We start from the raw sequence: 56,654 nt of genomic DNA, 5'->3' as shown, positions 1-56,654 counted from the left end.
TTAAACCGACGATCTGAATTTATAATTGTTCAGAAGTAAGAAAATAAAAAGATCAATAGGGGAGATTCATCAACTGATTGTAAAAGACGATATGCTTATCTGCTCAATTACCCAACTGCATTAACATATCTCGAAGTAATTAGTGGATTGACCTAAATCAAAGACTCTTGGGAATTTCCTGAGAGTCTTCTTTGTTTACTGAGTTATTCCAATAAAAAAAGCCCCGTTAAACGGGGCTTCTTTATACTCTTGATTTTAGGATCTTAATTGCCTCCTGCAGCTTCTTCAACTTCTTCAACTACATTTTCAACAGCTTCTTCCACTTCTTCAGCAGCTCCTTCAACCTCTTCCGCAGCTTCTTCCATAGCGTTTTCAACTTCTTCTGCAGCTTCGTTAGCAGATTCTTCAGCCTCTTCCATTACATTTTCAACTTCCGTTTCCATGTCTTCGGCTTTCTTTTCTGTCTCTCTACAAGAGTATACAGCAAATACCATCGCCAAGGCTGCCAGTGATACAAATAATTTTTTCATAAGTGATAGGATTAGTGATTAATAGGTGATAAAAGTAACTAATTTTTTAAAGAGAATAACTCAAAATTTTATCATTTCATCGAAAGCTTATCTCTGAATGTCAATTAATTAAGTCGGAAGGATCCAATCCGGAATAATTCCTGAAGGCACTTGGAAATATTCCAAAATGTTGTATATTCGAAATATGGAAAAAAACATACCCGTTGAAGCCAGACGTTTTAAGAAAGTGCGGGAAGAACAGCACCATACTCAACAGTCTTTCGCAGAATTGTTGGGGATTGGAACTACCACCGCTGATATCGAACGCGGGAAAACAAAGATCTCGGGAAAAGCTGTGATGGAATTGTTGCGGCAATTCAGAATAAATCCACTTTGGTTGTTTGGAAATAGCTTTACGCAATATGTAGATCTGAGCGGAGGCGATGTGAGTCCGAAAGTTATCACAGTCGACGCAGAAGACAATGATAACATCCTTCTAGTGAATCAAAAAGCTGCGGCTGGTTATCCACACAATATTCAGGATGTGGAATGGTATGGGTCACTACCATCTTTTTCAATTCCTTTACCCGAATACCGCAATGCCACCTACCGTGGTTTCCAGGTGGAAGGAGACAGTATGCTACCCAATATTAGGCCGAATGAGTGGGTCCTGGGACGAGCTGTACCAAGCATTTCCGAAGCAACAGATAGCCGAATTTACATTGTCGTGCTCATGGATTCCGTTCTCGTTAAAAAATTACAGAAAGTGCCGAATGCGCCGGATAGAGTTCGCCTTGTATCCCTTAATCCGGAGTACCTCCCTATCGATGTTGAGGTAAAAGATATTCAGGAATTGTGGTTGGTTAACAGTAAACTCACCTTTGGTCTGGAAGAACCAACCGACAGCAGTTTACTTCGGCAATTGCAGGCATCCATGGAGGAACTAAAAGGCCAGATTCGTCACCTCAACACGTAATAATGGGCTTTCAGGAACTATTCGAATTCCTTCAACGACTTCAGAAAAACAACTCCAAAGACTGGATGGATATCCATCGCAAGGAATACTTCGCTGTGCGTGATTTCTTCATTGCATGGTTGGATCGTATGAATGAACAATTGGCAGCCATAGATGATGATTACTTCGATACCCCCGGCAAAAAAGCCATAAACCGTATTAACAATAATTTGCTCTATCACCCAAACCGGCCGGTCTACAAAGATCATTTTGGCGCAGGTCTTGACCAGGTAAGCAAGCAAGGGGATTTTTATATCGAGCTGGGAGTGGAACAATCCTTCATAGGCGGAGGTTACTGGCACCCGTCTTCCGATCTTTTGCGCCGAATAAGAAATGCCATCGACTACAATGGCGAAGAATTAAAAGCAATCTTAAAGAAACCTTCGTTCCGTAAAATGTTTGGTGAAATGGTGGAAGATGATCCTCTAAAGACTGCTCCAAAAGGCTTTTCAGTGGATCACGAACATATTGATCTTTTGCGAAGACGGTCATTTGCCGTAGTACATCATCTATCAAGAGGAGAGATTGTGAGTTCCGATCTAGAGAAGAAAGTTATTGAAATCTACAAAGAGATGCTCCCGTTCCGGAGGTATTTAAATGAGGCTGTCACCGTGGAGTGACGATATATGTTTCATGATAATCTCTGTGGCCCCGGTGTTGCTATTCACGAAATGACCACAGATCATTCCTGTTTTATTCCTGAGATCTTTATCGCGAATTAGCTTATTCATTATGCTGCTTAATTCTTCTGAAGTACTCACGCTGAATAGCCCTGCCAGGGACTCGAGTCGGATGGCTTCCGGAAATTTCTTGTAATTCTTCCCAATAATAATAGGAACTCCGAAAGTAGCCGGTTCCAGGATGTTGTGTAGTCCGGAAGTGCCCATTCCTCCTCCTACGTACGCCATATCCGCATAGCTATACACCCGGGTTAGTAACCCAATGGTATCCAGGATAAAGACGGAGGCATTTTCGAGATCTTGCTTTTCCATTGCTGAATAGCATACGGAAACTTTTTTCAGTTTGTTTCTGAAAAGTTCAATTTTGGATGCATCGATAATGTGAGGCGCGATCACAAATTTCACATTAGAATCGGATTCGTTGATAAAGTTGAGTAATAATGCTTCATCTTCGGGCCAGGTGCTTCCGCACACCACGCAAAGATTCTCACCTTTGAAGGTTTCGATATAGGAAAGTGTGTTGTCCTGTTCTATTTGCCTGCAAACCCGGTCGAAACGAGTATCACCGCTTAGGCTCACATTATCGATCTTTATAGAATTCAATAAATCCATCGATTCTGTATTCTGAACAAAGAAGTGATCGATGGTTGCCAGGGCTTTTCGCATAAAGAATCCCCTGGGTTTAAAGAAAACCTGGTTCGGACGGAACAAACCCGAGATAAGTAAAGAAGGTATTTGCCGTTCTTCCAATTCGAATAGATAATTTGGCCAGAATTCATATTTTACAAATATGGCCAACGAGGGATGTACTAGCTTGAGAAACTTTCTTGCATTTTTTTTGGTGTCCAAAGGAAGGTAGCAAACTACCTCGGCGAGTTCAGTATCTTTTCGAACCTCGTACCCGGAAGGCGAGAAAAATGTAAGAACCAGTTTGTACCCTGGGAATAGTTCCCGTACCGACTCCATGATAGGGAGGCCCTGCTCATATTCACCCAGGGAAGCACAGTGGAACCATATTGTTTTGTCGTTGGTCTCAATGTTTTCCGATAAGCGATCCATCACATCCTTGCGCCCTTCAATGAATTGCTTCATTTTCATACTGAAAATGGAAGATCCCCACAGAAAAGGATAACTCATGTGGGTAAGAAAGTTGTAGAGCGATCGCATCAGGACAAATTTACCAAAATTCAATTTGTCAAAAGACCAGGGTCTAATTTCAGAAATTTCAAGGTAAAGCCATGGTTAAATACGGTCACACACACCAAGAACAACAAAACAATTTCGTAAGTTTGACAACAAAATTTTCATTGATACGATGCGTAAAATTCAGATGGTAGACCTTAAGGGTCAGTATGAAAAAATAAAGGAGCGTGTGGATAGTTCGATACTGGAAGTTGTGGAGTCGAGTGCCTTTATTAACGGCCCTGAGGTTCATAAATTTCAGAAAGAACTGGAAGAGTACCTGGGTGTAAAACATGTTATCCCATGTGCCAATGGCACGGATGCCCTGCAGATTTGTATGATGGGTCTTGGACTTAAACCCGGAGATGAGGTGATCACTGCCGATTTCACCTTTGCTGCTACCGTTGAAGTGATCGCGTTACTGGGACTAACACCTGTACTGGTAGACGTAGACCCACTGAATTTTAATATCGATGTTGAGGCCATTAAACGAGCTATCACGCCAAAAACCAAAGCCATTGTGCCTGTCCACCTGTTCGGTCTACCCGCGCCGATGGACGAGATCATGGCACTGGCTGAGGAGCACGATCTTTATGTGATTGAGGACAATGCCCAGGGAATAGGTGCTACTTATACTTCTAAGGATGGAACCAAAACAATGACCGGCGCTATTGGTCATGTAGGTTCCACTTCATTCTTCCCCTCCAAGAACCTGGGATGCTATGGAGATGGAGGCGCCATATTTACCAATGACGACGACCTGGCACATACCATACGAGGTATTGTAAATCACGGCATGTACGTTCGCTATCATCATGATGTGGTTGGAGTAAACTCACGACTGGATTCGATCCAGGCAACCGTACTTCGGGTGAAACTGCCGAATTTGGACGACTATAACAAAAGCAGGCGCGAAGCCGCTAAAAAATACAACAAAGCGTTTACGGGCATAACGAATATCATCACACCTTCGGGTCCCTGCGAAGATGCAAACCCTGTTTGTGATACCTGTGATTGCCATGTGTTTCACCAGTATACCCTACGTGTTCAGAACTGTGATCGTGACGCCCTGGTTACGCATTTGAACGAGCAGGGAATACCTTGTGGAGTGTATTACCCGATACCGCTGCATCTTCAGAAGGCCTACAAAGACGAACGCTACAAGGAAGAAGATTTTGGAGTAACCAATCAGCTGGTGAAAGAAGTGATCTCATTACCTATGCATACCGAGCTGGATGATGAGCAAATTGAATTTATCACAAGTACGGTAATTAACTTTGTAACAAGCTAATGAAAAAGATCCTCGTTACCGGTGGCCTCGGATATATCGGCTCGCACACGGTGGTCGAGTTGCAAAAAGCAGGTTTTAAAACAGTTATCATTGACGATCTGTCCAATGCATCAGTTGATGTATTGGATGGCATAACCAATATCACAGGAGAACGTCCTGATCTTGAGATCCTGGATCTTAAGGAAAAGGAAGCCGTTTCCGAATTCTTCAACAAGTACACGGATATAACCGGAGTGATACATTTTGCCGCGAGCAAAGCTGTAGGTGAAAGTGTTGAGAATCCATTACTCTACTATGAAAACAATGTGGGCACGCTGGTTTATTTGCTGAAGGAATGCAGTGACAGGGGAATTAAAAACTTCATTTTCAGTTCGTCCTGTACAGTTTATGGTCAGCCGGACAGCCTTCCCATTACCGAAGATGCTCCTGTGAAACCTGCTTTGTCCCCTTACGGAAACACCAAACAGATCAGCGAAGAAATATTGGCCGACCTTTGTAATGTTTCGGATATCCGATCAATATCACTGCGCTATTTTAATCCAATTGGAGCACACGAATCGGCCGAGATAGGCGAATTGCCATTGGGTGTTCCACAAAATTTAGTGCCTTTCATTACCCAGACTGCGGCTGGCGTTAGAGAACAACTTTCCGTGTTCGGTGATGATTACCCAACTCCTGATGGTAGCTGCGTTCGGGATTATATTCATATCGAAGACCTGGCAGAAGCCCATGTTGTGGCTTTGAAGCGATTACTTTCAGAAGAGAATAAAGAACGCTTTGAAATATTCAATATTGGAACAGGTAAAGGCAGTTCGGTACTAGAGGTGATAAGATCCTTCGAGGAAGCAACCGGTTTGAAACTCAACTACAAGATCGTGGACAGACGCCCCGGTGATGTAACCAAAGTCTATGCCGATACTACAAAAGCGAATAGCGAACTTGGTTGGAAAGCTTCGCGCAGCATAAAAGATGCCCTGTCATCCGCCTGGGAGTGGGAGAAGCAGGTTCGCGGGATTGATTAAGCCATCTTAACAAGACTTTAACGGCATTTTAACCCTGATATCTTGCTATTGAAATTTCATCTTGCTTCTTTTGCGAAAAGCGAATTCGATTATGAAACTAATTTCCGTAAAACGACAAGTAAAAAGAGAAAAGCGATTCACTGAGAAAATGGGTATGCTTACTACAAGGGTAGTTTATATTAAAAAAGCCTTTCTATCTATTCCTTATAAAACACTTCACAAATACAGGGAGACCTACTACGGTGAAATCAAAGATTGTGAAGATTGTAGATTATCAGCCTAATATATAATAATCATTAGGTTGATAAGATTATTGAACTTCGGCTTTCCCCGTTTCCACAGATCGATCAATCTTACGCATTAATCCCTGCAATACATTGCCTGGTCCAACTTCAGTAAAGGAAGTTCCGCCATCGGCGATCATCTGCTGAATACTTTGCGTCCATTTAACCGGTGCGGTCAACTGAAGCATTAGATTCTTTTTTATTTCTGAAGCATCCGTCACCGCCGTTGTGCTCACATTTTGATAGATAGGGCAGGCTGGTGCCCTAAACTGTGTATTTTCAATGGCAGCCGCTAGTTCTTCACGCGCGGGTTCCATCAACGGACTGTGAAAAGCACCTCCTACCGGTAAGATCAACGCACGGCGGGCTCCTGCTTCGGTAAGGGTCTCACAGGCTTTGCCAACGGCATCTATCTCTCCACTTATTACCAGTTGTCCGGGACAATTGTAGTTAGCAGCTACAACAATGCCTTCGGTTTCTGCACAGATGCGTTCAACTACCTCATCTTCCAGTCCGAGAACAGCCGCCATGGTAGAAGGTTCCAGCTCACAGGCCTTCTGCATGGCCTGAGCGCGCTTGGAAACAAGAGTTAATCCATCGTTAAAGGCAAGGGTTCGATTCGCAACTAGTGCTGAAAATTCACCCAGGGAATGCCCTGCAACCATATCAGGTTGAAATGCGTCCCCCATCACTTCGGCAAGTATGGTAGAGTGAAGAAAAATGGCGGGTTGGGTAACCTTAGTTTCTTTGAGTTCTTCAGCACTGCCCTCGAACATGATTTTTGTGATATCAAAGCCAAGTACCTTGTTGGCTTCTTCAAAAAGTTCTTTGGCTCGGCTTGAATTTTCGTATAGGTCGAGCCCCATTCCGCTGAATTGAGCTCCCTGTCCTGGAAATAAATATGCTTTCATTGTCTTTGGTTGAGGTTACAAAAATACAGCAATCTTAAGAATATTTTGCAATGGCCGATTTCACCTGGCCGAGGTATCCACTTCCGAATAGATTAAGATGCACCAACAGGTAATAAAGCTGCCATAATGAGGTTCGTTCCCTCCATTCTGAAACCAGCGGATAGACTTCGTTATAGGCCGAAAACACCTCTTCCGGAAATCCCCCGAACAATTGCATCATTCCCAGGTCCATCTCTCGAATCGAATAAGCCACGGCAGGGTCTATCAGCACTGGCTCGCCTTTGATATCCACCATATAGTTTCCATTCCAAAGATCGCCGTGAATTAGCGCTGGTGGTTCATCGGGTATTATTTCTGAAACGGTTTTATAGAAACCATCCGTTTCGAATGAAAGTTTGCCGCTGTCCTGCGCCATTTTGAATTGTGGTTCCAGTCTTTGGGTAATGTAAAAGTCGGTCGGGGTAGTAGCCGATGAATTTGGCTGAGGTAGGCTGCCAATGTAATTATCGATGTCGAGTCCGAAAGAATCCCGGGTATGCTTATGAAGCCGCGCAAGATTTTGTCCGAAATCGATCCAGAAATCATTTTTTCTAGCTGCCGAGGGAATATATTCCAGTAGCAGGAAGGAATCATCCTCGATTACTCCATGTCCAATTACCTTCGGAATACGTAAGGTGTTTGTTTGCCCCAACAATTCAAGGCCTTGTCTTTCAGCTGAGAACATACGCGGATAATCTGCCTCGCTGTTGATCTTTGCAACGATCTTTTCATTAGCACATTCAAGTAGAACAACGGTATTGATGTCACCACCAAACAATCTATGGTGTGATTGGATATTCAACCCGTGATTTTCGGCGATCTTTCTTAATAAGGACTCCAAGTCTGTAATTACCTGCGTATCCAGGTTTCGTATGTGAAGGCGTAATCATGCCTGTCGTCGATAGGATGATAGTGTTCTTCCGCCAGTTCCCAGTGGCTTTCCGGAATGTCCGGGAAGAAGGTGTCCGCATCAAAAGTTCCGTGTACCCGTGTGAGTTCGATCTTCTTTGCAACAGCCATTCCCTGTTCGTAGATCTCTCCACCACCAATGATAAATGGTTGTGGATCGGGTTTTGAGCTTTCCAGCGCTTCCTCTATGGAATGAACTACTCTGATACCGTCACTGTTGAAGTCTTTATTTCGACTAATAACAATATGCGTTCTGTTGGGTAGCGGACTGGGGAAGGACTCAAAGGTTTTGCGCCCCATGATGATATGATGGCCGGTAGTAAGTTGTTTAAATCTTCTGAAATCATCTGGCAAGTGCCACACCAGCATATTATTGAGGCCGAGTTCATTGTTCTCTCCCGCCGCTGCAATCATTGTGATCATTCGTTCTCCGGGTTTTGAAGATTCAGCTCTTCGTTTTTTTTTACTTCCGTTTCTTTTTGAAGCAGCTTACTGTCCACTTGTTTTTGAAGCTCTGAGATTCTTTCCGTTTGCCTGGCTTTCAGCTTTTCCAGTTGCTTGTCTTCCCATTCTTTGCCCATGAATTTATTCATGATGAATACATTCAGAAGATGCACCAGGAATAGGAATGCCCAGATAAGTATGGCCCATACAAACCAGTTTTCTATAAAGAAATCTTTACCAATTCCCAAAACCGGGTTGATGATAATTAGCAGCAGAGATCCAGCCAGGAATACGATGAAATGCCGCATTAGCTTTTTCTTCTGAACGATCCTCTTACGAGCGTATTCGTACTGTAAACGCTGCTCGTGGTCGAATTCTTCGGTTTTTTTGTTTTTTGAAAACATGCGCACTACTTTTAGGCTATTGTAAAAATATTGAAAAATCGCGGGTTTACCTGCCTTATCTGATGGAAGATTTTAGAAAAGAGTTCCCCGTTACCGAAAGCTACACTTATCTCAATACTGCTTCCTGTGGCTTGTTTTCAAGGTCTTTGGTAGCATGGCGGCATCAGCACGATCTCAACCTCATGGAAGGTGGAAGTATTTTTCGCGATAAGCACAAAGCTCATATTCGTGAGATAAGGGGTAGATTAGCCGATTTTTTATCCACACCAGAAGATACCATAGCCCTTGTTCCCAACTTTTCTTTCGGAATGAATACGATCCTAAGCGGCCTTCCGAAGAATAAAAAAATACTATTACTCAACGGAGACTATCCGTCCATCAGCTGGCCAGTTGAGACCAGGGAATTTGAGGTCTGCTATGCGAACATTGATGAGAACCTGGAAGGCAATATCGAGCAGGCAATGGCAGAACACCATCCTGATATCTTTGCCTTTAGTATGGTGCAGTATATAAGCGGGGTACTGATGGATACCGAGTTTCTTCACCGACTCAAAGCTTATCATCCGGATTTATTGCTAATCGCAGATGCTACCCAATATCTCGGGACCGTTGATTTCAACTTTACCGAAAGTCCGATAGATGTGATGGGAGCTAGCGCTTATAAATGGATGCTGGCAGGTTATGGCAATGGGTTTTTTATGATCAAACCGGAAGTACAGTCGCAAATTCTTCCTCGAACCATAGGGTACAATTCGGCCGATTTCACCTTCGGAAATAAGGACGAGATCGGTTTGATTGGTCATATGGAGCCGGGACACCAGGATACACTAAACTACGGGAGCCTGGGAGAATCGGTTGCCTTCCTTCAGAATATAGGAATGGAAGAGGTTGAGAATCATCTTTCCAGCCTGAAATCTGAAGCTAAAAAGGAATTTGAAAAACGCGGGTTGTTAGAAAAAGCTGTGACTGTTAGAGAAAACCACTCCACGATCTTTAATCTAAAAGGTGATAAGGAATTGTTCGAAAAATTAAAGGAAAACAACATTATCTGTTCACTTCGAGGTGATGGAATTCGAGTGAGTTTTCACCTTTATAACACTATTGATGATTTAAATAAACTATTGGAAGTGATCGATCAGTGATCAATTCATTTTCTTCGGAATACATAATCTTTAAAATAATTCCTGCTATCGACGAATGAGGTCACAATTTCAAGTCCGGACTCCTCAGCGAGCCACTCCACTATCTTATAGTCGTATTTTTGAGAGATCTCCGTATGAATCGTTTCCCATGGGTCGAACTGAACTGAAAGATCTATGGCATCTATTCTAACAGACATAGCTTCTTTAGCGATGAGATAGCTCTTAGCGGTGCCTGATTCAGGATCGTAAACTTCCCAGTGTTTGAATTTATCCAAATCGAAATTTCCACCCATTTCCTTATTTATTCGTTCCAGTAAATTCTTATTAAACGTCTCAGTGACGCCGTGTGGGTCGTTATAGGCGTCAAGAATAGTCTGGGGTTCCTTTTTTTGATCGAAACCCATAAATATCAGGTCCTCGCTATTCATCGTATCTCTTAGATGGGCCAGGAAATCTATGGCTCTCGGATGTAACAGATTTCCAATGTTGGACCCTAAAACCATAATTACTTTCTTGCGCACCTTGTATAGGTGCAATCTCTCCAGGACTTCAAAATATTCTCCTTTCTCGGGATGAACCGGGACATTTGGAAGTTCCTTGGCTAGATCGTCGCGTAAGCGGTTTATAGCGTTTTCGCTAATATCAATCGGCTTGTAGATGAAATCGAACCCATCCTCGTCCAAATGACGGAGCAAGACTTTGGTTTTCTTTCCATCTCCTGCGCCAAGTTCGATCAGGTCGAATCCATGACCATTTCCACGAAACAGTTCGCAGATCGCCTTTTTGTTTTCTGTGAAGATCTCGAATTCGCTGTTTGTTAGATAATATTCCTCCAGGTCCATGATATCCTGGAATAATTTATCACCTTTTTTGTCATAGATATATTTGGAAAACAAGTATTTAGGAAATGCCGTAAGTCCGGCATACACATCCTTTTTGAATTCCGTATCCAGGATCGTTTCTGTAGTCGTGTTCATAGAGTCGTAGTCGGATTTACTTCGCTAACCTTAATCCGGTGAACTGCCAGCGTAGGTTGGTATGAAAAAAGTTTCTGTAGGTGTGTCGGGTATGTTTTTCAGGCGTAGCCACGGATCCTCCGCGTAACACCTTTTGATTCACCATGAATTTTCCATTGTATTCACCAATGGCGCCTTCAGGTTTTTTATATCCGGGATAGGGTAGATAGGCGCTTTCCGTCCATTCCCATCGATCTCCCCACTGAAAGTGCTCCTGGGCGGCTTCCCATTCGAATTCAGTTGGAAGCCTGCAGCCTTTCCACTCCGCGAATGCAAAGGCTTCAAAGTAGGAAACATGTGTTACCGAAGCGTCAGGTTGAATCTTTTTCAAACCTGCCAGGGTATATCGATACCAAGTTCCGTCGATCTTATGCCAATACATAGGTCGTTTTATGCCTTGTTGCTGAACCCAGTCCCAGCCTTCAGCATGCCATAAGCTAAAATCCTGATAGCCTCCCGCTTCAATGAATTCAATGAATTCAGCATTGTTTACCAGTTTGTTTGAGATTTCGTAATCGTGAAGGTAGACCTTATGGTGTGCTAGTTCATTGTCATAGCAAAATTCGTCGCTATTATGGCCAATTTCATATATCCCCTCGTCCATTGCAATCCAGGTTGAAGGTGTTTCATCAATGGAATCTTCTTTAAAGTCTGAATTATATACCGGAAGCAGTGGATTGTTCCCGAGTATGTATTTTATATCGGTAAGTAGTAATTCCTGGTGTTGTTTTTCGTGATGGATCCCTATTTCAAGCAGGTTCATTATTTTTTCTGAAATCTTTTCCGAAGAAAGAAATTCCGCCAGCTCGTTGGTAACATAATGCCTGTAATCGTATACCTGGGCAACGCCAGGCCGCGAGAGGTTGCCCCGGTCGCTCCGAACTACTCGTTTCCCAACGGTTTCATAGTAACTATTGAAAACATAGGCAAAATCTTCATTGAAGATCCTGTAGTCGGGCTTATATGGTTTCAGAATAAATTCCTCGAAAAACCAGGTTGTATGGCCAAGATGCCATTTAGGAGGAGAAACATCCACTACGGGCTGGACTACATAGTCTTCGATCTCCAGGGGTTTACACAATGCTTCGGTGTGCGCGCGCGTCTCCAGGAAGAAGGAGATGCTGTTTTGGGTTTGATTCATATAAAAAAGAGTCGGAAATTTATCCCGACCCTTAAAGATATCAAATGAATTTTTGTATTGTGTTTAGAGGATGTTAAAGATTTAAACGGATAATCAACCCTTTTTTCTTTGCCTTTTTCGCTCCGGTTCTATGTCGAAAACTATTGGGAGCCCATACATAACGGAAACAATCTCACCCCTTTGATCCCCGGGCTTGAATTCGGGTAGTAGAGAAGCTACGCGGACAGCTTCCTCCTCAATTTCCGGCACCTCCCGGTAATTATTCGCTTTTATATCTGTGACTTTTCCTTCCTTAGTAATTTTGAAAATCATAGAGGTGCGATAACGTCCAGGGCTTAATCCCAGTGCTTTGATCTTTTGCAAATCAAAATTTTTTTCGAAGAATCGCTGTATTCGTTTTGAGGTGCAGGCCTTCGAATTTCTAGTATCGGATAAATCACATCCCGGATAGGCAGGTGGGGTTTCAACAATAGCAAAAGGAACAGCTGCATCTTGAACACCCTCTGTGACATGCTTTTGTGCAAAGGTTATGGAACAGCAGAGAATTAGAAGAAGGGAGAGTCGAACACCCACCTTACTTCCCGGTCTTAAAGGTAATGGGTACAGTATACTCTATCGCCTTGGGTTTGCCAGCTAACATACCAGGTTTGGCCATTTTAGGCATGGACATGATATTTCGCTTTGCTTCGGCTTGTAAGCCTTCATTTCCTCCAGTAATCTTTTTGATCTCGATAACACCTTCAGTATTCACAATAAAGGTGACTACTACACGGCCCTGAATGTTCTTTTTGTATTCTTCTGCGGGGTAACGGAAATTTTTAGCAATATGTGTTGCCAGCTGGGTGTTAAAACAGTTGTCTCGTTGAGCGGCGTTGCCTTTTTCACAGCCAGGCCATATTGGCGCCAATTCCTTCATGGTAAGTTTGTTCTTATCAAAGTTTCCCCATTCCTGGGCAAAACCATTAGTAGCCGCCAACAGGCATAGTATAATAAGTAGTTGTTTCATATGTAGGTTGTTTAAACCGCAACAGCACCTTTAATATGTGGATGCGGATCGTAATTCATTAAGGTAAAGTCATCAAATTTAAAGCCAAAGATATCTTTTACTTCCGGATTTAACAACATTTGAGGTAAAGGGCGAGGATCGCGGGACAGTTGAAGCTCCAATTGCTCCATGTGATTGCTGTAGATATGAGCATCACCGAAGGTGTGTATAAAGTCACCGGGCTCAAAACCACAAACCTGCGCCATCATCAGGGTGAGCAGTGCATAGCTGGCTATATTAAAAGGCACGCCGAGGAATACATCGGCACTTCGTTGATATAGCTGACAAGACAATTTACCATCGGCCACGTAGAATTGGAAGAACGCATGGCAAGGTGGAAGTGCTGCTTTTCCATTGGCTACGTTTTCGGAAAAAGGTTTTGAGGTGTCGGGCATTACCGAAGGATTCCATGCACTCACGATCATTCGTCGGCTATCGGGATTCGTTTTCAGTGTATGAATAACTTGCTTGATCTGGTCGATCTCCTCGCTGTTCCAGTTACGCCATTGATGACCATATACAGGCCCCAGGTCTCCGTTTTCATCGGCCCATTCGTTCCATATCCGCACCCCGTTTTCCTGCAGGTATTTCACATTGGTGTCACCATTCAGAAACCAAAGTAATTCATAGATGATAGATTTCAGGTGCAGTTTTTTCGTTGTGACCATCGGAAATCCTTCGCTCAGGTCAAATCGCATCTGGTACCCAAATACTGCTTTTGTTCCTGTACCGGTACGATCGTTCTTTTCCGTTCCGTGCTCTAATATGTGTTTTACGAGGTCGTGGTATTGCTTCATGCTGAATTAATTTCAGGAATTAAAAATATAAAACAAGTACTTTTAAAAGAACCCTTGATCGCTTCTTTTATTATAAGTTATCAACGGTTTTTATTCGGAATTTTAACCTATCAGCATTCCGGCTATGGTAGCAGTAAGCAAGGCCGCGACCGTTCCTCCAATTAGTGCCTTAACTCCGAAAGCAGCCAGTACTTTTCGCTGTGACGGCGCCAGTACCCCGATTCCACCAATCTGGATTCCGATAGAGGCAAAATTGGCAAACCCGCAAAGGGCGTAGGTGGCAATTACGATAGATCGATAGTTGGTGATAGCGCCGGTATTCTTGAGGTCACTCAGGGTGGCATAGGCGAAGAATTCGTTCAGGATGGTCTTTTCTCCCAGGAGTTGCCCCACTACTGTGATATCTTCGGCAGGCACTCCGATTATCCAGGCCACGGGTGCGAAGATATTTCCAAGGAGGTATTGCATCGATAATTCTTCATATCGCCCACTGGTAGCTTCAGCAATTTTATCGTTCAAACCGGTAGCCGAGCCGATAAGATCGGCCGAGATCCAGTTCAGTACTGCCATTAGGGATGTGAAAACCAGGAGCATTGCCCCAACATTCACAGCAAGTTTTACGCCATCTGTGGTTCCTTTGGAAATAGCATCCAGTACATTCGATCCTATTTTGTCTCTTGAAATATTCAAGGAGGTATTTACTGTCTGTACTTCAGGATACAGCATTTTGGCGATAATTATGGCAGCAGGTGCCGACATGATAGAAGCGGTAAGCAAATGTTTGGCAAAGATCACCCTTTCTGCATCACTGTCACCGCCAAGGAATGCTATAAAGGCAGCTAACACTCCTCCGGCAATGGTTGCCATGCCTCCCACCATAAGGCAGAGCATCTCACTTTTGGTCATTTTTTCCAGATAGGGTTTAACTACCAGGGGTGCTTCGGTTTGTCCGATAAAAATATTCGCTGCGGCCGCAAGACTTTCTGCACCGGAAAGACGCATGGTCTTGCTCATCACCCACGCAAAACCATAAACTATCTTCTGAAGAATCCCCAGGTAATAGAGCAGGGAAGTGAAAGCAGAGAAAAATACAATTGTAGGGAGTACTTTAAAAGCGAAAATATAACCAATGGTAAAGGATTCCTTGACAACCTCACCGTTTTCATCAATGCGCACCTGGAAGATCTCCGCCAGGTCCGGCCAGGCCCCCAGAACGAAATTCGCTCCTACGTCGGCCAGTGCCAGGAAGGCCACTACTTTTTCGGAAAACCACTCAAAAATGGTCGCGATAAAAGGAACTTTAAGCACGAGCACCGCAAAACCAAGCTGAAGTATTAGACCTGTAAGAACCAGACGCCAATTGATCTGCCTGCGATTACTGCTTAGCAGATAGCATACGAGTAACAGAAAAATCATACCCAATGCTCCTCTAAGAACACTGTTAAAGGTTATGCCCATGCCTTTGGAAGGATCGATAGCTATTCGTTTATTCTCTTTTGAAATTATAGCTGTTTCCAACTTGCCATCGGCGGCTTCGTATACGTAACGAACTTGATTTTCTGTAAATACCAGGGTACTGTCGGTATGTTGTGTGATACGATATCGACGAATGGTATCGTTGGGATGGTCGTAGAAAAAGACTAATAATTTATTTTGAAGGATATAGTCTCCAGAGGCTTTCAGACTATCCTTGGCGGCGAGTTCGTAGGTGAATTTTCCATCGCTAAAGGTGATAAAATCAACTTCCGGGTTTACTGGTACCAGCGATTGTCCTTCTTCGTTTTCAATAGAAGTAAACTTCCATCTCTGTTCGATTTCCTGTGCGAATAGCGTTCCGAAGGAAAACAGAAAAAAAAAGAGAATGGATAGTGCGCGCATGGCGGGATTACCTTTTGGAAATTTCGTCTCGTATCGCAGCGGCTTTTTCGTAATTTTCATTGGCTACGGCCTGGTCCAGCATTTCGTTCAATTCCTTCATGCTATAACCACTGAAATCTTCCCCACCCTGAGGAGTGATTGATTCCTTATCGTCACCAGTCAACAATTCCTCTATCACGGCTTCTTCTTCCACGGAAATGTCTTCTGTTTTCTTTTGAGTTTTCAGGTAAATTCCTGCTTTATCGAGGATGTTCTTGTAAGTGAAGATCGGCGCTTTGAAACGAAGCGCCAGCGCAATCGCGTCACTGGTGCGTGCATCTATGATCTCTTCTATGGTCTCCCTTTCACAAATAATGCTGGAATAGAAAACACCGTCCACAAGTTTATGGATAATGACCTGTTTCACGACTATGTCGAAGTGATCGGCAAAGTTCTTAAAGAGGTCGTGAGTTAAGGGCCTTGGTGGTTTTATCTCTTTTTCAAGGGCGATTGCAATGCTCTGCGCCTCAAAGGCTCCAATGACGATCGGTAGTTTACGATCACCGTCTACTTCACTAAGGATTAAGGCATATGCACCGTTTTGTGTCTGACTATACGATATACCTTTTATGTTCAGCCGTACTAAGCTCATTTCAGCAACAAATCTATAAGATAATAAAAGGCTGTTTAAACAAGGGATTTACTTATTTAAACAGCCCTTTTTCAAGGCACAAATTACTAAAATTTATGCGTTTTGAGCTTTAAACGCTTTTAATTTTTCTGTCAATTGCGGAACCACTTCGAAGGCATCACCTACGATTCCGTAGTCGGCTGCTTTAAAGAAAGGAGCCTCGGGATCGTTATTGATCACAACTTTTACTTTGGAAGCGTTGATTCCTGCCAGGTGCTGAATGGCACCCGAGATACCGATTGCGATGTACAGATTTGAAGCCACTGGCTTTCCAGTCTGTCCTACGTGTTCGGAGTGAGGCCTCCAGCCCATATCACTTACCGGTTTAGAGCAGGCGGTTGCTGCACCTAAGGTTTCGGCTAATTCCTCGATCAATCCCCAGTTTTCCGGGCCTTTCATTCCACGACCGGCGGAAACTACGATCTCGGCGTCGGCGATGGTTACTTTGTCTGAAGCTTTATCCACAGAAACCAATTCGTTTCCTCCCATCGAAATTTCAGCGCTAAATGAAGATACCTCGGTTGTTGTTGGATTTTCATTCACACCATAGGTGTTCTTAGCTAGGCCGATAACTTTGACGTCTGTATTGATCTCGGTGTTTGCAAAGGCTTTGTTTGTGAACACACTGTGTTTCACCGTGAATGGTGAGGCACTTCCGGGTAATTCGGTTACGTTAGCAACATAGCCGGCATTCAGATTCACTGCAACCAGTGGCGCAATGAATTTACTGTTCGCACTTGAGGTGAGTATAACTACCTGTGCGCCTTCTGCCTTGGCAGCTTCAGAAACAATTCCTGCATAGGCTTCGGCATTAAAATTGTTGAGCGTATCGTTTTCTAGGTTAAGTACTTTGGAAGCTCCGAAAGTTCCCAGTTCGGACGCATCCGTAGCATTTATAGATACTGCTGTAACACCGGTACCCAGCATATCTGCAACACCTTTCGCGTAAGAGACCGCTTCGTGTGCGATCTTTTTAAATTTTCCTCCTTCTGATTCTGTATATACTAGTACCATTTTTAAATCACTTTTGCTTCGTTGTGTAATAGGTTAACGAGGTCATTAACATTGTCGACCAATTTTACAGCTCCCTTAGGTGCTGGTTTTTCAAAAGAAACCGCTTTGGTTTCAGTATTGGCGTCAACCGGCTCTTTTACATGTAGTGGTTTTGATCGTGCCTGCATGATCCCTCTCATATTCGGGATACGAAGATCACTCTCCTCAACCAGTCCTTTTTGTCCGCCGATTACCAGGGGAAGGCTGGTTTTTATAGTTTCTTTTCCGCCATCGATCTCACGAACAGCTGTGACACCGTATCCTTCAACTTCGAGTCCGATACAAGTATTGACGAAATTCGCCCCATTTAATTTAGCGATCATTCCGGGCACCATTCCGCCGTTATAATCGATGGATTCGCGCCCTGCTATTACCAGGTCGTATCCGCCTTCCGAGATAATATTCGCCAGCTGTTTTGCTACAGAAAATCCGTCGGTAGCGGCTGTATTCACTCGAATCGCCTCATCGGCTCCTATGGCAAGGGCTTTTCTAAGAGTAGGTTCGGTTTCCGGTCCCCCCACGTTTAATACATGCACGGTTGCTCCCTGCTTTTCTTTGAACCACATGGCCCGAGTAAGGCCAAATTCATCGTTTGGATTGATCACGAACTGAACTCCGTTCGTATCGAATTTAGTATCACCATCCGTGAAGTTGATCTTAGAGGTGGTGTCCGGCACATGGCTAATGCACACTGCTATCTTCATAAAATCTTTTTTTGTGTTGAAAATTCCGGGCAAATATAGCGCAAATACGCTCCCGTTTTTTGCGCTTACGAAGATACAACTATATTCGTAAAACTCCTATGCATGCATAATAAAAATTTTAACTCAAAACGCAGGACTTGAGAAATTGCCCAATTAACAGATGGCTTTGGAATGCGGCGGTTTTTAACAATATTGTGTATCTGAAAATAATATTTGTGTTATTTTTGTCATTCTGAAATAATTCGAGAACACAGGTATGAAGACGATACAATTCCGTGAAGCGATATGCGAAGCCATGACTGAAGAGATGCGCCGCGACGAATCCATTTATCTTATGGGTGAGGAGGTAGCCGAATACAACGGTGCCTATAAAGCCAGTAAAGGGATGTTGGATGAGTTTGGACCAAAGCGTGTGATCGATACACCGATTTCTGAACTTGGTTTTGCCGGAATTGGTGTGGGTAGTGCAATGAACGGAAATCGTCCCATTATCGAATTCATGACCTTTAACTTTTCATTGGTAGGTATCGACCAGATCATAAATAACGCTGCCAAAATGCGGCAGATGAGTGGTGGTCAGTTTAATATTCCTATGGTTTTCAGAGGTCCAACGGCTTCAGCTGGACAATTGGCAGCAACCCACTCCCAGGCCTTTGAAAGCTGGTACGCCAACTGTCCCGGTCTTAAAGTAGTGGTTCCCAGTAATCCTGCCGATGCAAAGGGTCTATTGAAAAGTTCCATCCGCGATGACGATCCGGTCATCTTTATGGAAAGTGAGCAGATGTATGGTGATAAAGGGGAAGTGCCTGAAGGTGAATATCTGATTCCTTTAGGTGTCGCTGAAATAAAGCGAGAAGGAACCGACGTTACGATTGTTTCCTTCGGAAAGATCATCAAAGAAGCCTACAAAGCAGCCGATGAGCTTACCAAGGAAGGTATTGAGTGCGAGATCATCGATCTGCGAACTGTTAGACCGATGGATCACAAAACTATCATCGATTCAGTAAAGAAAACCAATAGGCTGGTAGTACTTGAAGAAGCTTGGCCATTTGGTAATGTTGCTACAGAAATAGCTTACCAGGTTCAGACGCAGGCCTTCGACTACCTGGACGCACCGGTTGTTAAGCTAAATACGGGTGATACTCCGGCGCCTTATTCACCGGTACTTTTGGCAGAATGGTTGCCAAATAGTAACGATGTTATTAAAGCAGTGAAGAAGGTTATGTACAAGTAGATCTCTACTTGCATAAATCCCAAATCACAAGCTCCAAATATCAAATAACTCTCAAATTTCAAGTTCTAACTCCCAAAATTAGATATACGGGAAATGGACAACTCGAAAAGAAAACCCTTCAATCTGGAGGAAAGGACTCTATTATTCGCCAAGAACGTTAGACAGTTCATTGTTAAGTTGCCAGGAACAATTTCTAATCGTGAAGATTCTAAACAACTTATTCGATCTTCAGGATCGGTAGGAGCAAATTATATTGAAGCAAATGAAGCTGTAAGCAGGAAGGACTTCTTATATATAATTCGATTAAGTCGAAAGGAGGCAAAAGAAAGTGTATACTGGCTTCGTTTGATATCAGGAACAAATAGACTAGAGTCAGACTCGGAGCTTTCGTCCTTGATTCGGGAAGGACAGGAGTTAAAGAAAATTCTTTCAGCCATAGTTGAAAAATCAAAGTAACAAACTTCTTGGCTTTTGGAATTTATTTGTGGTTTGTTAATTGTTTTTTGTGATTTCAATTAATACATTTCCTTCTATTTATTGTTTCTTTGCATTTCCGAAAAATTCTAAAATTTTTTCGCCAGCCATGCGTTTCCTACTTATGAAAAAGCTTCTACTCGCTTTTCTTTTTCTCGCATCAATTTCTGCCTTTTCCCAAACAAAGGTAAGCGGTTTAGTGAAAGATGAATACGGTGATCCTGTGGCATTCGCAAATGTGATCTTCAAAGATTCGAACGAGGGTACTATTTCCAATGAAGATGGTAGGTTCTACCTCGAAAGTAGTGAAGATTTTGATGCCCTGTGGGTGAGTTTTGTGGGGTATGAATTACTTACAATTGAACTATCCAAAAAGACTACCTACGATCTTACCATAGTATTGAAAGAATCCGTCGATAGCCTGGATGAGGTAGTGGTATATAGCGGGAAAACTTCAAAAAAAGATAATCCGGCACTTGTGATCCTTCGGAAGATATGGGAAAATCGGAGGGAGAACGGAGTTAAAAAATTCAACCAATATCAGTACGATAAATACGAAAAACTCGAATTCGATCTTAATACCATCGATTCAGGACTAATAAAGAGTAAAGTTTTCAAAGGAATGGAGTTCGTCTGGGAGCAGATCGACACCTCCAACATCACCGGTAATAGTTACTTGCCCATATTCATTAATGAGGCTTATTCCAAGGTCTATGGAGACAACCTGCTCAATAATGAAAAGGAGATGCTCGAAGGAAACAAAAACTCGGGCTTCGAAAACAATCAAACACTTATCGCTTTTATCAAAGACCTCTACAAGGAGTATGATGTCTACGATAATTATATGAAGTTCTTCGATAAGGCCTTTACCAGTCCACTGTCGAAAACAGGGATAGACGTATATAATTATGTGCTGTTGGACAGCGCGTACCGGGATAATAAGTGGTGTTACAATATTGTCTATTACCCTCGCCGAAAGAACGAACTTACCTTTAAGGGTGATTTTTGGGTAAATGATACGACCTGGGCGATCAAGGAGATAAATCTACAGGCTTCCAAGAGTGCAAACCTGAATTGGGTGCGGGAAGTGTATATCGAGCAGGAATTCGATGTACTCAATGATTCAATCTTCCTTATTACGCGGGATTATTTTCTTTCCGACTTCAGTTTAAAGAAAAAAGAAGGTGCCAGGGGGATCTACGGAAAGCGAACTACCTTGTACGATAATTACGAGTTCGATATTGAAAAGGACAAGAAATTCTACGGTGAACAAACCGATCCCTATGCCTACGAGATCTACAACAGGCCGGATGAATTCTGGGATGAACGCAGAATGGAAAGTCTTAGTAAAGATGAAAAAGGTGTTTATAAAATGCTGGATACGTTAAAGACCATACCCAGGTTCAAGTCTCTGTACAATATAGCTTCCACATTGGCTTCCGGATATTATGAGGTTGGAAATTTTGATATCGGACCTGTGTTTTCTGTATTCGGCTTTAATGAAGCTGAAGGAATGAGGATTCGGCTGGGTGGAAGGACCTATTTTAGTCAGAACGACCCCTGGCGGATCGAAGCATTCGGTGCGTACGGATTTAGAGACGAACGGTTTAAATACGGTGTTTCGGGAAAATGGCTGCTCGACCGAAAATCCAGGCTCACCATTTTCGGCGGGAATAGAAAGGACGTAGAACAAACCGGTGCCAGTCTAACCACCAGTAACGATGTCTTAGGCCGTAGCCTAGCATCTTCTGCGCTTATTACAGTAGGTGCTAATGACAAGCTCTCACGAATAAACCTGAGTACGGCAGGTTTCAGCATGGAGCCGGCCAAAAACCTGAAATTCCAGGTTACCGGTTCATATCGCACGCTTGAATCGGCTACAGATACATTTAGCCTGGACTACCTGGATGAAGATGGTGTAGTTCAAAGTGAGATCTCCCAGCCGGAGATCGAATTTGCGATCTTCTATACTCCCAAACGAAAGACATCTGGCTACGGGGTAGAACGAACCATTATTAACGATGGAGATTTTCCTTCCTTTTACCTGGGTTATACCTACGGCTTAAAGGACGTATTAGGAGGGGATTTTGAATACAACAAACTTCAGGCGTTATATACACAACCCTGGAATATTGGTGGGATTGGCCGTCTTTGGAGTACTATAGAGGTTGGCAAGATCTACGATCCCGTTCCGCTTGGGCTGTTGAGTCCGATTCCCGGCAACCAGACACTTTTCAGTATTTACAACGCCTTTACGAATCTTGATTTCTATGAATTCGTAACAGATAGTTATGCGAGCCTTCACTTACAGCACAATTTCGGTGGAAGGATCTTTTCTCGAGTGCCGCTATTGCGGGATCTTGACCTACGGGAAGTGGTGGGATTCAGGGCTGCTTACGGAACTATTTCCGACGAAAACATAGCGCTGAATGCTCCTAATACGCTAATGCTTCAGGCTCCCGAGGATATCTATTGGGAGTGGAGTGTTGGAGTAGGAAACATCTTCCGCATTTTCCGTCTCGATTTCAACTTCCGCGGAAATTACCTCGACAACCCCGATGCGCGTAGGTTCGGGGTGACAGGGACCTTTGGGTTTTCGTTTTAAAAACATCTGATTTATCCTATCAACCCTCGAAAATTTTCTTACTTTTGCAACCGCAAAAAAGAAAGAGATTTCTAACTAAAAAGACTATAATGGAACAGAACATTATCTATGTACCTATCGCCTTGTCTGTGCTGGGCTTGTTATTCATGTTGGTGAAAATGAGTTGGGTTAAGAAACAAGCAGCCGGAAGTGAGCGAATGCAATTTATTTCCAAGAGTATTAAAGATGGAGCACTTGCTTTCCTGAATGCAGAGTATCGCTTACTATTGATCTTCGCGGTCGTAGCCGCTGGATTGCTCTTTTTTATCTCTACCCAGGTTGAATCTACAAGCTGGATGATCGTACCGGCATTTATCTTCGGGGCGATCTTTTCTGCATCTGCGGGTAATATCGGGATGCGTGTAGCTACTGAAGCTAATACGAGAACAGCGGAAGCCGCTAAAACCAGCTTACCTAAGGCATTAAAAGTATCTTTTGGTGGTGGAACGGTTATGGGGCTTGGAGTTGCAGGACTTGCTGTATTAGGACTCAGTTTGTTCTTCCTTTTCTTCGTGGGACAGTTTATGGGTAATGATGGTTCCTTTTACGATAATATGACAGTGGTGCTGGAAGCGCTTGCCGGTTTCTCATTAGGTGCTGAAAGTATTGCGCTTTTTGCCCGTGTAGGTGGAGGTATCTACACTAAGGCTGCCGACGTAGGAGCCGATCTTGTAGGTAAAGTTGAAGCGGGTATTCCTGAAGACGATCCTCGTAACCCTGCTACTATCGCAGATAACGTTGGTGACAACGTAGGAGATGTAGCCGGTATGGGTGCCGATCTTTTCGGTAGTTACGTAGCAACGGTACTTGCATCCATGGTATTAGGTAACTATGTGATCCGCGACATGAGCGTGGGTGCACAATTTACGGATGCCTTCAACAATATGGGGCCCATCCTTCTTCCTTTGGTAATTGCCGGAGTTGGTATACTAGCCTCTATAGTTGGTACCTTAATAGTAAAAATAAAGAATAACGACGCCAGGGAAGCTCAGGTTCAGAGAGCGCTTGACCTCGGTAACTGGACTGCGATCATCCTTACGTTGATCGCCTCATGGTTCCTGATCCGCTGGATGCTACCGGAAACCATGTCGCTTAATTTCTTCGGTGAAGGTTTGAAGGAGATTCCGTCTCGTCATGTTTTCTATTCCTGTATGATCGGGTTAGCAGTTGGAGCATTGATCTCTTTTGTAACGGCTCACTATACGAGTTTGGGTAAAAAACCTGTTCTCGATATCGTGAAGAATTCATCTACGGGAGCGGCCACTAATATTATAGCCGGACTTGCAGTTGGAATGAAATCTACATTCTGGAGCGTGTTGCTATTTGCAGCTGCTATCTACGGTTCATATGAATTAGCTGGATTCTACGGGGTTGCTTTGGCTGCTTCAGCCATGATGGCGACTACAGCTATGCAGCTTGCTATCGATGCCTTCGGGCCTATTGCCGATAATGCAGGTGGTGTTGCTGAAATGAGCGAATTGGAACCTCACGTTCGTGAGCGTACAGATATTTTGGATTCCGTAGGAAATACAACTGCAGCAGTTGGTAAAGGATTTGCTATTGCATCTGCAGCCTTAACCGCTTTAGCGCTTTTCGCCGCTTACGTTACCTTCACTGGAATCGATGGTATTAATATTTTCCGTGCCGATGTATTGGCTATGCTGTTTGTGGGAGGTATGATTCCTGTGGTGTTCTCAGCCCTGGCAATGAAGTCGGTAGGGAAAGCAGCCATGGAAATGGTAAAAGAAGTACGTCGCCAGTTTAAAGAGATCCCCGGTATCATGGAAGGTACAGGTACTCCTGAATACGCGAAATGTGTTGATATTTCAACAAAAGCAGCATTAAGAGAAATGCTGCTCCCAGGATTATTGACCATTGTGACTCCTGTTCTTGTTGGATTGTTCTTCGGACCGGAACCATTAGGTGGTTATATGGCCGGAGTTTGTGTGAGCGGTGTGATGTGGGCGATCTTCCAGAACAACGCCGGAGGTGCCTGGGACAACGCTAAGAAATCCTTCGAAGCTGGTGTGATGATCGACGGAGAAATGACATACAAGGGAAGTGACGCACACAAAGCTGCTGTTACCGGTGATACCGTAGGTGATCCTTTTAAAGATACTTCAGGTCCTTCTATGAATATCCTTATTAAGTTAACTTGTCTTGTTGGTCTTGTAATTGCTCCAATCTTAGGAGAAGGCCACGGGAGTGATCACGCTAAGAATATGGATGCCGATCAGGAAATGGTGTTTATCGATGCGGATGGCAATAAAACTGTCCTAACCGATAAGGAAGCCAATAAATGGGTTGGTGAAAAATCTGAAGTTAAGAAAGAAGTAATGGTTGAGATGTCAACTGAAGGTGAGGAAGTAACTGCAAACGTTACTATCAAAACTACTAAAGATGGTGAGACCAATTCAGAAACTAAAACGTTCACTGGCACTGAGGAAGAAGTGAAAGCTCAGATCGAAGCCTATAAAGATGTTGATATTAACATCGAAAAAGGTGAGAAAGTAATCAATGAAGTGATTGAAGAAGTTGAGGAGAATTTGTAATCAACTTCAAATAAAATAAAAACCCGGGCGTTTAGTCCGGGTTTTTTTATGCGTTGTTTTTATTTAATCCTGAAATAAACCGTGTATTTCGGCGTCGATCTTTTCAATTACTTCTCCCAAATGTTCCGGATTATCAACGAAATTTATGTTATCCACGTCCAGGACGATGAGGTTGCCTTTATCGTATTGCTGTATCCATGCCTCGTAGCGTTCGTTCAGACGGCTTAGATAGTCAATACTTATAGAATTTTCATATTCTCTTCCTCTTGCATGAATCTGCTGAACGAGGTTTGGAATGGAACTTCTAAGGTAAATGAGTAGGTCCGGACCTTTTGTAACACTTTCCATCAGATCGAAAAGTGATCGATAATTTTCAAAGTCACGGTTTGTCATCAATCCCATAGCGTGAAGGTTGGGTGCAAAAATATATGCGTCCTCGTAGATCGTTCTGTCCTGGATGATATTCTTGCCGCTTTCACGTATATCGAGCAATTGGCGGAACCTGCTATTGAGGAAATACACCTGAAGGTTAAAACTCCAACGTGCCATCTGGTTGTAAAAATCGTCCAGATAGGGATTGTCCTCTACATCTTCATAATGTGCCTTCCATTTGTAGTGTTTGGAGAGTAGCCTTGTAAGCGTGGTTTTTCCTGAACCGATGTTTCCTGCAATTGCGACGTGCATAGCTATTATTGCTTGGGTTTGGTTAGTGTATAAGCCTGGACGAAATTTCCGTCATAAATATACAGGAAATCTTGGGTAAGCTGCAAGTCTAGAATGGGGTTTTCGGGGATTGGGGGATTTATCGGATTAAGTAAGATTATAGTGTCTTCATCCAACTTGGCCTCAAGGTACAGTATACCTTCTTTTAAGGCAAACAGCCATTCGTTTTGCTGAACAATTTTCTCAAAATTTTCAGCGCCCGATTCAGACAAGAAGCTTCCGTATACATTGTATTTCTGAATGGATTCAGAAGTAAGAACATAGCAATAGTTAAAATCATTGGCTAGTCCGATGACTTCCTCCGAAATAGGTTGTGAAATAGGAAGCCTCGATCCACTTCTGTAATTGTAGAGTTCGAGTTGTTGGGTGTCAATATTGAATACCCAGAGCCTGTTATTCCCGGCATTCCTCGCGGCACCAATGTTCACGAAATCTTCAACGGTATTGAAATTGATCCGCTCCAGTTCGTTCAGACGATTGTCTACCCTTACTACCGTGTTGGCCTCTTCGTAGTAAACGACAACGTTCAAGGGATTTATAATATCAACTGAGGCCGGTGGTCCCAATTGATAATCCCTGAAGACAAAATCGCCCAGCGGTCCTGTTTTATGCAAGACCATATCTTTTATGTAATATAGGTTCTGATACGAATCCTTACCTACGAAAGCTTCGGCATCCAGGGGAATGGAATCTACTTTTGTCAGGGTTTGGGCAGTGGCTGACAGACATAAGAACAGGAATAAAAAGGCAAGGCTTTTCATATACGACAATATACAAAAAGCAACGTAGAAATCAGCAGATTAGTTTATACCCGAACCCTCGAACATTGACGATCTGCACTGTTTCATCCTGTTTTAGTTTTTTCCGAAGTCGGCTAATGAACACATCCATACTCCGAGCACTGAAAAAATCGTCGTCGTGCCAGAGCTTCTTCAGAATAAAGGAACGGTCCAGTACTTCGTTTCGATTCACATATAGGTGAAATAACAACTGAGACTCACGGTAGGTTAGGGCCACTGCGTCTTCATCTTTATACTGAAGCGACTGCTTTTTCGAATTAAAGATGTAGTTACCAATACTACTCTCCGTCTCGTTTTTGTCTGTACGTTTGGTATTCAGCAGGTTTTCAATGCGAACAATGAGTTCCTCCATGCTGAATGGTTTCTTCAGGTAATCATTACCTCCAAGGGTGAATCCCTCTACCACATCACGGGTTTGGGATTTGGCGGTAAGAAAAATGATGGGAATTTCGGTATCCTGGCTCCTGATGTCCTTGGCCAGTGTAAAACCGTCTTTTTTAGGCATCATAACATCCAGGACCAGTAAATGAGGTTCTGTCTCGTGGTATTTGGATTCTGCTTCCTTCCCATCCGAACAAAGAATCACATCGTATCCCCTGCTTTCAAGGCTTTCCTTAACGATCTGACCCAGGGAAGGCTCATCTTCTGCTAACAGTATCCTGGTTTTATTGTTCATTCGGAAGTACAATTTTAAAATTGGTACCGTGCTTCAGGTCGAGTTCTATCTTTCCACCATGTTTTTCTATGATCTTACGGGTGTAATACAACCCGATACCAAAGCCCTTAACATCATGTGTATTTCCTTTCGGCACCCGATAGAACTTCTCAAAAATATGCTTTTTATGCTGCTCGGAAAGGCTGTTTCCGTTATCGTGAACATTGATCTCTACTGAATGGTCCTTTTTTCGAACGCTTACGTCGATAGTGTTTCCGCCGTATTTCACAGCGTTGTCGATCACGTTGTTCAGGGCGTTTTCGAAATGGAAAACATCTACATTGAAAAATATTTCTGAAGCTTCATTTTCAAAATTGATCACTTTCCCGGAGGTGGCGTAGATCTCTTTCAGGGTCACTTTTTCCAGCATTGATACCAAGTCTGTTTTTTCCTTCTGAAGCTGAAGGCTCTCACTGTCGAGTGTTGCGGTTTCGAGTAATTTTTCTACCATACCATTGAGCTTGTCCACCTGTTCCAAGGACATTCTAGCGTAGCGAAGGTTTTTCTCCGGATCCTTTTCAGTATTGAAATCCTGTATGGCCTCCATGGCAACTCCTATGGTAGCAATTGGTGTTTTGAACTCATGGGTAATATTGCTTATCAGGTCGTTTTTTACTTCTGAAAGTTGTTTCTGATGGCGAATTACTTTCAGTAAATACATCAAACAGGCTATAACTCCGGCTACAAGTATAAATGAAAGTAGAATCCCAACGAAGTTACGTTTCAGTATGGAGAGTGTGATATTACTGAAATGGATAGTGAGAGAATTTTCATAAAAAGAGAAATCAGATTTAGAGGAAGTACTCAGTTTGGCATTTTTGATGAATTTGGGCCTTAGCTTTTGAGTCTTGTTCAGGAATCCTTTGTGTGTAAGTCCGTAATCGATCTTTAGATTTTTGCGTTTCAATTCGTTGAGCAGCAGGCTGTCCATTTTCTTTAGTGAAAGACTGTCTTCCTGAAATGACAAGATGATCTTGGAAGAGAGCAATTCAACAGGCTTAGTCAGACTATCCCTAAATGCGAACCTCTTGAGTTGCGGGTTGAGTGTGTCTATGATGGTAATTCTAACATCACCACTGTCCTTACCACTGTTTGTTCTTAATAGAGAAAGTCGCTCGGGAGTTTTGGTGACATTCAACTCGAAGCGCGCATTACTTGGGAACGAATCTTTTACATGAAACTCGGAATTTACCCAGTGCTTCTGGTCGAAATGCATACTGTCTGCAAGGATGTTGAAGGACCTGGATTTTGCGAGATTAGTATAGTAGCTGTCCACAGCATTGTCCAGGCTGGTCTGCACATCGTTCATCAGTTGCTGTTTACCTGCCTGGTAATTCTTATAATTCCAGTATCCCTGGATACACAGCGTGGCCAGTATCACAAGGGCGATGAAATATAATATACCTTTGTATTTCAGGTTATTCATGACTCAAAAGTAGGAAGTATTTATAAGGTGTATGCTATGCGTTAACACTAGTTAACACTGCTTAACCCATATTACCACTAAGTTGATTCATCTTTGTATTGCATTAATCGAAATACGACAATTATGAAAATTCAAGTTACACTTACCTTACTCTTATCGCTTTTCATCACTTCACTTTTTGCCCAGGATTTCCGTGGAGTGGCGACTTATAAGACCGATAGAAAAGTGAACCTTAGGTTAGATAGTGCATCCATGGTGGACAACGAAATGCACAAGCAGATCGAGGCACAGCTTCGGAAGCAGTTTCAGCGGGAATATACCCTTAATTTCAATTCCAGGGAATCTATTTATACTGAAGTAGAGAAACTGGATGCGCCCGCCCCAGCGGCTTCAGGAGGAATCAATATTGTAGTTGCGGGAAATACGGACATACTTTATCGAAATACCGCGGAGAATAAACTGGTGAGGGAAACCGAGATCATGAGTAAACCATTCCTTATTAGGGATAAACCGGAAAAACGCGAATGGGAACTTACAAAAGAGACAAAGTCCATTGGAGAATACACCTGTTTTAAGGCAACCTCTAACGAAGAAGTAGAAGAGCAGATGTTCAGTAGTGAAGTGGATAGCGTTGTAACTACAACAAAACTTCGTACTACCACCGCCTGGTATACCCTCGATATTCCGGTGCAGCATGGGCCGGATGATTATTGGGGCTTGCCTGGGCTTATCATGGAGGTGAGTGATGAAGATCAGACCATCCTTTGTTCAAAAATCGTTTTAAACCCGGAAAAAGCAGATGAGATCGTGGCGCCTAAGAAAGGTAAAGTGGTGACCAGGGATGAATTCAGAGCCATCCAGGATAAGAAGATGAAGGAGATGCAGGAGCAATTCGAAAGTTCCGGAAGAAGAGGTGAAGATGGCAACCGCATGATGATCCGAATAGGTGGATAGTATATTTATTGAGAGGCATTAAACCTTTTTAACAATAAATTGTCTAAGGATTTTGAAGTAATCGCTTACTTTGTTATTCAATCAATACAACCTGTGATGAAAAAACTATCCTTACTATTCATTCTATTTCTAACCCTGAATGCATTTTCCCAAAACATAAGCGGAGTAGCCTATTACGAATCCAAGACCACTGTCAACATGGACGAATGGGGCAATAGGGAGATGAGTGAAGAAATGAAGCGACAGATCATGGATCGAATGAAAAGCTACCTGGAGAAAACATATATCTTAACGTTCAATGGGCAGGAGTCCATTTACAAGGAACAGGAAAAACTGGAGGCAGGACCCGGAGGGCGTGGATTCGGAATGATGATGGGAAGTTTTTCACCGGGAGCTCAGTACAAAAATCTTGCTGAAAACCAGATCCTGGAGGAGAGAGAGTTCTTTGGAAAGCAATTTCTTATCAATGATACGGTGACCAAACTGGACTGGCAGGTTACCAAGGAGTCGAAGATGATCGGACAGTATCTGGCAATAAAAGCGACAGCCATGAAACCTGTTGATGAAAATGATTTCAGCCTTGCCAGACGAAGAAATAGAGACAGCGACAGCGACAATGATGATGACAAGAAAGAAGGTGAGCAAGCAGAAGGAGAAAAGGCCACAGATAGTACCAATGCAGAACCCACAGATCCATGGGAAGAAATAGAGATCCCGAAAACTGTGGAAGTGACGGCATGGTTCACTCCTCAGATCCCTGTTGGGAATGGCCCGGGAGAATATGCCGGATTGCCCGGATTGATCCTGGAGTTGAATGTGCATAGAACCACACTTTTATGTTCTAAGATCATCCTCAATCCCAAAGAACGAGAGGAGATAGTTCCTCCTAGTAAAGGAAAAGGTGTTACCCGGGAAGAATACAACAAGATCGTAAAAGAAAAAATGGACGAAATGCGTGAGAATTTCCGAGGTCGCGGAGGAAGAAGAGGCGGCGGAGGAAGGCGTTTCGGAGGATAAACAACATACCAATCTAAATGAGAAGACTACTAACCCTGGCGACAGTTCTGCTGTTCGCAAGCACTCTTACTGCCCAAAGTATAAAAGTTCGAGGTGTTATTACCGACACCCTTAACAAACCCCTGGAGTTTGCAAACGTGATCGCTACGGTACAGGATAGCGGAGACATTGAGTCTTACGGGATCACCAACCAGGAGGGATTATTCCAGTTGAGCCTACCCAAAGGAAAAACCTATTCCTTAAAGGCAAGTTTTCTGGGTTTTGAAACAGTAACCCGGTCTCTTACTGTACCAGAAGATGCCGAGAATATGCGTGTGGATTTCGAGCTGAAAGCGATCTCTACCGAACTGGATGGCGTGGAAATTGTCTACGAGATGCCAGTAACGGTGAAAGGAGATACCATAGTGTACAATACCGATGCCTTTACTACCGGGGATGAACGTAAACTTGGGGACGTAATGAAGAAGCTTCCGGGAGTTGAAGTGAACGATGATGGCGAGATCGAGGTGGAAGGGAAGGCTGTTACTAAGGTCATGGTTGAAGGAAAAGATTTCTTCGATGGGGATTCAAAACTAGCTACCAAGAATATTCCGGCGGATGCAGTAGACAAAGTGGAGGTGCTTAGGAATTACAACGAAGTAGACCAGATGCGCGGACTTGGTAACGATCAGGACAATGTTGCCATTAACATCAGATTAAAAGAAGGCAAGAAAAAATTCTGGTTCGGAGAAGTTACGGCTGGTTCCGGACTCGACAGTAACACGGATCCTCGCTACCTGGTGCATCCAAAACTGTTTTATTACAGCCCCGAATACAGCATTAACATCATTACCGATCTAAACGATATCGGCGAGGTGCCGTTCACCTGGCGGGATTATTTCAACTTTACGGGTGGCTTCAGAAACTTCAACAGGGGTGGTGGGACCAATTTCAATATTAGTCAGAGTGACCTTGGCTTCGCCGTTGCACAGAACAACAGGGCCAACGCTATAGAAACCAAATTCCTGGCTGGAAATTTCAGCTGGAGAGCCAGCAAATCATTGGATCTAAGCGGCTTTACAATTCTTTCGGATAACAGTACCAATATTGTAAATAATTCGATCAGGCAATATATTGCTTCGGGCTTCACCGAGACCACCGAAAGCGTAAACGATCAGCAGAACCAATTGGCCATGCTAAAGCTTAGTAGTGTGTACAAACCAAGCGCCGACTTCCAATTGGATTACGATGTACTGGGGAAAATATCGAACCAGAATGAAGACGACAATACCCTTTCGATCTTCGGACCCGACGGTCTAAACGAGATTGAGGAAGAGCTGGAAAATCAGCCTGTATCAATCAATCAAAATGTAAACGCTTATTACACTTTAGACGATAAGAACATATTCGCCGGACAAATTCAACATCTATGGCAGGATGAGGATCCGTTCTACAAGGCGATCACAGATTCGCTCCCTTTCAGAAACCTGCTGCCTGTGATGCCGGATAATCGTTTTGACATCAATCAGCAGCGCAACGTGAAGACCAACAAGATCGATGGAAAGATCGATTACTATTATGTACTGAACAATACCAGTAATCTTAATTTCACTCTAGGTACCACTTACAGTCATCAGCAATTCGACTCAAACATTTTTCAAATTCTGAATAATGGGAATGAAGTGGATCTCAACCAAACGAATCCCGTGAATGGCGAAACCACACCATTGGTGAATGATGTTTCTTATCTGTTTACCGATGCATTCCTGGGACTCCATTACAAAATCAAAACAGGACAGTTCATTTTCACACCCGGTGCAACGCTTCACAACTACTATTTGAGAAACCGGCAATTGGGTGCTTCTGTAACTCAAAACGACTGGATGCTGCTGCCCGATTTCAACGCAATATGGAACATTAAGAAAAGTGAGAGCCTACGGTTCAATTATGCGATGTCTGCCGAATATACAGACATAAACAACTATGCTGAGGCCCTCATCTTTAACAACTATAACAGTTTGTTTGGTGGTAACCGAAACCTGGAGAACGCCATGTCTCATCAGTATTCACTTACTTATTTCAGCTTTAACCTATTCAACTACACCAATATTAGTGCATCTCTGAACTACAATCGAAGGATAGAAGGATTCAAAAACAATTCACAGATCGTGGGGATCAACAGGGTAGGAACTATCATCAATATCGACAGCGATTTTCCCGATGAGACCTACTCGGCTTTCTTCCGTTTCAGTAAAACCGTGAAGAAGATCCAATTCAATCTGAATGGAAACCTCTCATTAAGTCAGTCGAATAACCTTATTAACGACGCGATCACGCAAAGTGAGAGTTTTACCCAGTCGTATAGGGCAAGTGTTCGCTCCAACTTCAGGGATTGGCCAAATTTTGAAGTAGGCTATCGACTCGCCGTGAATCAATACGACAATGGTGGTTTGGAACAGACTTTCTACACCCAAAGGCCGTATGCCAATATGGATATTAATTTCCTCAAGCATTTTTCACTAAACGCAACCTGGGATTATTATAACTACACTAACGAAGCTAATACAGTAGACAATACGTATTCCTTCCTTAATTCTACTCTATATTACCAGAAAGGCGATAGCCCTTGGGAATTTTCAATTCAGGCGACGAACATCCTGGACACGGAGTTCACCAATAACGACAGTTTTAACGAGCAGTTTAACACTACTTCTCAGTATTTTGTTCTGCCGAGAATTGTGATGTTCGTGGTGAAATACGACCTGTAGGTCAACTTTTGAAATAGCAATCAGGCCAATAGCATCTTCGGGGGTTTACATTTTTCCGTAGAGGCTTGCCCAACCACCGCCGTTCATAGCTTCGATTCCCTGACTTTTCAAGATTCCAGCGGCACTACCGGAGCGCATGCCGCTGGCACAACAGGTAATGACCGGTTTATTCGTTTTTCTTATTTCTGAAATCTTTCCGGACAACTGCTGAAGGGGAATATTCCGAGAGCCGGGAATGGCCCCGTTATCGTATTCTGCCTTGGTTCTCACGTCGATGATAATAGCATCGCGGGCAATGAATTCCTTTATCTTTTTGGTTTTATTTCCGAATAGAAAACTAAAAATTCCCATATCGTTTAGGTTTTAATAAGTTTGAGTCCGTTATCAATTAAATGTGCTACTTCCGGGCGATTCGTTCTAACGTTTTCCAGGTAGTTTCGAACAATTCCGGCAAATTCCTTGTCCAGTTCCGAAGCAAGTTCGCAGATCTCCAAAGAAAGTAGCCAGTCATCCGAAAAATCATGCTTCACACTTTTGAAAATAGTCTCCAACGAAGATATTTCCTTACTATCTGATTCCCTAAAGTCCCGAACCCCCTGGTAGAGGTCGTTCAATTTTTGTTCTTCGGAAGATAACTGAGTTCGAACTGTTTCGGTCTCGCTCACCTTGTGAGCCAGGATATTGAAGGAGTGGTAGTCGGCTGCCCCGGCAAAGGCGGAAACGATCTCTTTACCAACAGCCATGTCGAAGTCACCCATCTCCGGAGAGAATAATATCTCATCCTTGAATTTAACCGTACAATTCGTGAATTGGATAAGCATCAGTTTACCACTGATATTTCGCATTCCCGTAACGTTCAGTCCGTCAACGGTAATGCCGCTTTCAAACTCGAAGGAGATAGGTTTGCCATCGTAGAAATTATAGGCTTGCAGGTCACGAGGCCCCATATTTTCGATCGAAAGATTGATTCCTTTCAGTTTCCCCAGCGGAGACCTGAATCCGTTCGAGTGCCTGCTGATTCCATGACCGATCACTTCTTTTTCGCGATAGGCGAGGGCGGTTTCCCCTTCGGTTTCAAAATAGACCACTTCATTGTCCTCGTTCTGGATCATCCTGGTGAAAATACCACTCACCTGAAGACCGGTACTTAGTTCGATGGTGCCAATTTGCTTACTGCCAATTAGCTTTTTGAGTCCGCGCCAGCCACCTTTTCTAACCGCCATCGTATTGGCGAATTCTTCAAGCACTTCCTGGAGGTAAGCGAAATCAGGAGTTACATATAGCTGAGGTTGCGGTTTAGTTATGTCGAATTCCTGGTAGGCGGCATCGATGGAGTAAGGTATTTTCTTTACTTCATCCTGCATGCACCAGGCACTTTCTCCAATCGAGGAAAGTAATCCGGCTCCATAGATCTTGGGATCCTCTACTTTTCCCACAAGTCCGTATTCTACTGTCCACCAATGCAGGTTGCGTATGAGAGCCATTTCGGAAGGGGCTACTTTTTTCTGTTGAAGCACGTTCACTCGTTCTTCTGCGGCTGTAATCTTGGTTTCAAGGTTTTCAACAGATAATGGATTGGCCTCTTTCAGAATAGATAATTGCCTCACTGCCTCGTACATTTCATTGTCGTGGGCACTGGTGATCGCCTTGGCACCTACCTCACCGAAACGTCTCAGGTACTCTGCGTAGTCGGGACTCGCAATGATAGGAGCATGACCTGCTCCTTCGTGAATGATGTCCGGTGCCGGTGTGTATTCGATATTTTCCAGCTGCCGGATATCGCTTGCTATCACAAGGATCTTGTAGGCCTGGAATTCCATAAATGCATTTGGCGGAATAAAGCCATCCACAGCAACCGCTGCCCAGCCGATCTCTTTAAGAATCCGATTCATCCCGTACATCGAAGGAATACGGTCTATCGAGATCCCGGTTCTGCGAAGGCCGTCCAAATAACTCTCGTGCGCAACCTTACTGAGGTAATCCACATTTTTACGCATCACATAACGCCACACCGCCTGGTTGATCGGGGTGTAGTCATCGTAATTTTGTGGTTTTATGAATTGCTTTAGATGGGGTGGTAACCGATCTATCAATTCATTGCTTTCGTAGCTAGCTTCCATAAGGCATCAAATGTACTACAGCGGTTTCAGCTTTCCAAAGTCTGCGGCTTTTAAGCTCGATTTCGCTATCTTTGATAGTCTATGAATACTGCAACCCGGAAAGACGAAATTGTAGCAGTGGCGTCCTCCCTTTTCAAGGAAAAAGGATACAATGCCGTTTCGATGAGAGATATTGCCCAGGAGATGGGGATCAAGGCTGCCAGCCTATACAATCATATTTCAGGTAAGCAGGAGATCCTTTCCACATTGATTCTTTTTCTTGCTGAAGAATTCACCCGTGGAATGAATGCCGTGGTGACTTCCGAAGGAAGCCCCCTGGACAAGATCAAGAGTGTGATCGAAATGCACATCGATATCACGGTTAATCATTCCGAAGCCCTTGCGGCCCTCAACAACGACTGGATGCACCTCGAGGATGAAGACCTGATTTATTTTGTAAGGATGCGCGAGGAGTACGAGGAAAATTTTAGAAGAATCATAAAAGAAGGCATTGAGGTGGGTGATCTGAAACCGCGTCATCCTGAAGTAATACTGTTCTCAATTTTATCAACCTTACGGACTCTGTACCTCTGGTATCAGAAGCGCGGAAAATTGGATGTTAACGTGCTGAAAAAGGACATGGTAGCGGTTATGCTGGAGGGGATAATGCGTTAAAAAATAAACTTGCAAAATAGACTAACAAACGTTAGTTTTGTTAGTCCTAAAACAGCGGTTAACAGTGGCTACATTTCACAATTTACGAGTTAAAGATATTTACAAAGAAACCGATGATTGTTCGGTGGTTACGCTGGACATTCCCGAGGAACTTCAAGATGATTTCGCCTATCGTCAGGGCCAGCATTTAACGCTCAGAGCTGAGATAAACGGCGAGAAGGTAAGACGAAATTACAGTTTGTGTTCCGGACCCAGCGAAGCGGAATGGAGAGTAGCAGTTAAACTTATCCCGGAAGGAAAATTTTCAACCTTTGTAAACTCCGAATTGAAAACCGGGGACTACTTAGAAGCGCTGGCTCCTAGTGGGCGTTTTGGTGTGGAAGTGAATCCGGATAAAGCCAAGAACTATCTCTTCTTCGCTGCTGGTAGTGGAATTACTCCTATACTTTCGATGATAAAAACGCATTTAAAGCAGGAACCCCATTCCACTTGTAAGCTTTTTTATGTGAATAAAACAGCTAAATCCATTATCTTTAAGGAAGAACTGGAACAGCTTCGGAACGCCTATTTTGGGCGACTGGAGATCTACTACTTTCTCACTCGCGAGCGTCGCGATATCGAACTGTTCAACGGAAGGTTCGACGATGAGCGTATGGAGGTGTTGTGTAAGACCTTTATCGATATTCCGGATACCAGCGAGGTATTCCTATGTGGCCCTGAAGATATGGTGAATTATGTGAGCGAGTACCTCGTAAACGCAGGTTTGCCAAAAGAACTTATTCATTTTGAATTATTTGTAAAAGGTCTTTCAGAAGAAGATAAAGCGAGAGCGGAACGACTGTCGCAGCAGAACGTTGAAGGAGTGAATCTCACCATCATTGATGGAGGTAAAGAGTTTCATTTTACAATGACGAAGGACTACGACAATATACTGGACGCAGCCCTGGGTGCAGGTGCCGACCTGCCCTTTGCTTGTAAAGGAGGAGTTTGTAGTACCTGTAAGTGTAAAGTACTCGAGGGTACCGTAGAAATGAAGGTGAATTACGCCCTGGAAGAGGACGATCTGGATCAGGACTTCGTTCTCAGCTGCCAGGCAGTGCCACTTTCAGAAAAAGTAAAAGTTGATTTTGATGTTTAAAAATTGAAGATATGAGTGAAAAAGAAATTAAAAACCTGGAGGAGATCTTCGAAGCCCGGATAGCACGAGATGATAAGATCGAACCCAAAGACTGGATGCCTGAAAAATATAGAAAAACCCATATTCGGCAGATATCCCAGCACGCGCATTCAGAAGTTGTTGGAATGTTGCCGGAGGGTAACTGGATCACCAGGGCACCATCACTACGAAGAAAAGCCGCACTCCTGGCGAAAGTTCAGGATGAGGGCGGGCACGGATTATACCTTTATTCCGCTGCTGAAACACTTGGAATCTCAAGAGAAGAAATGTACGAGCAGTTGCATAGTGGAAAAGCAAAATATTCATCCATATTCAACTATCCATCGATCACCTGGGCCGATATCGGTGCGATTGGTTGGCTTGTAGACGGAGCAGCCATCATCAACCAGGTGGCTTTGTGTGGTACTTCATTTGGTCCTTACGCCCGAGCCATGGTACGTATCTGTAAAGAAGAGAGCTTTCACCAACGCCAGGGATACGAGATCATGCTAACCCTTAGCCGTGGAACTGAAGAACAAAAGGCGATGGCTCAGGATGCCCTCAACCGATGGTGGTGGCCGAGTTTGATGATGTTCGGGCCTCGTGATGAGGACTCTCCTCATACGGCTCAATCCATGAAATGGAAGCTCAAACGTAAGACTAATGACGAATTGCGGCAGCAATTTGTAGATCAGACAGTGCCTCAGGCTGATATACTGGGAATTTCCGTTCCGGACCCGGATCTTAAGTTCAATTCAGAAACCGGACACTACGAATTCGGGGAAATAAACTGGGATGAATTCTGGCAAGTTGTTAAGGGACATGGACCTTGTAACAAGGAACGTATGGAAGCCAGAGTAGGTGCCTGGGAAGGCGGTGCCTGGGTTAGAGATGCAGCCATGGCGTATGCTGAAAAACAAGAGAAAAGAAAAGTAGCAAAAGCGAGTTAAACTTAAGAATATGAAGAAAGAATGGCCTTTATGGGAAGTATTCGTTAGATCAAAGAATGGTCTGGAACACAGGCATTTTGGGAGCTTACATGCTGCCGATGCTGAAATGGCTCTGGAAAATGCCCGGGACGTATATACACGAAGAAGCGAAGGAGTGAGTATTTGGGTGGTGGAAAGTAAGTATATCACTGCCTCCAATCCTGAAGATAACGGTGAGTTGTTCGAACCCGCTCAGGATAAGGTGTATCGACACCCCACATTTTACGACCTCCCCGATGAAGTAAAACATATGTAAATGAAAAATCAGGATTTATATAAGTACGTATTAGGTGTAGCCGATAATTCCCTCATCCTCGGACAGCGATTGGGAGAACTTTGTGGCCATGGACCCAATTTGGAAACCGATATAGCCCTTACCAATATAGCCCTGGATCTCTTCGGTCAAACCAGGAGCTACTATCAGTATGCAGCCAAACTGGAAGGAAATGGTAAAACAGAAGACGATGTTGCTATGCTGCGTTTGGAGCGCGACTACAAGAACGTATTGCTGGTGGAACAGCCGAATACACATTTCGGACATGTGATCGCCAGGCAATATCTCTTTGATGTGTTTCACTATCAATTGATGACAGCACTTCTGAATAGCAATGATGAAACCCTGGCGGCAATTGCAGCCAAAAGCATTAAGGAAGTTAGTTACCACAAGCGTTTTTCAGGCGACTGGCTGAAACGCCTTGGTGACGGAACCGAAGAAAGCCACGAGAAAATGCAGGAAGCTATCGATCATTACTGGCCGTACACAGATGAGTTATTCGATATGACTGAGTCTGATGTGAAGATGGCAGCCGAAGGAATTGGAGTAGATGTTTCAGAATTTAAAGAATCCTATTACAAAGAAGTTTCAGATTTACTGGAAGAAGCAACTCTGGAAGTTCCGGCCAATCCATATTTCAAAAAAGGAGGGAAAGAAGGGATCCACTCAGAACACATGGGCTATATCCTTACCGAATTACAATATATGCAGCGAACCTATCCAAATATGACGTGGTAATATGACAATAGATCTTCATCCGAATATTGAACGCGAATTGATCCCTATACTCCAGGAAGTAGCAGACCCTGAGATCCCGGTGCTTACCGTTTTGGACATGGGGGTGATCCGTGAAGCTGTATTGAAGGATGGAATAGTGCAGATAAAACTCACACCAACCTACTCGGGTTGCCCGGCCATGGATGTAATAAGCGATGACCTGAAAGCGGCCTTCAAAGTACATGGAATGGAGGCCACAGTGGAACTTGTATTAGCTCCGGCGTGGACCACCGATTGGATGAGTGAGGAAGGCAAACAGAAGATGGAAGCCTACGGAATCGCGCCTCCACTGGAGGAAACTGCCGATAAAGATGCCTTGCTGGGCAATCAGCGAATAGTAAAATGTACCAACTGTGGTAGCACCAATACCCATGTTGTGAGTCAGTTTGGTTCCACCGCCTGTAAAGCACTGTTTCAGTGTGATGATTGCAAGGAGCCTTTCGATTATTTTAAATGTTTGAAATAATATGAGTGTATCAATAGAAAAAAAGATCACCGATGGCGTGGCGTGGCTTCATTTGAACCGACCTGAAGTATTCAACAGCTTCAACAGGGAAATGGCTTTGCTGTTCCAGGATGAACTGGATGTATGTGAGGCTGATGCCGAGGTTCGCGCTTTAGTGATCACGGGAAATGGTAAGGCCTTTTGCGCCGGACAGGACCTGAAGGAAGTAACTACTCCCGACCTCAATCCAGGATTCAAAAAAATACTTGAAGAACATTACAATCCAATCATCAGGCGGATCCGGGCCATTGAAAAACCTGTAATCGCCGCGGTGAATGGCGTTGCTGCGGGGGCCGGCGCCAATATTGCATTGGCCTGTGATATTGTAATTGCTTCCGAAGGATCGAGTTTCATACAGGCATTTAGTAAAATAGGTTTGGTTCCCGATAGTGCGGGAACTTTCTTTTTACCGAGATTGATCGGTTTCCAAAAAGCCTCTGCTTTGATGATGTTAGGTGATAAGGTTAGCGCCGAAGAAGCGGAGCGATTGGGAATGGTGTACAAGGTGGTTTCTGCTGAAGACTTTAGAGAAACCGTTGAGAAAACCGCGAATACATTGGCCAAGATGCCTACCCAAGCTCTGGGATATACAAAGAAGTTATTGAACGCGTCTATGTCCAATACGCTGGATCAACAATTGGACATGGAATCAGAATACCAGATCGAGTCGGCACAAAGTGAAGATTATGCAGAAGGCGTAGCCGCTTTTGTTGAAAAACGTAAACCTGTCTTCAAAGGAAAATAATGATAAAGAACGTAGGTATTATCGGTTCGGGAACCATGGGTTCGGGTATTGCCCAGGTAGCGGCAACGGCAGGATGTAATGTATGCCTTTACGATACAAACCCTGAGGCACTGCAAAAGGCGGAACAAGCCCTGATCAAAATTCTCAACCGACTAATTGAAAAAGGCCGGATCACTTCAGAAGAAAAAGAAAGGATACACGGTAACATAAAGTACGTAAATGCATTAGATGCTTTATCAGATTCAGACCTGGTGATCGAAGCCATCATCGAAGACCTCAAGATCAAGCAGGAGTTGTTTCAGAAATTACAGAAGATCGTCTCCAAAAAGACAATCTTCGCATCCAATACATCCTCCCTTTCTATTGCGTCTATTGCATCGGCTTTAAAGAGTCCGAAACGATGTATAGGTATCCACTTCTTCAACCCAGCACCACTAATGAGGCTGGTAGAGATCGTACCTGCGGTTCAGACTTCAGACAAAACAAAGAACATTGCAATTGAGACCATAGAATCCTGGGGAAAAACAATTGCAGTGGTGAAGGACACGCCCGGATTCATCGTAAACCGTGTTGCTCGACCTTTTTATGGTGAAGCACTGCGGATCTATGAAGAAGGAATTGCCAACGTTGCAACTATCGACTGGGCTATGAAATCTATTGGTGGTTTCAGAATGGGTCCTTTTGAATTGATGGATTTTATTGGAAATGACATCAATTATACCGTAACCGAAACCGTATTCGAAGCTTTCTATTACGACCCTCGCTACACGCCTTCCTTCACACAGAAACGCCTGGCCGAAGCCGGTTATTTCGGTAGAAAAACAGGAAAAGGTTATTACAACTACAAAGAAGGGGCGACCAATCCCGAAGTACATGAAAATGTTGGGTTGGCCCAAAAGATATTCGATCGAATCCTTGTCATGCTAATTAACGAGGCGGCGGATGCCCTATTCTGGAATATCGCCAGTGCCGACGATATAGACAATGCCATGACCAAGGGAGTAAATTACCCTAAAGGTCTGCTTGCCTGGGCCGATGAAAAAGGTATCGAATGGTGTGTGAACAAACTGGACGGCCTGTATGATGAATACCGGGAAGACCGGTATCGTTGCAGTCCAATGCTAAGAAGAATGAACAAAGAACAAAAAACCTTCTTTTAAAATGATAGAAGGTAAGAAGATTCCACATAAGATGTTATCCCAGGATGCTTTTAGTAGCTGGTTGGGGATAGAGATCGTGGAATCTGAAATTGGCAGGTGCAAGGTGGGGATGACGGTACGTGAGGAGATGCTGAACAGTATGGGAAATGCGCATGGAGGCATCAGTTATTCCTTAGCTGATACTGCCTTTGGCTTTGCGGCCAACTCCCATGGAAAAATGGCGGTTTCCATTGAAACATCCATTAATCATGTGGCCGAGATAAAAGTTGGTGATTACCTGGAAGCAGAGGCGATCATCGATATAGTTAAAACAAAGGTGGCATTTAATGTTATCGAAGTACGACGGGGCGACGAGATCGTTGCGTTGTTCAAAGGAATGGTTTATCGATCGTCCTTAGATTGGAAATAATATGAAAGAAGCATATATCATAGACGGTGTTCGAACACCTATCGGGAATTACAAAGGTACACTTAGCAAGGTTCGTACTGACGATCTTGCGGCTCATGTGATTAAAGAAGTGGTGGAGCGAAATCCTGGCATACCTAAGGATGCCTATGACGACGTGATCATGGGATGTGCCAACCAGGCAGGCGAAGATAACAGGAATGTAGCGCGTATGGCGCTGCTGCTGGCAGGACTGCCATTCACCGTGCCCGGTGAAACAGTCAACAGACTGTGCAGCAGCGGACTTTCTGCTATTATCCAGGCGAACAGAGCGATCAAAGCCGGTGATGGTGACCTGTTTATATCAGGGGGAGTGGAAAATATGACTCGCGGACCCTATGTGATCGCTAAGCCATCTTCAGCCTTCGGAAATGATTCGAAGATGTACGATTCCAGTTTTGGTTGGCGATTTGTAAATGCGAAGATGCACGAAATGTACGGAACAGATGGTATGGGGAACACGGCCGAAAACCTGGTGGAAAAATACAATATCTCTCGGGAGGACCAGGATGCATTTGCGTATTGGAGTCAAATGAAGGCTGCCAAGGCCCAGCAAAATGGCCGACTAGGTATGGAGATCGTTGAGGTGTCTATTCCGCAGCGAAAAAAGGATCCAATTATCTTTTCTGAAGATGAATTTGTCAAGCCAGGTACTACCAAGGAGGTGCTTGCGAAACTCAGACCTGCTTTCAAAAAGGAGGGTAGTGTTACGGCTGGAAATAGTTCCGGATTAAATGATGGTGCTGCGGCTACTATTATAGCTTCGGAAGAGGCCGTTCAGAAATACAATCTGAATCCACTGGCGCGAATCGTTAGTTCGGCTGTGGTTGGTGTTGAACCAAGGATCATGGGAATAGGCCCGGTTGAAGCCAGTAATAAAGCATTGGAGAAAGCCGGACTATCGATGGATGACATCGATATAATAGAATTGAATGAAGCATTTGCCTCCCAGGCGCTTGCTTGCATACGGGAATGGGGGCTTGACGATGATGACCCAAGAATCAACCCGAACGGCGGCTCGATAGCTATCGGCCACCCACTGGGAGTAACCGGAGCGCGAATTGCCTATTCGGCTGCCTTGGAATTAAGAGAACAAAATAAGCGCTACGCTCTTATCACCATGTGTGTGGGAGTGGGCCAGGGATATGCAGCGGTGATTGAAAACGCAAATTTCTAAGCATGAAAAAAACACAACATTACGTTTCGGGAAAATGGCTAGACGGATCGGGTGACGGAGCTCCGGTATTTGACGCCGTTACGGGTGAGCAATTCACTTCTGTGACTGTTGAAGGCCTGGATGTTCCATCCATCTTGCAATATGGACGCGATAAAGGAGAAACACTTCGCAGAATGACCTTTCAGCAACGTGGATTAATGCTGAAGAAACTCGCGCTATACCTCACCAAACACAAAGATTCCTTTTACGACCTCAGCTTTCGAACCGGGGCTACCAAGGTAGATAGCTGGATCGATATAGAGGGTGGTTTTGGAAACCTATTTGCCAATGCCTCTCTTCGGAAATTGTTTCCAAATCAGTCTTATCATGTAGAAGGTGAGCCTATTGACTTGTCCCGCGGGGGTAGGTTTATGGCACATCACATCATGGTCCCGAGAAGAGGGGTGGCGGTTCACATAAACGCTTTTAACTTCCCGGTTTGGGGAATGCTGGAGAAATGTGCCGTGAACTGGATGGCCGGAATGCCCGCCGTGGTGCTACCCGCTCCACAAACGGCTTACTTAGCCGAAGCTGTGGTTAGGGAGATAGTGACTTCGGGAATTCTTCCTGAAGGTGCCTTACAGTTGATCAGTGGCACTGCAAGAAATATATTAGATACAGTGCAATCACAGGATGTGGTTACCTTCACGGGATCTGCCATTACTGGAAAACAACTTAGAAATCATCCGCAGCTAATCGAAGAATCAGTTCCATTCACTATGGAGGCCGATTCCCTGAATGCCTCTATCCTGGGAGAAGATGCTGTTCCGGGTACACCGGAATTCGACCTTTTCATAAAAGAGGTTCGTAAGGAGATGACGGTGAAGGCAGGACAGAAATGTACCGCCATTCGCCGGATCATTGTTCCTGAAAAACTAATGGAGGATGTTCAGATCGCACTCGGGCAGCAGCTGGATAAGGTTACCATTGGAGACCCGAGACTACAGGAAGTCCGAATGGGAGCCCTGGTTAGTGATGCGCAACGGCAGTCAGTTAGAGAACAGGTAGCTAAGATCGCTAAGACCGCTGATATAGTATATGGTGATCTCGATTCAGTTGAAACCATTGGTGCTGATGCCCAAAAAGGTGCATTTTTGAAGCCGATCCTACTTAGGGAGAACGACCCGTTCAAAAACGAGGCAGCTCATATTACCGAAGCATTTGGCCCAGTGAGCACATTAATGCCTTATAAAGACCTGCAGGAAGCGATCACTCTTTCACAGATGGGAAAAGGATCGCTGGTTTCCTCGATTGCTACCTATGACGATTCGATAGCTAAAGATTATGTGATTGGCGCAGCCTCACATCACGGACGAATTTTAGTACTGAACCGGGAGAATGCCAGGGTGAGTACGGGCCATGGGTCGCCACTACCCACGCTTATTCACGGAGGTCCCGGACGAGCAGGAGGAGGAGAAGAAATGGGTGGAATGCGCGGTGTTAAGCACTATCTGCAACGTTGTGCCGTACAGGGCACACCAACCACACTTACCGAAGTTACAGGAATTTACCAGCCGAAAGGAGCCTATAAAGAAGCAGAGCAACACCCGTTTAAATATTATTGGGAAGATATTGAAGCGGGCATGTCGCTTAAAACACATAAACGCACCATCACGGATGGAGATATCGTTAATTTCGCAAACCTTACCTGGGATCACTTCTATGCGCATACCGATATCACCTCTTTGGACGGTAGCATATTCGAAAAGCGAACGGCGCACGGATATTTTCTGCTAGCCGCGGCTGCTGGATTGTTCGTATACCCAAATAAAGGACCTGTCGCAGCGAATTACGGACTGGAAGATTGCCGTTTCCTTCGGCCGATCTATCATAACGATACTATTTACGTCCGACTTACCTGTAAACAGAAGATTGATCGCGAGCAGCGCGGAACAGAATTGCCTAGCGGAATTGTGAAGTGGTACGGAGAGGTCTTCGATCAGGAAGATGAATTGGTGGCAGTTGTTACCGTTCTTACGATGGTTCAGAAGAAACAAACCACTTTCGTGGAGATGACTGATGAGAAGATAGCCGAATGCCTGGCGAATCTAACTGAGGATTCCAAGCCGGCCTGGGGTGACTTAATGCCACAACATATGCTGGAGCATTTGGAGTATACTTACAGGATAGCTTCTGGAGAGATACAGGATTTTGAGATCTCAACCCCGGAAAAGATATTGGAAAAGGTTCACGCCACTTTGTACAATTATGAAAAAATGCCCCAAGGGTACGACTTCCCATTGAGGGAGAAATCTGAAATGGCGAAATTAAGGCATCCGGACCTTGCCACTGCAAAAGCGAGATTGCTTGAAGCGCGACAGGAATACCTGGATTTCTTTAAAGAAAACCCTGAAGCGGTAACTAAGAATGTGGTGTTTGGAGAATTGAACCGTTTCGAATGGTACCTGCTTGAACGCAAACACCTGAACCATCATTTCGAACAATTCGGATTGATCTAAGATTGAATTTATGACAGCACCCTACGTCAAAGAACATATAGGCAGCGGAATCGCAACCATTGAGTTTTTTCATCCTGCGCATAACAGTCTTCCGGGAGATATCCTGGCCAAGCTTGCGGCAACTATTACCGAGGCAGGGGAGAACGATGATGTAAAAGTAATTATTCTGAAAAGTGGCGGTGACCGCACCTTTTGTGCAGGAGCCAGCTTCAAGGAATTGATCAATATCGAAGATGCGGAGACAGGTAAGGTCTTTTTCAGTGGATTTGCAAATGTGATCAATTCTATGCGTAAGTGTCCGAAATTCATCATCGGGCGCATACAGGGAAAGACAGTTGGAGGAGGAGTTGGTGTGGCTTCGGCTACCGACTTTTGCATGGCAACAAAATATGCTTCGATTAAATTGAGCGAGTTGAATGTGGGTATTGGCCCATTTGTAGTAGGTCCGGCCGTAGAACGTAAACTTGGATTGAGCGGAATGTCTCAGATCGCCATAGACGCCAATGCTTTTTACGACGCGGAATGGGCCCGGCAGAAAGGCTTGTTTGCAAAAGTTTTTGATTCTACCGAAGAATTAGATGAAGCAGTTCGCGCTTTCGCTGAACAACTTTGCGGTTACAACCCCGAAGCCATGCGGGAGATGAAGAAAGTATTCTGGCAAGGCACTGAGAACTGGGATGAATTGTTGGCAGAAAGAGCTGCAATTAGCGGGAGATTAGTGCTTTCTGAGTTTACTAAAGAGACATTGAAGCGTTTTAAATAATTCCTGCGAAGGCAGGAATCTCATTGGATTAGAGATGAATAACTGGTATGTGTATATAATGACGAATAAACAGAATGGTGTTATTTATACTGGCGTCACGGATGATCTCGAATCCCGAGTTTGGGAACATAAATTAAAGGTTTTCAAAAATGCGTTCAGTGCTAGATACAATTGTGATAAGCTGGTTTGTTTTGAGGAATTTGATTCAGGATCTGAAGCGGCATTGAGAGAGAAGCGTATGAAAAAGTGGAAGCGTGAGTGGAAAGTTAGGCTTATAGAAGAAATGAATCCAGGTTGGATGGATATTGCCCTGAATTGGCATCAAATTGAAAATTCAGTATTAAAAACAAAAAGATTCCTGCCTACGCAGGAATAAGTGATGATATACAGTTTTAAAAGACATATACCAGTAATCCACGAATCCAGTTTCGTGCACCCGCTTGCTGCGGTCACCGGGAATGTGATCATTGGAAAAGACTGTTATATAGGTCCCGGAGCTGCCATAAGAGGCGACTGGGGTGAGATCATCCTGGAAGACGGTGTGAATGTGCAGGAGAATTGTACGGTACACATGTTTCCGGGGAAAAGCATTGTGCTGAAAGAAGGTGCTCATGTAGGGCACGGAGCGGTTATACACGGAGCGAACCTCGGGCGAAATTGCCTTATCGGGATGAACTCGGTGATTATGGATGATTCTGAAATTGGCGATGAGTGTATCGTTGGCGCCATGAGCTTTGTAAAGGCGGAGTCGAAGTTTGAAAAAAGACAATTAATAGTAGGTAATCCCGCTAAAGCGATCAAGGAAGTTTCGGAAGAAATGATAGCATGGAAAACGGCAGGTACACGATTGTATCAGCAGTTGCCTAAAGACTGTCACGACAGTTTATGGGAGGTTGAACCGCTTAGGGAAATTCCCCAAGAGAGACCCGAACAAGAAGATTTTTATAAAACGTTGAAAGAGTTTAAAAGAAGCTGATGAGTCAGTTTGAATTTAAAATGCCCAGGATGGGCGAGAGTATTACGCAAGCCGCCATTATTAAATGGTTCAAAGGTGTAGGGGATACTATTGAATTTGACGAAATTTTGCTCGAAGTGGCTACTGATAAGGTGGATTCTGAAGTGCCTTCTACCGTATCTGGAGAGATCGTTGAACTTTTATACGAGCCGAATGACGTGGTTGATATTGGTTCGGTGATCGCGATAATTGAAACCAATGGCGAACTGCCTGTGATTCCTTCGGAAACTAGAAAATCAAAACCTTCCAAAAAGGAAGCTCCTAAGTCAACTTCAGAAACAAAAAGAAAGAAGAAATCGGTTCAGGCGGCATCCTTCCAGGTGAATGAGGACCTATTTGTGAGTCCGCTTGTAGATAGTATTGCCAGGGAACACCATATCAGCTACGAAGAATTAGCTCGTATTCCGGGAACTGGAAAAGACAGAAGGTTGCGGAAGAGCGATGTGATGAACTACATAGACGATGGCAGGCCCTTCAAATTCGCTCAACCCGTTACAGAAAGTACCGGATTTAAGGTGCCCGACCTGCAATTTGATAAAGGAGAAGGGAAGATCGTGGAAATGGACCGAATGCGGCAGATGATCGCGGACCACATGGTCTTCAGTAAACATACCTCTCCACATGTCACGGCCTACGTTGAGGCCGATCTCACTGAAATGGTAAACTGGCGTAATAAGGTTAAGGCGGATTTTCAGAAGAAATACAATCAGAAACTAACGTATACACCACTGTTCATCGAATGCATAGCAAAAGCAATAAAGGCATTCCCAATGATCAATTCATCACTGGATGGAAAGAACATCATAGTGAAGGAGCATATCAATATTGGGATGGCAACAGCTCTACCTTCTGGTAATCTTATCGTTCCTGTTGTGAGGGATGCCGATAAGCTAAACCTTCAGGAACTGGCTGCCAAGACCAATGAGCTAGCTATGAAGGCGAGGGAAGGAAAACTGGCGGCGGATGATACCAGCGGAAGCTCGTTTACGATAAGCAATGTTGGAACCTTCGGAAGTTTGATGGGAACGCCCATCATCAATCAGCCTGAAGCGGCCATACTCGCGACAGGTATTATAAAGAAAAGGGCGGAAGTGATGGAGCACGAGGACGGAGATAAAATAGAGATAAGGCAGATGATGTACCTGTCATTGTCCTTCGATCATCGAATAGTAGACGGATATTTAGCGGGATCATTCTTACGAAGGATTGCCGATGAGATGGAACAAATCAATCAAACCAGAAAAATATAAAGGAATTATGATGGAGATCATGGATAAAATCAGCATTAAAAAAACCACCAATTCAAGGTTACCGAGCCTGGATTTCAACAATATTCCGCTTGGTAGAACTTTCACCGATCATATGTTCATTTGCGACTATGATAACGGACAATGGCACAGTCCAAGGATAGTATCACTTTACGATATTCCAACGCATCCCGCGGCCATGGCACTTCACTATGGCCAGGCGATATTTGAAGGGATGAAAGCTACGGTTGACCCCGAAGGAAACCCCATGCTTTTTCGGCCAAAGAAGAATGCAGAACGTTTGAATTTCAGCGCAAGGCGAATGGGTATGCCGGAATTTCCGGAGGAACTGTTCGTTGAAGGACTTAAAACCTTTGTGGATATGGAAAGGGACTGGATCCCTCCTATGGAAGGAAGCGCCCTCTATCTGCGTCCGTTCATGTATGCCGATGAACCATTTATTGGAATGCGTGCGGCTACTTCATACAAGTTCATGATCATCGCATCACCTTCGGCGCCTTTATTCAGCAAACCTATTAACCTTTGGGCCGAGAAAAAATTCATACGTGCTGTAGAAGGAGGAACCGGTGAGGCAAAGGCTGCAGGAAACTACGCCGCAGCTATCCGACCTACAGAACTCGCCAAAGAAAAGGGATATGACCAGGTACTATGGTTGGACGCAATGGAGCACAATTATATCCAGGAGGTGGGTACCATGAATATCTTCTTTAAGATCGATGGAAAGATCATCACGCCTAGTCTTGATGGAGCTATATTAAGCGGTATCACACGTATGAGTGTGATCGATCTGCTACGTCACAAAGGCTATGAGGTAACTGAGAGGCCAATCACACTGGACGAGATCATCGAAGCCGAGAAAAATGGAACCCTTGAGGAGGCATTTGGAACCGGTACAGCTGTTGGAATAGCCTATATAGAAACTATTGGAACCGAAGATGGTGTAATTAAGGTATCTGAAGATCACACACTCGGATTAGACGTAAATGACAGCCTGAACGCAATAAAAATGGGTAAGATGGAAGATCCGTTTGGATGGATGGTGCAAATTCCACGATGATGATCGAAGAAGTGAAAAATACACTAAAACCGAATACACTGGATAAGGAAACGCTCATAAAGGGATTTAAGAATCTGTGCACCGCAAAGGCACTTACCTTCTTGTACGAAGAGAATTTCAAAACTGTCTCAAAATATGTGCATGCCACATCCAGGGGTCATGAAGTTATTCAGACAGCTGTTGGAATGCAGCTAAAACCAATCGATTACGCCTTTCCTTATTACCGGGACGATTCTATGCTATTGGCCATTGGAATGAGACCCTATGAGTTAATGCTGCAGGTGCTTGCTAAACGAGATGACCCGTTTTCCGGTGGGAGAACCTATTATTGTCACCCCAGTTTGAAGGATGACGACAAACCGAAGATCCCGCATCAAAGTTCTGCAACTGGGATGCAAGCAATCCCGGCCACGGGTGTGGCCATGGGCTTCTGGTATAAGGAAGCGGAAGGTTTGGACACGTCGGAAGAAAAACCAATTGTGGTTTGTTCCTTAGGGGATGCATCAGTGACCGAAGGAGAAATTTCCGAAGCCTTTCAAATGGCAGCCCTGAAACAACTACCTATTCTTTACCTGGTTCAGGATAATGGCTGGGATATTTCGGCTAACGAGGAAGAGACAAGAGCTCAGAATGCCTTTGAGTATGCGGCTGGTTTCCACGGACTGGACGCCGTTTCCATTGACGGTACCGACTTTGAGGAATCTTACAGGACCATTTCCGAAGTAATTGATACTATTCGAACGGAGCGGCGGCCAATATTGGTGCACGCTAAGGTTCCTTTACTGAATCACCACACCTCGGGAGTTCGTATGGAATGGTACAGGGATGACCTGGATGAAGCCAGATCCAGGGATCCGTATCCGAAGATGAAAAAACTACTTGCTGAAAATGGTTTCAGCGAAGACGAGATACAAGGTTTCGAAAATGAATGTATTGACATTGTTCGCGCCGACTTTGAAGAAGCCCTCAAAGCAGAAGACCCAAAGCCGGAGGATTTGTTTACACATGATTTCGCGCCTACAACAGTCACAGAAGAAGTAGGGGATCGAAGCCCTGAAGGAGCCGATAAGGTTGTGATGGTAGATTGCGCGTTGTTCGCGATCGAAGAATTAATGGCCAAACACCAGGAGTGTTTACTTTACGGACAGGATGTAGGTGGCAGGCTAGGTGGAGTGTTCCGGGAAGCAGCTACCCTGGCACAAAAATTTGGTGATAACCGGGTGTTTAATACACCCATACAGGAAGCCTTTATAGTGGGTTCCACGGTTGGGATGAGTGCTGTTGGGTTGAAGCCGATCGTTGAAGTACAATTCGCCGATTATATCTGGCCGGGGCTCAATCAGCTTTTTACTGAAGTAAGCCGAAGCTGTTATTTGTCGAACGGTAAGTGGCCTGTGTCGATGATCCTTAGGGTGCCAATTGGCGCCTACGGAAGTGGAGGGCCCTATCATTCTTCCTCTGTGGAGAGTGTGGTGTGCAACATCCGTGGACTCAAGATCGCATATCCAAGTAACGGTGCCGATTTGAAAGGACTTATGAAAGCCGCTTATTACGATCCGAATCCTGTTGTGATCTTCGAACACAAAGGCTTGTATTGGAGTAAGGTTCCCGGAACCAAAGGCGCGACTTCGGTGGAGCCAGCGGAGGACTATATTTTACCATTCGGAAAGGCATGGGTACTGCAGGAAATATGGAAACAGGAACATGAAGAGACTTTGTCTATTATCACCTACGGAATGGGTGTACACTGGGCGATGAACGCTTCAGAAGAACTCGGACTGCAAGACAGGATTGAAATAATTGACCTGAGAACGTTACATCCGCTCGACTATGAAACCGTCTTTAAGAGCGTGAAGAAGTGTGGAAAGGCCCTTGTAGTTACTGAAGAGCCGTCGGAAAACAGCTTCAGCAGAGCATTACAGGGTAGGATACAGGAAGAATGTTTCCGGGAACTTGATGGTCCGGTAATGGTGATCGGAAGTGAGAACATGCCGGCAATACCGCTAAACAGTACTTTAGAACAAACCATGATCCCTTCCGTAGAAAAAGTGAAGGAGAAGGTCGAGGAGATAATGGGATATTAATAAAAAACCCTCCAATTCGGAGGGTTTTTTTAATTAGTTCTGATCTGCACCCGGCGGGTATGTCTTCATGATCTCGCTGACGATCTCACGAATCCTTTCCTCTTTTTTGTCGATGTTGCCGCTGGTAATTAGCCGTGCTGTTCCAATTCCCTGCCAGATCAATTCATTCTTTTTTGCATCGATGAGGTCGATATAGAGGGAACCTTCGGTTGACCTTGAAACCGTATTACCCCAGCCTCCTCCGTACCACCATGGGTTCCATCCCCAACCCCATCCGAAGTTGTTGTTGTACACGTCAACTCGTTCTCTTTCTTTCGTAAAGATACTGACCAGAAGATCGGCGGGTTCCCCTTTGGCCATGCCTTTGGCTGCCAGTTCGGAATTAATGGCGCGCAAGATCCGTTTCTTGTCAAGATCGGAAATTTCGGCTTTGTCAATTCCCGGTTTGTAAAAGGCGAATGTTTTGTACTCACTGAAGTTCGCCTCACGATCGTAATCACTCACCACCCGAACGGATGTACAGGAGGTAAATACTAAAACTAAAAGTAGTAATGGTGTGAATTTAAGTTTTTTCATAGCGTATGGTTTACTTAAACAAATTGTTATCGACGAAATTCGGAAGTGTTACTTTTAGGTTTGGATTGTGTCTCATGGCTCGTTTGATGGCGAAAACAGCTTCTTCATTTCTTGCCCAACTTCTTCGGGCAATCCCATTGTTAACATCCCAGAAAAGCATGTTTTCCAGGCGACGCTGGGCATCTATACTACCATCAAGAACCATACCGAAACCACCGTTTATAACCTCTCCCCAGCCAACACCTCCACCATTGTGAATGCTCACCCAGGTAGCTCCCCGGAAACTATCCCCTATTACATTCTGAATGGCCATATCAGCCGTAAATCTGCTACCGTCGTAGATATTTGATGTTTCCCGGTATGGAGAATCCGTTCCCGAGACATCGTGGTGGTCGCGCCCCAATATCACAGTGCCTAGTTTTCCTTCGGAAATCGCCTTGTTGAAGGCAGAAGCGATCTTTATTCTTCCATCGGAATCGGCATATAAGATTCTGGCCTTGGATCCTACGACCAATTTGTTTTCTCGTGCACCTTTTATCCAGGTGATATTATCGGCCATTTGTTGCTGAATTTCTTCAGGTGAGTTAGACTTGAGTTCCTCAAGCACCTCCGTAGCTATGCTATCAGTAAGCGCGAGATCCTCCTCAGTGCCCGAAGCACATACCCAACGGAAGGGTCCGAACCCGAAATCGAAACACATGGGACCCATGATATCCTGAACGTAGCTCGGGTATTTGAATTCCCGTTTCGGGTCGTCGGAAAGTACATCTGCCCCGGCCCTGGAGGCTTCCAGTAAGAACGCATTTCCGTAATCGAAGAAGTAAGTACCCTTAGCCGTGTGTTTGTTGATAGCCGCAGCATGCCTTCTCAGACTTTCCTGAACTTTCTCCTTGAATTGCTCCGGGTTGTTGGCCATCATTTCATTCGACTCTTCGTAGCTCAGTCCAACCGGGTAATAGCCGCCGGCCCATGGATTGTGCAGGGAAGTCTGGTCGCTACCAAGATCGATCCGGATATTGGCCTCGTCAAAATATTCCCAAACCTCTACGATGTTACCGTCGTAAGCGATGGATACCGTTTCCTTGTTTGCGACAGCTTGTTTCACTCTTTGGGCCAGTTGAGGAAGATCCGAAATGACTTCATCTACCCATCCCTGGGAATGTCTTGTTTGTGTCGCTTTTTTGTTTACTTCCGCACAGACCGTCACGCAGCCGGCAATATTCCCTGCTTTCGGCTGAGCACCGCTCATTCCTCCTAAGCCCGAAGTAACAAAGAGTCCACCGTGTGGGTCTTTGTTTATTTTTCTGAATCCGTTTAGGACAGTAATTGTGGTTCCGTGAACGATTCCTTGCGGACCGATGTACATATAACTGCCTGCTGTCATCTGCCCATATTGAGTAACACCCATGGCATTGAATTTTTCCCAGTCGTCCTGACTCGAATAATTCGGGATCATCATTCCATTGGTTACAACGACTCTGGGTGCGTCTTTGTGTGAGGGGAACAGTCCCATCGGATGTCCGGAGTACATCACCAATGTTTGTTCATCGGTCATTTGCGAAAGGTACTGCATGCATAACCTGTACTGCGCCCAATTCTGAAATACAGCCCCGTTTCCGCCATACGTGATCAACTCATGTGGATGTTGAGCCACCGCATGGTCCAGGTTGTTTTGGATCATGAGCATGATGGCTTTTGCCTGATTCGTTTTGCCGGGATATTCATCCAGGGCCCGCGCGAAAATAGGATGCTCCGGACGATAGCGATACATATAAATTCGTCCGTAGGTTTCCAGCTCGTCACGAAATTCAGGAAGCAGGTCAGGGTGCAGCGCCTCGGGAAAGTAGCGGAGTGCATTGCGCAGGGCTAGTTCCTGCTCGTGATCATTGAGGATATCCTTTCGCTTGGGCGCGTGGTTCAAGTTGGGATCGTAAGGTTTCGGATCCGGCAGATAATTTGGTATACCCTGTTTTATTTCTTCTGAAAAGGTCATTTTTTCTGTGAGTTCGTCTTTTTGTCGAAACCGTAGGGGCAGTGCCTGCAACCGCTTTCACAGCAGTACCCGCGTTTCAGGTGATATTGTTCGGTGAAGCATTTGTATCCTTCCGGAGTGATGTAAAAATCTCCTTCTTCCAGCTCCACTTTTTTCTTAAAGAAAGTCATTATACAAAAATACCAATTTCCTATCTTGTATTCATGTTCGTATTCGTGAATCGCCATCTTATTCCGAAGAAATTTACCGGGATGGTGCTGTGGCCTTTTATTATCCTGAAATATTCAGCTCTAAAGGAGGACGAAGTTTTTCTCAATCACGAGCGAATCCATCTGCGACAGCAGATCGAGTTACTGATCCTGCCTTTCTATATTTGGTATGGTACAGAATACCTAGTTCGGCTGTTGCAATACAGAAAAAGGAAGGAAGCGTACCGTAATATTAGTTTTGAAAGGGAAGCTTACCAAAATGAAAAAGACCTCGATTATTTAAAAAAGAGGTCTTTTTGGAAGTTCTTGTTATATATCCAGTGATTCATTGTTCCTGTCTATAAAGCTCCTTTTCAAAGTTAGATGAATCGGTAAATTTGAAAGAAGCGTTCTGTTCAATCGCTATGGAATCTAAATTTTGATGACCTGTTTCTGAGTTTTTAACCGATATTTTTTCGCTTTTGGAATAAATGATTTTTCGGTTTTTGTCAACTTTTAGATTATCCTTTGAATCACTGATCGAAACAGAGCTCATTTCCATGGAAATAGTATTATTCTTTTTTCCAGAAGTATTTTGGCCATAAGACGGAAACCATCCAATGAATGGAGCAATAAAGAACAAGGCCAAAATATTTTTCATAACGTGCATCTATTGTTGAACGGACAAAGTAAGGTGATTTGAATCAGGCTCGGTAACAGGTCTGATAACGGCACCTGCTCCAGTTGATACAGGCTCAGCATATCCCTGAACTTTAATGGTATAGCTGTTTCCAATAACGAGTCCGGTTATCTTCTTAGAGAAGTTCGAACTCCATGTGGTCAACCAAATACTAAACCCACCAGGATTTCCTCGTTCAAGATGACTTTGGACCTTTTCTGCAGTTCCTCCAACTACCGATGCCGAGGTCACATTATATACTCTTAGAAAGGCAATAGAGGCAGAGTTCGTGGTTCCGAAACCCGAAGCTGTTAAATTCACCAAAGCCGAGGTTTTCCTAGCAGTGAAAGTTACGGACATTCCGGGGATATCCGTATAGCCCGTCGAATCAAGCGTTTCGTCGGTAGTGAGTGATACGGCATCAATTGCCGGCTCTGTGACGCTTCCAGGATTCACAGCTGCCCATGTTGTTCCATCCCAATAGAAGAATCCGGGACCAGTTGAGGTATTCGTATTATAGACTAAGAGACCTTCAGCGGCTGCTAAGGCAGCTGGGGTGTTTGTGATGCCGGTTACAGGATCAATTGTACTTAAGGCAGAAATATTTATTCTTGGAATAAAAATCCCTTTATCTGTACTATTGACATCCATGATCGATCCATCACCAGGATTAACAGTGTTAATTCCCACTTGACCCATAACTATGGAACAGAAGAATAGTAGTAAGCAGGTGGAAAACAATTTGGGGACTCTAGATGAGATAATCGTTTTCATATTAAATTCTTTACAGACTTATAAAGTTATAAATCCGAACTAAAAAATAATAGTGATTTTAGAATGAAATAGGTTGTTTTCGAGAAGGCGAACAAAATATTCGTTAAACTGTTATCATATCAACACAGAAAGAACTTAACTGCTGAGAATAAAAAAACCCCGGTGTTGCACCGGGGTTTTCTAATCGAGATTGATCTGTGACTATCTTTTGATAATCTTTCGAGTTACAGACCCACCTATGGTATTTATTTTTACAAAATATACTCCGCTTCTGTAGGAAGATATATTCATTGATAATGAAGTTTGATCTTCAACTGAAAGGCTCTCGACCCTTC

General features: G+C 44.1%; 59 protein-coding genes (1 of these 59 running past the window's edge). 32 read left to right on the top strand and 27 right to left on the bottom strand.

Annotated elements, in window-relative coordinates; genetic code table 11:
* A protein-coding gene (locus tag J1N09_RS13630) for an OmpA family protein (protein WP_265200787.1) crosses the window boundary here: on the top strand, positions 1-39 show its final stretch. 1,938 nt of this gene lie to the left of the window's left edge; 39 of the gene's 1,977 nt are visible here — the last part of the coding sequence; its start codon lies beyond the left edge, outside the window; its stop codon occupies positions 37-39.
* 224 nt (positions 40-263) lie between these two features.
* On the opposite strand, the gene J1N09_RS13625 is transcribed toward J1N09_RS13630, so the two are convergent.
* Positions 264-530, bottom strand: a complete 267-nt coding sequence (locus J1N09_RS13625) for a hypothetical protein (RefSeq protein WP_265200786.1) — start codon at positions 528-530, stop codon at positions 264-266.
* 184 nt (positions 531-714) lie between these two features.
* On the opposite strand from J1N09_RS13625, the gene J1N09_RS13620 reads away from it, so the two are divergent.
* Together J1N09_RS13620 and J1N09_RS13615 are read left to right on the top strand one after the other, a co-directional pair.
* Entirely contained in the window at positions 715-1,485 is a 771-nt protein-coding gene (locus J1N09_RS13620) for a helix-turn-helix transcriptional regulator (protein WP_265200785.1), read from the top strand.
* Positions 1,486-1,487: 2 nt separating this feature from the next.
* Positions 1,488-2,144, top strand: a complete 657-nt coding sequence (locus tag J1N09_RS13615; protein ID WP_265200784.1) for a DUF2461 domain-containing protein — start codon at positions 1,488-1,490, stop codon at positions 2,142-2,144.
* Here J1N09_RS13615 and J1N09_RS13610 read toward each other — a convergent pair.
* Positions 2,118-3,371 (bottom strand): 3-deoxy-D-manno-octulosonic acid transferase, encoded by a 1,254-nt coding sequence (locus tag J1N09_RS13610; protein ID WP_265200783.1) that lies wholly within the window; start codon positions 3,369-3,371, stop codon positions 2,118-2,120. The genes J1N09_RS13615 and J1N09_RS13610 overlap by 27 nt on opposite strands.
* Before the next feature lie 148 nt (positions 3,372-3,519).
* Between J1N09_RS13610 and J1N09_RS13605 the strand changes: the two genes are divergently transcribed.
* From J1N09_RS13605 to J1N09_RS13595, 3 genes are all read left to right on the top strand, one after another.
* On the top strand, positions 3,520-4,677 hold the full coding sequence (locus tag J1N09_RS13605) for a DegT/DnrJ/EryC1/StrS family aminotransferase (RefSeq protein WP_265200782.1): 1,158 nt from the start codon (positions 3,520-3,522) through the stop codon (positions 4,675-4,677).
* Positions 4,677-5,699, top strand: coding sequence for a UDP-glucose 4-epimerase GalE (gene galE / locus J1N09_RS13600; RefSeq protein WP_265200781.1), 1,023 nt, complete (start codon positions 4,677-4,679; stop codon positions 5,697-5,699). Before J1N09_RS13605 ends, galE begins: the two co-directional genes overlap by 1 nt.
* A gap of 91 nt (positions 5,700-5,790) precedes the next feature.
* Positions 5,791-5,982 carry a hypothetical protein gene (locus J1N09_RS13595; protein WP_265200780.1) on the top strand — a complete coding sequence of 64 codons (192 nt, stop codon included), beginning with the start codon at positions 5,791-5,793 and terminating at the stop codon, positions 5,980-5,982.
* A gap of 27 nt (positions 5,983-6,009) precedes the next feature.
* Here the strand turns inward: J1N09_RS13595 and fabD are convergent, their stop codons facing one another.
* Genes fabD through J1N09_RS13575 form a run of 4 tightly spaced genes read right to left on the bottom strand, consistent with a single transcriptional unit; the run spans position 6,010 to position 8,690 of the window.
* The gene (fabD, locus tag J1N09_RS13590) at positions 6,010-6,894 is read right to left on the bottom strand and encodes an ACP S-malonyltransferase (RefSeq protein ID WP_265200779.1); all 885 of its coding nucleotides are present in this window, start codon (positions 6,892-6,894) and stop codon (positions 6,010-6,012) included.
* Between the two features lie 34 nt (positions 6,895-6,928).
* A complete protein-coding gene (locus J1N09_RS13585) occupies positions 6,929-7,774 on the bottom strand; it encodes a fructosamine kinase family protein (RefSeq protein ID WP_265200778.1) in 846 nt (281 codons plus the stop codon).
* An 8-nt stretch (positions 7,775-7,782) separates the two neighbouring features.
* Complete coding sequence (locus tag J1N09_RS13580) at positions 7,783-8,265, bottom strand: dihydrofolate reductase (RefSeq protein ID WP_265200777.1); 483 nt, start codon at positions 8,263-8,265, stop codon at positions 7,783-7,785.
* Entirely contained in the window at positions 8,262-8,690 is a 429-nt protein-coding gene (locus tag J1N09_RS13575; RefSeq protein ID WP_265200776.1) for a 2TM domain-containing protein, read from the bottom strand. The genes J1N09_RS13580 and J1N09_RS13575 overlap by 4 nt, the downstream gene beginning before the upstream one ends.
* Positions 8,691-8,752: 62 nt before the next feature.
* Between J1N09_RS13575 and J1N09_RS13570 the strand changes: the two genes are divergently transcribed.
* Positions 8,753-9,832 carry an aminotransferase class V-fold PLP-dependent enzyme gene (locus tag J1N09_RS13570; protein ID WP_265200775.1) on the top strand — a complete coding sequence of 360 codons (1,080 nt, stop codon included), beginning with the start codon at positions 8,753-8,755 and terminating at the stop codon, positions 9,830-9,832.
* Between the two features lie 5 nt (positions 9,833-9,837).
* Here J1N09_RS13570 and J1N09_RS13565 read toward each other — a convergent pair whose 3' ends face one another.
* From J1N09_RS13565 to J1N09_RS13525, 9 genes are all read right to left on the bottom strand, one after another.
* Positions 9,838-10,809, bottom strand: a complete 972-nt coding sequence (locus J1N09_RS13565) for an L-histidine N(alpha)-methyltransferase (RefSeq protein WP_265200774.1) — start codon at positions 10,807-10,809, stop codon at positions 9,838-9,840.
* A 16-nt stretch (positions 10,810-10,825) separates the two neighbouring features.
* Complete coding sequence (gene egtB / locus J1N09_RS13560; protein WP_265200773.1) at positions 10,826-11,989, bottom strand: ergothioneine biosynthesis protein EgtB; 1,164 nt, start codon at positions 11,987-11,989, stop codon at positions 10,826-10,828.
* 93 nt (positions 11,990-12,082) lie between these two features.
* Entirely contained in the window at positions 12,083-12,562 is a 480-nt protein-coding gene (locus J1N09_RS13555; protein WP_265200772.1) for an energy transducer TonB, read from the bottom strand.
* 1 nt (position 12,563) lies between these two features.
* Positions 12,564-12,995: an energy transducer TonB gene (locus J1N09_RS13550; RefSeq protein WP_265200771.1), complete on the bottom strand. Its 432-nt coding sequence runs from the start codon at positions 12,993-12,995 to the stop codon at positions 12,564-12,566.
* An 11-nt stretch (positions 12,996-13,006) separates the two neighbouring features.
* The gene (locus J1N09_RS13545; RefSeq protein ID WP_265200770.1) at positions 13,007-13,831 is read right to left on the bottom strand and encodes a thymidylate synthase; all 825 of its coding nucleotides are present in this window, start codon (positions 13,829-13,831) and stop codon (positions 13,007-13,009) included.
* Between the two features lie 102 nt (positions 13,832-13,933).
* Positions 13,934-15,769, bottom strand: coding sequence for a nucleoside transporter C-terminal domain-containing protein (locus J1N09_RS13540; protein WP_265200769.1), 1,836 nt, complete (start codon positions 15,767-15,769; stop codon positions 13,934-13,936).
* Entirely contained in the window at positions 15,717-16,340 is a 624-nt protein-coding gene (locus tag J1N09_RS13535) for a bifunctional nuclease family protein (RefSeq protein WP_265200768.1), read from the bottom strand. The genes J1N09_RS13540 and J1N09_RS13535 overlap by 53 nt, the downstream gene beginning before the upstream one ends.
* Before the next feature lie 93 nt (positions 16,341-16,433).
* Positions 16,434-17,393, bottom strand: coding sequence for an electron transfer flavoprotein subunit alpha/FixB family protein (locus tag J1N09_RS13530; protein ID WP_265200767.1), 960 nt, complete (start codon positions 17,391-17,393; stop codon positions 16,434-16,436).
* Positions 17,394-17,395: 2 nt separating this feature from the next.
* Entirely contained in the window at positions 17,396-18,136 is a 741-nt protein-coding gene (locus J1N09_RS13525) for an electron transfer flavoprotein subunit beta/FixA family protein (protein ID WP_265200766.1), read from the bottom strand.
* 256 nt (positions 18,137-18,392) lie between these two features.
* Here J1N09_RS13525 and J1N09_RS13520 point away from each other — a divergent pair, with 256 nt between their 5' ends.
* From J1N09_RS13520 to J1N09_RS13505, 4 genes are all read left to right on the top strand, one after another.
* On the top strand, positions 18,393-19,370 hold the full coding sequence (locus J1N09_RS13520; RefSeq protein ID WP_265200765.1) for a pyruvate dehydrogenase complex E1 component subunit beta: 978 nt from the start codon (positions 18,393-18,395) through the stop codon (positions 19,368-19,370).
* Positions 19,371-19,463: 93 nt separating this feature from the next.
* Entirely contained in the window at positions 19,464-19,826 is a 363-nt protein-coding gene (locus J1N09_RS13515) for a four helix bundle protein (RefSeq protein ID WP_265200764.1), read from the top strand.
* A 142-nt stretch (positions 19,827-19,968) separates the two neighbouring features.
* Positions 19,969-22,449, top strand: a complete 2,481-nt coding sequence (locus tag J1N09_RS13510; protein WP_265200763.1) for a DUF5686 and carboxypeptidase-like regulatory domain-containing protein — start codon at positions 19,969-19,971, stop codon at positions 22,447-22,449.
* Between the two features lie 89 nt (positions 22,450-22,538).
* Positions 22,539-25,040, top strand: coding sequence for a sodium-translocating pyrophosphatase (locus tag J1N09_RS13505; RefSeq protein WP_265200762.1), 2,502 nt, complete (start codon positions 22,539-22,541; stop codon positions 25,038-25,040).
* A 63-nt stretch (positions 25,041-25,103) separates the two neighbouring features.
* On the opposite strand, the gene J1N09_RS13500 is transcribed toward J1N09_RS13505, so the two are convergent.
* From J1N09_RS13500 to J1N09_RS13485, 4 genes are read right to left on the bottom strand one after another with little or no spacing between them, the layout of a single operon-like run.
* Positions 25,104-25,724, bottom strand: coding sequence for a deoxynucleoside kinase (locus J1N09_RS13500; RefSeq protein WP_265200761.1), 621 nt, complete (start codon positions 25,722-25,724; stop codon positions 25,104-25,106).
* A 5-nt stretch (positions 25,725-25,729) separates the two neighbouring features.
* The gene (locus J1N09_RS13495; protein WP_265200760.1) at positions 25,730-26,524 is read right to left on the bottom strand and encodes a hypothetical protein; all 795 of its coding nucleotides are present in this window, start codon (positions 26,522-26,524) and stop codon (positions 25,730-25,732) included.
* A gap of 31 nt (positions 26,525-26,555) precedes the next feature.
* The gene (locus J1N09_RS13490) at positions 26,556-27,239 is read right to left on the bottom strand and encodes a response regulator transcription factor (RefSeq protein ID WP_265200759.1); all 684 of its coding nucleotides are present in this window, start codon (positions 27,237-27,239) and stop codon (positions 26,556-26,558) included.
* Positions 27,229-28,704 (bottom strand): sensor histidine kinase, encoded by a 1,476-nt coding sequence (locus J1N09_RS13485; RefSeq protein ID WP_265200758.1) that lies wholly within the window; start codon positions 28,702-28,704, stop codon positions 27,229-27,231. Before J1N09_RS13485 ends, J1N09_RS13490 begins: the two co-directional genes overlap by 11 nt.
* Before the next feature lie 123 nt (positions 28,705-28,827).
* Here J1N09_RS13485 and J1N09_RS13480 point away from each other — a divergent pair, with 123 nt between their 5' ends.
* From J1N09_RS13480 to J1N09_RS13470, 3 genes are all read left to right on the top strand, one after another.
* Positions 28,828-29,658 carry a GLPGLI family protein gene (locus J1N09_RS13480; RefSeq protein WP_265200757.1) on the top strand — a complete coding sequence of 277 codons (831 nt, stop codon included), beginning with the start codon at positions 28,828-28,830 and terminating at the stop codon, positions 29,656-29,658.
* 96 nt (positions 29,659-29,754) lie between these two features.
* Positions 29,755-30,675 (top strand): GLPGLI family protein, encoded by a 921-nt coding sequence (locus J1N09_RS13475; RefSeq protein WP_265200756.1) that lies wholly within the window; start codon positions 29,755-29,757, stop codon positions 30,673-30,675.
* A gap of 17 nt (positions 30,676-30,692) precedes the next feature.
* Positions 30,693-33,422: a carboxypeptidase regulatory-like domain-containing protein gene (locus J1N09_RS13470; protein ID WP_265200755.1), complete on the top strand. Its 2,730-nt coding sequence runs from the start codon at positions 30,693-30,695 to the stop codon at positions 33,420-33,422.
* Between the two features lie 45 nt (positions 33,423-33,467).
* Here J1N09_RS13470 and J1N09_RS13465 read toward each other — a convergent pair whose 3' ends face one another.
* Positions 33,468-33,773: a rhodanese-like domain-containing protein gene (locus J1N09_RS13465; RefSeq protein ID WP_265200754.1), complete on the bottom strand. Its 306-nt coding sequence runs from the start codon at positions 33,771-33,773 to the stop codon at positions 33,468-33,470.
* 5 nt (positions 33,774-33,778) lie between these two features.
* Positions 33,779-35,542 (bottom strand): aromatic amino acid hydroxylase, encoded by a 1,764-nt coding sequence (locus tag J1N09_RS13460; protein ID WP_265200753.1) that lies wholly within the window; start codon positions 35,540-35,542, stop codon positions 33,779-33,781.
* 81 nt (positions 35,543-35,623) lie between these two features.
* Between J1N09_RS13460 and J1N09_RS13455 the strand changes: the two genes are divergently transcribed.
* From J1N09_RS13455 to J1N09_RS13375, 17 genes are all read left to right on the top strand, one after another.
* A complete protein-coding gene (locus J1N09_RS13455; protein ID WP_265200752.1) occupies positions 35,624-36,196 on the top strand; it encodes a TetR/AcrR family transcriptional regulator in 573 nt (190 codons plus the stop codon).
* Between the two features lie 64 nt (positions 36,197-36,260).
* Positions 36,261-37,334 carry a 2Fe-2S iron-sulfur cluster-binding protein gene (locus J1N09_RS13450; RefSeq protein ID WP_265200751.1) on the top strand — a complete coding sequence of 358 codons (1,074 nt, stop codon included), beginning with the start codon at positions 36,261-36,263 and terminating at the stop codon, positions 37,332-37,334.
* A gap of 11 nt (positions 37,335-37,345) precedes the next feature.
* Positions 37,346-38,302, top strand: coding sequence for a 1,2-phenylacetyl-CoA epoxidase subunit PaaA (paaA, locus tag J1N09_RS13445; RefSeq protein ID WP_265200750.1), 957 nt, complete (start codon positions 37,346-37,348; stop codon positions 38,300-38,302).
* A 10-nt stretch (positions 38,303-38,312) separates the two neighbouring features.
* Complete coding sequence (gene paaB / locus J1N09_RS13440; RefSeq protein WP_265200749.1) at positions 38,313-38,597, top strand: 1,2-phenylacetyl-CoA epoxidase subunit PaaB; 285 nt, start codon at positions 38,313-38,315, stop codon at positions 38,595-38,597.
* Positions 38,598-39,353, top strand: coding sequence for a 1,2-phenylacetyl-CoA epoxidase subunit PaaC (paaC, locus tag J1N09_RS13435; protein ID WP_265200748.1), 756 nt, complete (start codon positions 38,598-38,600; stop codon positions 39,351-39,353). It abuts the gene before it with no gap.
* Position 39,354: 1 nt separating this feature from the next.
* Positions 39,355-39,858 (top strand): 1,2-phenylacetyl-CoA epoxidase subunit PaaD, encoded by a 504-nt coding sequence (gene paaD / locus J1N09_RS13430; protein ID WP_265200747.1) that lies wholly within the window; start codon positions 39,355-39,357, stop codon positions 39,856-39,858.
* Position 39,859: 1 nt separating this feature from the next.
* Positions 39,860-40,642 carry an enoyl-CoA hydratase-related protein gene (locus tag J1N09_RS13425; RefSeq protein ID WP_265200746.1) on the top strand — a complete coding sequence of 261 codons (783 nt, stop codon included), beginning with the start codon at positions 39,860-39,862 and terminating at the stop codon, positions 40,640-40,642.
* Complete coding sequence (locus J1N09_RS13420; protein ID WP_265200745.1) at positions 40,642-41,802, top strand: 3-hydroxyacyl-CoA dehydrogenase NAD-binding domain-containing protein; 1,161 nt, start codon at positions 40,642-40,644, stop codon at positions 41,800-41,802. Before J1N09_RS13425 ends, J1N09_RS13420 begins: the two co-directional genes overlap by 1 nt.
* 1 nt (position 41,803) lies before the next feature.
* A complete protein-coding gene (locus J1N09_RS13415) occupies positions 41,804-42,211 on the top strand; it encodes a PaaI family thioesterase (RefSeq protein WP_265200744.1) in 408 nt (135 codons plus the stop codon).
* A gap of 1 nt (position 42,212) precedes the next feature.
* Positions 42,213-43,424 (top strand): 3-oxoadipyl-CoA thiolase, encoded by a 1,212-nt coding sequence (gene pcaF, locus J1N09_RS13410; RefSeq protein ID WP_265200743.1) that lies wholly within the window; start codon positions 42,213-42,215, stop codon positions 43,422-43,424.
* A 2-nt stretch (positions 43,425-43,426) separates the two neighbouring features.
* Positions 43,427-45,922, top strand: coding sequence for a phenylacetic acid degradation bifunctional protein PaaZ (gene paaZ / locus J1N09_RS13405; protein ID WP_265200742.1), 2,496 nt, complete (start codon positions 43,427-43,429; stop codon positions 45,920-45,922).
* A gap of 10 nt (positions 45,923-45,932) precedes the next feature.
* Positions 45,933-46,685, top strand: a complete 753-nt coding sequence (locus tag J1N09_RS13400; protein WP_265200741.1) for an enoyl-CoA hydratase/isomerase family protein — start codon at positions 45,933-45,935, stop codon at positions 46,683-46,685.
* 34 nt (positions 46,686-46,719) lie between these two features.
* Entirely contained in the window at positions 46,720-47,061 is a 342-nt protein-coding gene (locus J1N09_RS13395; RefSeq protein WP_265200740.1) for a GIY-YIG nuclease family protein, read from the top strand.
* Positions 47,062-47,064: 3 nt separating this feature from the next.
* Entirely contained in the window at positions 47,065-47,661 is a 597-nt protein-coding gene (locus J1N09_RS13390; RefSeq protein WP_265200792.1) for a transferase hexapeptide repeat family protein, read from the top strand.
* Complete coding sequence (locus J1N09_RS13385) at positions 47,661-48,950, top strand: dihydrolipoamide acetyltransferase family protein (RefSeq protein WP_265200739.1); 1,290 nt, start codon at positions 47,661-47,663, stop codon at positions 48,948-48,950. Before J1N09_RS13390 ends, J1N09_RS13385 begins: the two co-directional genes overlap by 1 nt.
* Positions 48,951-48,957: 7 nt before the next feature.
* Complete coding sequence (locus tag J1N09_RS13380) at positions 48,958-50,025, top strand: branched-chain amino acid aminotransferase (protein WP_321160816.1); 1,068 nt, start codon at positions 48,958-48,960, stop codon at positions 50,023-50,025.
* Entirely contained in the window at positions 50,025-52,109 is a 2,085-nt protein-coding gene (locus J1N09_RS13375) for a thiamine pyrophosphate-dependent enzyme (RefSeq protein WP_265200790.1), read from the top strand. The genes J1N09_RS13380 and J1N09_RS13375 overlap by 1 nt, the downstream gene beginning before the upstream one ends.
* Positions 52,110-52,142: 33 nt before the next feature.
* Here J1N09_RS13375 and J1N09_RS13370 read toward each other — a convergent pair whose 3' ends face one another.
* Genes J1N09_RS13370 through J1N09_RS13360 form a run of 3 tightly spaced genes read right to left on the bottom strand, consistent with a single transcriptional unit; the run spans position 52,143 to position 54,848 of the window.
* Positions 52,143-52,685 (bottom strand): DUF4136 domain-containing protein, encoded by a 543-nt coding sequence (locus J1N09_RS13370; protein ID WP_265200738.1) that lies wholly within the window; start codon positions 52,683-52,685, stop codon positions 52,143-52,145.
* A 10-nt stretch (positions 52,686-52,695) separates the two neighbouring features.
* Positions 52,696-54,678: a urocanate hydratase gene (locus J1N09_RS13365; protein ID WP_265200737.1), complete on the bottom strand. Its 1,983-nt coding sequence runs from the start codon at positions 54,676-54,678 to the stop codon at positions 52,696-52,698.
* A complete protein-coding gene (locus J1N09_RS13360; protein ID WP_265200736.1) occupies positions 54,675-54,848 on the bottom strand; it encodes a DUF5522 domain-containing protein in 174 nt (57 codons plus the stop codon). The genes J1N09_RS13365 and J1N09_RS13360 overlap by 4 nt, the downstream gene beginning before the upstream one ends.
* Positions 54,849-54,881: 33 nt before the next feature.
* Here J1N09_RS13360 and J1N09_RS13355 point away from each other — a divergent pair, with 33 nt between their 5' ends.
* Positions 54,882-55,211 (top strand): hypothetical protein, encoded by a 330-nt coding sequence (locus J1N09_RS13355; protein ID WP_265200735.1) that lies wholly within the window; start codon positions 54,882-54,884, stop codon positions 55,209-55,211.
* A gap of 1 nt (position 55,212) precedes the next feature.
* Here the strand turns inward: J1N09_RS13355 and J1N09_RS13350 are convergent, their stop codons facing one another.
* The 3 genes from J1N09_RS13350 to J1N09_RS15555 all read right to left on the bottom strand — a co-directional run.
* Positions 55,213-55,527 carry a hypothetical protein gene (locus J1N09_RS13350; protein ID WP_265200734.1) on the bottom strand — a complete coding sequence of 105 codons (315 nt, stop codon included), beginning with the start codon at positions 55,525-55,527 and terminating at the stop codon, positions 55,213-55,215.
* Between the two features lie 9 nt (positions 55,528-55,536).
* The gene (locus tag J1N09_RS13345; RefSeq protein ID WP_265200733.1) at positions 55,537-56,319 is read right to left on the bottom strand and encodes a hypothetical protein; all 783 of its coding nucleotides are present in this window, start codon (positions 56,317-56,319) and stop codon (positions 55,537-55,539) included.
* A gap of 201 nt (positions 56,320-56,520) precedes the next feature.
* A partial coding sequence (locus tag J1N09_RS15555; protein ID WP_414826853.1) for a T9SS type A sorting domain-containing protein occupies positions 56,521-56,654 on the bottom strand: 134 nt, incomplete at its 5' end.

The organism is Aureitalea sp. L0-47 (assembly GCF_026126405.1).
Taxonomy (GTDB): Bacteria; Bacteroidota; Bacteroidia; order Flavobacteriales; family Flavobacteriaceae; genus Pukyongia.
The sequence above is the reverse complement of the archived record's forward strand: the minus strand, read 5'-3'. Positions and strand labels throughout refer to the sequence as shown.

What these genes read in the sequence shown, in the direction of transcription:
- J1N09_RS13540 (WP_265200769.1), bottom strand. Translation starts at nt 15,769, where the DNA reads ATGAAAATTACGAAAAAGCCGCTGCGATACGAGACGAAATTTCCAAAA.
- paaA (WP_265200750.1), top strand. Translation starts at nt 37,346, where the DNA reads ATGAGTGAAAAAGAAATTAAAAACCTGGAGGAGATCTTCGAAGCCCGG.
- J1N09_RS13595 (WP_265200780.1), top strand. Translation starts at nt 5,791, where the DNA reads ATGAAACTAATTTCCGTAAAACGACAAGTAAAAAGAGAAAAGCGATTC.
- J1N09_RS13460 (WP_265200753.1), bottom strand. Translation starts at nt 35,542, where the DNA reads ATGGAAGCTAGCTACGAAAGCAATGAATTGATAGATCGGTTACCACCC.
- J1N09_RS13475 (WP_265200756.1), top strand. Translation starts at nt 29,755, where the DNA reads ATGAAAAAACTATCCTTACTATTCATTCTATTTCTAACCCTGAATGCA.
- J1N09_RS13455 (WP_265200752.1), top strand. Translation starts at nt 35,624, where the DNA reads ATGAATACTGCAACCCGGAAAGACGAAATTGTAGCAGTGGCGTCCTCC.
- J1N09_RS13360 (WP_265200736.1), bottom strand. Translation starts at nt 54,848, where the DNA reads ATGACTTTCTTTAAGAAAAAAGTGGAGCTGGAAGAAGGAGATTTTTAC.
- J1N09_RS13370 (WP_265200738.1), bottom strand. Translation starts at nt 52,685, where the DNA reads ATGAAAAAACTTAAATTCACACCATTACTACTTTTAGTTTTAGTATTT.
- J1N09_RS13520 (WP_265200765.1), top strand. Translation starts at nt 18,393, where the DNA reads ATGAAGACGATACAATTCCGTGAAGCGATATGCGAAGCCATGACTGAA.
- J1N09_RS13495 (WP_265200760.1), bottom strand. Translation starts at nt 26,524, where the DNA reads ATGAAAAGCCTTGCCTTTTTATTCCTGTTCTTATGTCTGTCAGCCACT.
- J1N09_RS13620 (WP_265200785.1), top strand. Translation starts at nt 715, where the DNA reads ATGGAAAAAAACATACCCGTTGAAGCCAGACGTTTTAAGAAAGTGCGG.
- J1N09_RS13470 (WP_265200755.1), top strand. Translation starts at nt 30,693, where the DNA reads ATGAGAAGACTACTAACCCTGGCGACAGTTCTGCTGTTCGCAAGCACT.
- J1N09_RS13425 (WP_265200746.1), top strand. Translation starts at nt 39,860, where the DNA reads ATGAGTGTATCAATAGAAAAAAAGATCACCGATGGCGTGGCGTGGCTT.
- J1N09_RS13365 (WP_265200737.1), bottom strand. Translation starts at nt 54,678, where the DNA reads ATGACCTTTTCAGAAGAAATAAAACAGGGTATACCAAATTATCTGCCG.
- J1N09_RS13400 (WP_265200741.1), top strand. Translation starts at nt 45,933, where the DNA reads ATGACAGCACCCTACGTCAAAGAACATATAGGCAGCGGAATCGCAACC.
- J1N09_RS13575 (WP_265200776.1), bottom strand. Translation starts at nt 8,690, where the DNA reads ATGTTTTCAAAAAACAAAAAAACCGAAGAATTCGACCACGAGCAGCGT.
- pcaF (WP_265200743.1), top strand. Translation starts at nt 42,213, where the DNA reads ATGAAAGAAGCATATATCATAGACGGTGTTCGAACACCTATCGGGAAT.
- J1N09_RS13580 (WP_265200777.1), bottom strand. Translation starts at nt 8,265, where the DNA reads ATGATCACAATGATTGCAGCGGCGGGAGAGAACAATGAACTCGGCCTC.
- J1N09_RS13375 (WP_265200790.1), top strand. Translation starts at nt 50,025, where the DNA reads ATGATCGAAGAAGTGAAAAATACACTAAAACCGAATACACTGGATAAG.
- J1N09_RS13415 (WP_265200744.1), top strand. Translation starts at nt 41,804, where the DNA reads ATGATAGAAGGTAAGAAGATTCCACATAAGATGTTATCCCAGGATGCT.
- J1N09_RS13570 (WP_265200775.1), top strand. Translation starts at nt 8,753, where the DNA reads ATGGAAGATTTTAGAAAAGAGTTCCCCGTTACCGAAAGCTACACTTAT.
- J1N09_RS13605 (WP_265200782.1), top strand. Translation starts at nt 3,520, where the DNA reads ATGCGTAAAATTCAGATGGTAGACCTTAAGGGTCAGTATGAAAAAATA.
- J1N09_RS13490 (WP_265200759.1), bottom strand. Translation starts at nt 27,239, where the DNA reads ATGAACAATAAAACCAGGATACTGTTAGCAGAAGATGAGCCTTCCCTG.
- J1N09_RS13535 (WP_265200768.1), bottom strand. Translation starts at nt 16,340, where the DNA reads ATGAGCTTAGTACGGCTGAACATAAAAGGTATATCGTATAGTCAGACA.
- J1N09_RS13345 (WP_265200733.1), bottom strand. Translation starts at nt 56,319, where the DNA reads ATGAAAACGATTATCTCATCTAGAGTCCCCAAATTGTTTTCCACCTGC.
- J1N09_RS13545 (WP_265200770.1), bottom strand. Translation starts at nt 13,831, where the DNA reads ATGAAGCAATACCACGACCTCGTAAAACACATATTAGAGCACGGAACG.
- J1N09_RS13485 (WP_265200758.1), bottom strand. Translation starts at nt 28,704, where the DNA reads ATGAATAACCTGAAATACAAAGGTATATTATATTTCATCGCCCTTGTG.
- J1N09_RS13510 (WP_265200763.1), top strand. Translation starts at nt 19,969, where the DNA reads ATGAAAAAGCTTCTACTCGCTTTTCTTTTTCTCGCATCAATTTCTGCC.
- fabD (WP_265200779.1), bottom strand. Translation starts at nt 6,894, where the DNA reads ATGAAAGCATATTTATTTCCAGGACAGGGAGCTCAATTCAGCGGAATG.
- paaD (WP_265200747.1), top strand. Translation starts at nt 39,355, where the DNA reads ATGACAATAGATCTTCATCCGAATATTGAACGCGAATTGATCCCTATA.
- J1N09_RS13395 (WP_265200740.1), top strand. Translation starts at nt 46,720, where the DNA reads ATGAATAACTGGTATGTGTATATAATGACGAATAAACAGAATGGTGTT.
- J1N09_RS13550 (WP_265200771.1), bottom strand. Translation starts at nt 12,995, where the DNA reads ATGAAACAACTACTTATTATACTATGCCTGTTGGCGGCTACTAATGGT.
- J1N09_RS13525 (WP_265200766.1), bottom strand. Translation starts at nt 18,136, where the DNA reads ATGAAGATAGCAGTGTGCATTAGCCATGTGCCGGACACCACCTCTAAG.
- J1N09_RS13565 (WP_265200774.1), bottom strand. Translation starts at nt 10,809, where the DNA reads ATGAACACGACTACAGAAACGATCCTGGATACGGAATTCAAAAAGGAT.
- paaB (WP_265200749.1), top strand. Translation starts at nt 38,313, where the DNA reads ATGAAGAAAGAATGGCCTTTATGGGAAGTATTCGTTAGATCAAAGAAT.
- galE (WP_265200781.1), top strand. Translation starts at nt 4,677, where the DNA reads ATGAAAAAGATCCTCGTTACCGGTGGCCTCGGATATATCGGCTCGCAC.
- J1N09_RS13505 (WP_265200762.1), top strand. Translation starts at nt 22,539, where the DNA reads ATGGAACAGAACATTATCTATGTACCTATCGCCTTGTCTGTGCTGGGC.
- J1N09_RS13615 (WP_265200784.1), top strand. Translation starts at nt 1,488, where the DNA reads ATGGGCTTTCAGGAACTATTCGAATTCCTTCAACGACTTCAGAAAAAC.
- J1N09_RS13380 (WP_321160816.1), top strand. Translation starts at nt 48,958, where the DNA reads ATGATGGAGATCATGGATAAAATCAGCATTAAAAAAACCACCAATTCA.
- egtB (WP_265200773.1), bottom strand. Translation starts at nt 11,989, where the DNA reads ATGAATCAAACCCAAAACAGCATCTCCTTCTTCCTGGAGACGCGCGCG.
- J1N09_RS13610 (WP_265200783.1), bottom strand. Translation starts at nt 3,371, where the DNA reads ATGCGATCGCTCTACAACTTTCTTACCCACATGAGTTATCCTTTTCTG.
- J1N09_RS13350 (WP_265200734.1), bottom strand. Translation starts at nt 55,527, where the DNA reads ATGAAAAATATTTTGGCCTTGTTCTTTATTGCTCCATTCATTGGATGG.
- J1N09_RS13355 (WP_265200735.1), top strand. Translation starts at nt 54,882, where the DNA reads ATGTTCGTATTCGTGAATCGCCATCTTATTCCGAAGAAATTTACCGGG.
- J1N09_RS13420 (WP_265200745.1), top strand. Translation starts at nt 40,642, where the DNA reads ATGATAAAGAACGTAGGTATTATCGGTTCGGGAACCATGGGTTCGGGT.
- paaC (WP_265200748.1), top strand. Translation starts at nt 38,598, where the DNA reads ATGAAAAATCAGGATTTATATAAGTACGTATTAGGTGTAGCCGATAAT.
- paaZ (WP_265200742.1), top strand. Translation starts at nt 43,427, where the DNA reads ATGAAAAAAACACAACATTACGTTTCGGGAAAATGGCTAGACGGATCG.
- J1N09_RS13515 (WP_265200764.1), top strand. Translation starts at nt 19,464, where the DNA reads ATGGACAACTCGAAAAGAAAACCCTTCAATCTGGAGGAAAGGACTCTA.
- J1N09_RS13530 (WP_265200767.1), bottom strand. Translation starts at nt 17,393, where the DNA reads ATGGTACTAGTATATACAGAATCAGAAGGAGGAAAATTTAAAAAGATC.
- J1N09_RS13390 (WP_265200792.1), top strand. Translation starts at nt 47,065, where the DNA reads ATGATATACAGTTTTAAAAGACATATACCAGTAATCCACGAATCCAGT.
- J1N09_RS13625 (WP_265200786.1), bottom strand. Translation starts at nt 530, where the DNA reads ATGAAAAAATTATTTGTATCACTGGCAGCCTTGGCGATGGTATTTGCT.
- J1N09_RS13480 (WP_265200757.1), top strand. Translation starts at nt 28,828, where the DNA reads ATGAAAATTCAAGTTACACTTACCTTACTCTTATCGCTTTTCATCACT.
- J1N09_RS13465 (WP_265200754.1), bottom strand. Translation starts at nt 33,773, where the DNA reads ATGGGAATTTTTAGTTTTCTATTCGGAAATAAAACCAAAAAGATAAAG.
- J1N09_RS13500 (WP_265200761.1), bottom strand. Translation starts at nt 25,724, where the DNA reads ATGCACGTCGCAATTGCAGGAAACATCGGTTCAGGAAAAACCACGCTT.
- J1N09_RS13385 (WP_265200739.1), top strand. Translation starts at nt 47,661, where the DNA reads ATGAGTCAGTTTGAATTTAAAATGCCCAGGATGGGCGAGAGTATTACG.